Below are 57,671 nucleotides of genomic sequence, written 5' to 3' on the forward strand. Positions count from 1 at the left end.
TTCATATCATTGGGTTTAGCTTTTTGTGGTTTGCAGGTAAAGACCACCATATTTTATTTGGCATGGGTATATTGGCATATACATTAGGTTTGCGTCATGCATTTGATGCTGATCACATTGCAGCAATTGATAATACCGTTAGAAAGTTAATTCAACAGAAACGTGATCCAGTAGGTGTTGGATTTTACTTCTCAATTGGACATTCAACTGTTGTATTTTTAATGGCAGTTTTACTAGGTATTTCCGTAAAATGGGCTAAAAGCGAGCTACCACATTTCCAAGAGATTGGTGGCACAATTGGTACTTTAGTATCAGGATTTTTCCTAGTTTTAATTGGCGTATTAAACCTTATAATTCTAGTGTCTTTAGTTCAACTGTTTATGAAATTGCGAAAACAAAAAGGAGTTAATGACGAAGAAATCAATGATTTATTAGAATCTCGAGGATTTATTACAAGATTTGTTGGTCCTTATTTTAAAGTCATTAGTCGAAGTTGGCATGTATTACCATTAGGATTTTTATTTGGTTTAGGCTTTGATACTGCTAGTGAGATTGCATTACTTGCTTTATCATCAGGTGCTTCTCAACAAGCTATTTCATTTATTGGTATTTTGTCATTACCGATTTTATTTGCAGCAGGAATGAGTTTATTAGACACATTAGACGGTGTCGTTATGAAATCAGCGTATAATTGGGCATTTTTCAATCCTATTCGTAAAATTTATTACAATATTACGATTACGACTATTTCAGTAATTGCTGCCTTAATCATTGGTTTAATCGAATTATTACAAATAATGGCTGACAAATTTAAATTATCTGGAGGCTTCTGGTCATTTATTGAATCTATACAATTTGATTATTTAGGCTATATTTTAGTCGCATTATTCTTAATCACATGGTTAATTTCTACATTGATTTGGAAATTTGGTAAAGTTGAACAACGTTGGTCTTAAATCTTTGCGATTCTATCAATAACAAAGTAAACTAAGTTCAATTAAAAAATAGAAACTTGGGGTATTTATTCATGAATCAAAAAGTAGCATTAATTACTGGCGCATCAACTGGATTAGGATTTGAAACATCTATTTTATTAGCTAAAAATGGTTATAAAGTATATGCAACAATGCGTAATCTTGAAAAGCAAGAGGATTTAATTAACAAAGCACAAGAATTAAACTTAGATATATATACTAAACATTTAGATGTCACTAATGTAGACAATATTAATCGAGTTGTGAATGATATTGTTGAAACTGAAGGTCGCATTGATATTCTTGTAAATAATGCAGGTGCAGGTTTTGTCAAAACAACAGAACTCGCTACTGATGAAGAAATTATGTGGCAAGTGAATTTAAATTTAATGGGTGTTATTCGTATGACTAAAGCAGTATTACCTACTATGAGAAGTCAAAGAGATGGTCGTATTATTAACATTTCTTCTGTAGGTGGTTTAGTTGGGCAACCGTTTAATGAAATATACTGTGCAACGAAGTTCGGTGTAGAAGGATACACTGAATCTATGGCGAGTTATGTTAAACCTAAATTTAATATTAAGTTTACCGTTATTGAACCTGGTGGCATTCAATCAGAGTTCACGAATAATGTGATGTCACAACTTCAGTCTACGGGTGGTCTTAAAGACGACGAATACAAACCAATTCTTGATAAATATTTAGGTGGTTTGAAGGAAAATTATGGAACAGGATCTTCTCAGACATCTGAAGAGGTTGCAGAAGTTATCCTTAAAACATTAGAAATGAATGAGCCACCAATTCGTACACGTACTTCTGAATGGTCAGAAACATTTACTCAATTAAAAACAAAAGCCGATCCAGATGGTAAAGAACAACAACAACGTGTTGTTAAATTACTTGGGAAATAAAAAATAGAGAGCAAACATCAAAATGATGTCTGCTCTCTATTTTCTTTGTCTTAATTAAAATAAGTTATATTTCGCCATGCTATCTACTGCTTCTAGTACTGCATCTTCTTGTGAACCAATCGGACGCCAACCAAGAATAGATTTAGCTCGTTCATTACTTATATTTCTATTCATATTTAATAGTAATTTACCCTCTTTAGCTTCTTTGTTGAAATAAGCACCAATATTAATTGCAAAGTTAGGTAAAGTTTTAGTTGATACCTTTTCTGAAAGTTCAGGGCGTTTATTTTTCACTAATTTAGCTATTTCTGCTAAGGTAATTTGACCATCTGCAGAAGCAATAAATCGTTTACCATTAGCATCGTCTGATTTCATTGCTAGAACGTGTAAACGAGCAACGTCTCTGACATCAACTACATTTAAAGGTACATTTGGCACACGTTTCATTGATCCATTCATAATGTTTTTAATCATATCAAAGCTACCAGAGACATGGGAATCCATTGATTTCCCTAACACAGCAACTGGATTAATCGTCGCAAATTCAATTTGGTTGTCTTTATTATTAACAAAATCCCAAGCTGCTTTTTCAGCTAATAGTTTTGATTTTTCATAAGCAGAAAGACCTGGTTCATCTTGATTTGTCCAATTTTCTTCAGTTGTAATAGTTGATTTATCTTTGTTACTGAATCCTACTGCACCAAAGTTAGATGTCATAACTACTTTTTTAACATTTTCTTTTTCAGCTGCTCTTAAGATACGTTGAATACCTTCTATCGCTGGTCGAATGACTTCACTTTCATCTTCAAGAATTTCGAAAAATACTGGAGAAGCCACACTTAATACATATTTACATCCGCGCATTACTTCATTCCAATGTTCATCTTTAGAAAGATCTGCTTCAACAAATTCTAATTTATCAGTATTGATATGGTTATTTTGCAATGTTTTGATTACTTGTTGTTTTTTATCTAATTTACGTACAGTTGTACGTACTTCATAGCCGTCTTTTAATAATTCAGAAATGATACGCATACCTAAAAATCCAGTACCGCCTGTTACTAACACTTTATCATTCATAATTTAACCTCCTCAGGTTATCCAATTGAGATTTTATTATATCAGTTTTAACTATCAACTAACTAATTATATGGTTAATACCTGAATATCGATATTTTTAAATTTTTGTCATCATCTAAACTTATACTTCATTCTAAAAAATGGTATCTTTAAGAAATAAAGGTGATGGAACTAATGTTTAAAAGGAGGTTAAGTATGTATGTTCTTAGCTTGGAATGAAATTAAAAGAAATAAACTCAAATTCAGCTTAATTATCGGGATTCTAGTACTCATAAGTTATTTATTATTCTTACTATCTGGCTTAGCTAACGGTTTAATTAAGATGAATACAGAAGGCATTGAAAAGTGGCATGCAAATGCCATTATTTTGAACAAAGATGCTAATCAAACTGTTGAACAATCAGTATTTGATCGTTCTAAAATAAGTAATGAATTTAATGAAGCAACACCTTTAAAACAACAAGGTGTTATTGTTTCAAATGATAATAAAGAAGAAAATGCTTTACTCTTTGGTGTCACTTCAGATTCATTTTTAATACCCAAATTAGTTGATGGCCGTCAAGTTAATAAAGCAAATGAGGTAATCATAGATCAAACGCTTAAAGATAAAGGTTTTAAAATTGGTGATACATTGTCATTATCACAATCAGATGAAAAATTAAAAGTTGTTGGTGTCTCAGAAAGTGCGAAATATAATGCATCTCCTGTTATTTTTTCCAACAACAAAACTATAGAAGAGATTAATCCAGCTTTATCTAAAGATCAAACGAATGCTGTTGTAGTTAAAGATAAAAATTGGAAAAATCATAAGTTAGATAGTGACCTTGAAGGCGTTTCAATTGATCAATTCATTGAAAATCTACCGGGTTATAAAGCTCAGAATATGACACTTAATTTTATGATTTCTTTCTTATTTGTGATTTCAGCAACTGTGATCGGCGTCTTTTTATATGTTATGACGCTTCAAAAAACGCAGTTATTTGGCGTATTAAAAGCACAAGGGTTTACGAATGGATATTTGGCAAAGATGGTGCTTGCTCAAACATTTATATTATCACTCATTGGTACTGCAATTGGACTCGTACTCACACTATTAACGAGTACTATTTTACCAGATGCTGTTCCTATACAATTTAATATGGGTACGTTATTAATTTTTGGCTTAGTACTTATCATTATTTCATTATTAGGAAGTCTATTTTCAGTATTATCTATTAGAAAAATCGACCCACTAAAAGCAATTGGATAGAAAGGAGTGTGTGCTATGTTAGAGTTCAAAGGCGTTACAAAGTCCTTCAAAGATGGTAATCATATTATTGAAGCAGTTAAACCGACTGATTTGAAATTTAACCAAGGTGAATTAATCGCAATTGTTGGGCCATCTGGTTCTGGTAAGAGTACGTTTTTAACTATGGCTGGCGCGTTACAAACACCAACATCTGGTGAGATATGGATTAACGATAACAATATTTCTAAATTAAACCAAAAAGCATTATCACGAATCAGAATTAAAGAAATTGGATTTATTTTACAATCGACTAATTTAGTACCTTTTTTAACGGTAAAGCAGCAATTTCAGTTATTAAAAAAATATAAAAGAGACACACTTAATAAAGAAGAATACCAAACATTGTTGGAACAATTGGGATTAGTTGAAATAGAAAATCAATTGCCGAGCGAAATATCAGGTGGACAAAAACAACGTGTTGCTATAGCTAAAGCGATATTTACAGACCCATCACTCATTTTAGCTGATGAGCCAACCGCTTCACTCGATACAGATAACGCTATGGCCGTCATGAAAATATTAGAAAACCAAACAAAACAACGAAACAAAACATGTATCATCGTTACACACGACGAACGTCTCACACAATTTTGCGATAAAGTTTATCATATGAAAGACGGCGTGTTAAAAGAGCAATGATTTAAATAAACCTGTTCCCAACAAATTGAAGTTGAGAACAGGTTTTATATATGGGATGATGATATGGATAAGGAGGGCTTACAATGCGTTACATCAGTTCTAAACATATCCCTACTGAAGAATTACAAAAATTATACAATGATGCCGGTTGGTTCAACTATACTTACGATTTAAATAAACTTAACCAAGCTTTTAGTCATTCACTATATGTGTTATCAGTGTGGGATGACACTGAACTTATAGGATTAATTCGACTAGTTGGTGACGGTATTTCAATCGTATTGATTCAAGATTTACTTGTTAAAACTAAATATCAAAATCAAGGTATTGGTTCTAGCCTGATAGATAAAGTATTAAAACGCTATAAAGATGTTATGCAAATAGTCTGTCTTACTGACAATCAAGAAAATACCAAATCATTTTATAAAAAACGGGGATTATCCCATGTTTCAAATTATAATGTTGTAGCTATGGCAGAAATCAAGCCTCATATTTAGGCAATTGAATAGTGATAGTGAATTCATTATTTAGATAATTGGCAGATATATTGCCCTGTTGTATTTCAACTAATCTTTTCACCATATATAAACCTAATCCTGTACTACCGTTATGTCTACTAAAATCAAGGGTGTGTGATCTTTTGAAAATATTAGTTTGTTCACCAATATTGAAAGACTCATCCGTGTCATTACTTATATCTATTTGAATCGTATTTTGTGCATCATAAACCTCGATTTTTACGTACGATTTACCATATTTAAGTATATTTGATATTAAATTAGTTGATATTCTTTCTAAACATACGTTATCTGCCTTTACGAAATAAGGATGACTTTCTTTAAATATTACATCGATAGATTGACTTTCAAATTGACTGAAATAAGTTAAAAATTGCTCTTTCAATAATTCATTAATATTGATTTCTTTTATATCTAAACTATAATCACCAGAATTTAATTTAGTCATTTCGTGAAATAAATTTATCATGGCAATAAGATTATTAGTTTTATTACTTATTATATTTAAATACTTCTTAATGTCTTCTTGTGAATCGGTATCTTGTAATAAATTAGTATACCCTTTGATGGCAGTTAATGGCGTTCTTAAATCATGAGAAATATTAGTAATTTCTTGATTTAACAGTAATTCATGTTGCTTATATGTAGTCACTTCATTTCTCATTGATGTCAAACTCTCATTAATTTCTTTTATGAGTTTCACAGAATCTTTATGATGCGTATTAGTTCGTACAGTTTGATTTGAAGTGATATGCTTTTTTAAATATTTTAACTGTTTTGTGAGCTGTGAAACATCATACTTTAACAATATATATTTATAAATGATGATGATAAGCGCTACAGCCAATATTATATTAATAATCATCTTCTTACATCCTTAATTTAATCTGTAAATTCTTTATTTTTATAAAATAAATAACCGATTGTTAAAAAAACTAATCCCAGTATTAAGCCGATTATCCAATAATGCATACCCAATTCAACAGACTCATTCACATAGTTTTTGAAATTAGTGTCTAATAGTTCTGTAGGAGAATTGTTATAAATAACATCGAATTTATCACTTGCAATAGTTAATAATTCTATAAACATTGAAGATTGATAGTAAAAAATACTTATAATAATAATAACAATCGCTAAGTTAACACGAAAACTATTTATTGCGTGCGCCAATGCAAGACCACCAAATACTACAGGTGCCATATTTATTAAAGACAACAAATAATTTGTTAGTGCTGTTTGATCATATTCAAAGAAAGCAATCCCTAATATTACAGTTACTATAGCACTAATGATCGTTAAAATAAGAAAAGTAATGATATAAACAACGAACTTTCCCCAATAAATTGATGAAACAGAAGTATCAAAAGAGATTGAAATCTTATTTAATGCTTTGTTCTGTTTACTATTTACTAACATATTCATAGAGGCACCAATAACCATAATAAGCAAACCAGCTGTAACGACGTTAACATAGAAAAATTTAGCATTTCCGTATGGGAAAGTAGGTTCAATTTTATCAAAATAAAATAAAATCACTGCTGCTAAAAGCATAAGTAAATTACAAACAATGATATAAATATAGATACCTTTGCTATGGAATACTCTATATAATTCACTTTTAATGTAATTAATCATTATCACTTCCCCCCTTTGCTTAAGAAATAATCTTCTAAGTTTGTTGTTTCCATCTTAAACTCTTCAACTGCAACATCATTGTTAAGTAATAATTTATTAATATAACTACTTTCTACACGAGAGGGATCAATAGCAATTGTTTTATTATGTAGTACCTTATATTTAATATTATCGATATTCTGTTCTAATATTCGTACAGCATCATCAGGACTATCAACTTTTACTATAAGTTGTTGCTTACCTTTGTTAAGCAACTGTTCTTTACTAATATCTTCTATAATCTTTCCATCTTCTATAAATACAAATCTATAGGCAAGTTGTTGTAATTCATTCAGAATATGGCTAGAAATTAATATTGTAATCCCTTGTTCTTTGTTTAATTTTAAAATCAAATCACGAAATTCTTTAATACCTTCAGCGTCTAATCCATTAATGGGTTCATCTAACACTAACAAGTCAGGACCAGTTAACAACGCTAATGCTATACCTAGTCTTTGTTTCATACCCAATGAATATTGTCTTATCTTTTTAGTAACGTTCTTTAAACCTACTTGTGCCAATATATTTTCTATTTTTTCTTTATTCGTTACACCTCGTTGAATACTGAAATAATGTAAATTTTGATATGCATTAAAATTCGGAATAAAGTCAGGTGTTTCAATCATAAATCCTATTCGTTTTCTTCCTTGGCTATTAACTTTATTTCCATCTATGTTAAATAGCTTAATACACCCACCTGTAGGATGAATTTGATTTGCTAATAATTTGAATAAAGTCGATTTCCCTGCACCATTTTTACCAATAATCGCACAGATATCTCCCTCATAAAGTTTAAAATCAGTCGGGTATAATCCATAGTTATGTTTAAACTTTTTAGAAAGTTGATTTACTTCTATAACTGGATTCATGCACTCATCTCCTTCGCTATTTCTAAAATTAATATAACGAAATATGTCTTAAATTCCTTTAAGCAAAATATAAAGAAATCATAAAGATTTTATATGAGCATAAATCCTATTCCCCATACGGTTTGAATATATATATCATTTGTATATTGCGAAATTTTCTTTCTAATATTTGATATATGTACATTAATTGTATTATCGTCTCCTAAATATATCCCTTGTATAGCTTCGTATATTTGTTGTTTTGAAAATGCTTTTTCTGGATAACTCATTAACAATTTCAAAATTTCAAATTCAGAATTAGTAAGGTTGATTTCTATATTTTTATAAAATACTTGATATTTGGATGAATCGAGTGTTAAATCTTTCCATTTTAAATTTTCTTTTTTAGGAGTGTTTTCTAAATTCCTTAATTGTACAGAAACTCTTGCTGAGACTTCTTTAGCATCAAAAGGTTTAGTCATATAATCATCTGCGCCTAACTCTAACATTTTCACTTTTTCATCAACATCTGTTTTGGCTGATATTATAATAACTTTGCTATTTGTTTTTTCTTTAATAGAAGGCAATAAATCTTCGCCGCTCATTTCTGGAAGCATTAAATCTAAAATAACTAAATCATAGTCTTTATTTTGAATTGTTTGTAATGCCTCACTACCAGAATAGTTAATCGTTGTATGTATATCCATTTTTGTAAGAGTTAAAGATAAAATATGAGCTATATCAATATCGTCCTCAATTATTAATGCTGTATGTTTCATATCATTTCTCCTAACTATGTCATTTGATTAAAACATCATCATTGAAAATTTTTAGTAAGAACTACTTTTCAAAATCAACTATATAATAACATTAAAAAGTCTAGAGTTTCCCCTAGACCTTAATTTAATACTCGTTGATATTTTTCTTTTGCTTTTTGGAATAAATAATATTAATAACCAACCAAATTAATTGTACAATTAAAAATGGAAGTAACATAAATACACCTAAAATAGCTATGTTAATTAATTTTAATTGCACTGTTTGAACTGCTCCAGAGGCATCGATTTCTCTCATACATAAAAATGCTGATGCACCCGCAAAAAGAATGAGTTCAAATACTAATACTACCCACCATAGTATCCAGGACAATCTCATTAAATAGTCACTCCTTATAAAAGGTATACTGTATATAAACAATAATATTATAAATATTGTATTTTTACAAAAATCAATAATAATATAAGTGATATACTAAAAATGATTATTAATCCTATTCAATTTAAATTGTAGTTATAACAGGTTTTTGTTTTTATAAAATAGGTAATATTAAAATTAACGTTATATAGTAAATCAGGTGAATAAATGAAGAAAATATTAGCGATGAGTACAATTATTTTAGTTTTACTTGTTAGTTGTTTCTTAATTTATAATCATAATGTAAAACAACATTATGTCGATGTTCAGAAGAAACGAATTGAATTGTATCTTAATTATAATTTGAAGGGATTTAATTTTAAGCATATAACTATTACTAAAACATACTCAAATCCCATGGGAGCAAATATCATTAAAGGTTATATCAATTCTGATAAATCATTATATTTTACTGCATCAATATTCAGTGATACAGAATACCAATTTGACGGTGACATATCTTTAACTGAAAAATTAGATTCTTACTTTTTAAAAGAGGATAAATCTACAAATACTAACGATATTATTAAACAAAAGCATCTTGATAAAAAAGACTACGAAGCCAAACCACCAATGTTTTTTGCACTCTAATTCTTTAAATAGATTGATTGAAAACATTTGGAGAATCTCTATATTTAACTACACAGTTCATAATGATATTATAAGTTTAATGCTTATCGTTCGTTAAATATCCAAAAATCAATGGATTGTGAGGTTTTAATTATGTGGCGTAATTTAGAGATAATTGCTTGTACTATTGTATTTTTATTAGCATTATTTATGATTGTCTGGAACATATTTACTGGTTTTAGTATATCTGTTTCTCTACCAATGATTATCATAGCTTTAATTAGTATTTATTATTTGATTAGAGAATTAAAAGCTAAAAATGAAGAAAATTGATGTTAATATATTGGATTGTGAATTGTAGTTTTTTCTAACTACAATTCTTTTTTTATATACATAAAGAGTTTTTTGCTACAATATACTTTTCACAATTCATTTTATAAATAAAATCAATAATTTTGTGATATTATTTTTATAATAAGTGACATAGTAAGGGGTGGTCATGTGAGAAGAGAGGAATTGAAACCTTTTCGGAATAAATCAGTGGTTGTTACTGGTAGGCTTGAATATATTGGATACAAAAATAAATTAGATCGTGATTTACCATATAAACGAAATGTACGAATTTTACTTAAAGATGTTCAAATTAATGGCATTTCAATAGATCATTTATGGCTTTTCGAGCGTCAAAAGTATTTTAAAATTGGTTTTTCACTTCTCTATAAAAGAGTAAAATTCAGAGCTATTGTTGTGCCCTATTTAAAACTTGGTGAACGGTTTTATATCGAAGATTATGGCATTCAAAGAAAAAGTTCACTCATGACAGAAGAAGAATATAATGAAAATAAACCATTCAAAAGATAATCAATCGATATACATAAATAATGCGCATGCTATCATAGTACATAACGTACAATCTGATACATGCGCATGTTGTTATTATTTCACATTCAACCCACGATATCGGTTTAATGTTCCTATAAGTTCTTGTTTACGAGGTAATGCTAAATTACCTGGATGACCTTGATGATGTGATATTGCTTCTAGACCTTTATGTTCAATAAGTTGATACACATCATCAACAATATCATTGATTATTTTGTTATTATCTAATTCATGTTGTTGGATATAATCGATCATCATCGCGAGTGTGTTAGTCTGACTATCATCTACTAATTGTTCTAAGCCATTAATATCAATCGTTTCTTTTCCATACATAACTGCATGTTGTCCTTTAGCTTTAAGTCGACTATCTTTTCCTTTTTTATTAAAACTATTTTTAAGAGGTATACGAGACGGAATTTCACCAAATGTCTTATGAGAAGTATCTTCACGTTCATATCCTGCTGTTTGAGCAATTTCCTTAGCTTCTTGAGTCACATCTTTCAATACATATTCATCCATCATTAATACTTGATCAGCAACTTCAAAGTAATCACCAGAACCTCCAACGATTAAAATTGTTGAAACATCATAATCATCATACAGAGGTTTCACTCGATTTGAAAATGGGGTAATCGGTTCTTTCTCAGATGCAATTAACTTCTGCATACGTCCATCGCGAATCATAAAATTCGTTGCCGATGTATCTTCATCAATTAATAATACTTTAGTACGTGCTTCTAATGCTTCCATTACATTGGTCGCTTGTGATGTACTACCACTTGCATTATCAGTTGAAAATTGACTAGTATCTTTCTTACCAGGTAAGTGATCAATAAATGGTCGAATATTCACTTTTTCTACACTTCTACCGTCTTCAGCACGTATTTTCATCGCACTATTATTTGTAATTACATACTCACGACCATCGCCATTGATATGATCATAAACACCTCGTTCGAGTGCTTGTAATAAGGTAGATTTACCATGATAGCCGCCACCAACGATTAAAGTAATACCTTTTGGAATTCCCATACCTACAACAGGCTTACCATATGGTACCTCCATTGTTATTTCACATGATTTTGGACTGGTAAATGCAATAGCTTGAGACATCGGCCAATCTGATACGCCATTTTTTCTAGGTAATATGGAATCATTAGCGACAAATGCGATTAAGTTTTGTTGATCTAGTTGTTGTCTAATATATGTTTGATTGAGTTTCAATTCAATTTGGTGTTTTAAAGCTTGTTGATCCATATGTTGGTATTTGAGCGCTTGATCAACGACTTGTGGTAACACTTGAGTCGTTGTTGATGCTGCAGCTTTCCCTAAAATTTTACGTCCTGTAGCAGGTAGACCTACCTCTAGACGTACCTCTATGACGTCATCATTAATAACTACAGATGTGCGTTGAAGCATCTCTTGACCACAACGATCGATAAAGATTTTATGTTGTCCTTTTGCTTTTGATAATATGCTTTTTAATTTTCGAGCTACATTTCTAGTTAAAAAGTCAGCAACTGCAATACGTTTATCTTTTGTATCTAAAAAGTAATCGGGTATGCCAACTACTTTTCTATCTATAATTAGTCTCATTTTTGAAGGCGGCGCAAAAGGGTCTACTTGGACATGGTCGATAGCTAATCGAAAGTCATCAAATTGATACATCCCTTTTGTACGTTTATAAGCACCATATTTTTGTCCATCTATTTGAATTAACATCTTTTTTAATTCTTGTGCTTGTTTCATTAATCATTCTCCTTAAGAACATGACATCTATCTGTAAACATTACCCGTTTAGCATTTTCAATTAAACGTTCAATCATCAATATAAAAAGCCATTTTTAGCTAATCTAAACTAAATGACCCTTAATCAAACTACATTAATACGTAAATTAAAAATCACTTTGCTATAAACTATAACAAAGTAATTTCTTTAATTAATTTTTAGTTATATGTAGGTTGATAACTTATACTATCTGAAAATTTAACTGTTTCCTTTTGATTGCGTATAAATTCAAACTCAATTGTTTTTACGTCACCAGATTCACCACTTAAATCACCAGAACCTTTTAATATTAATTTAGGTGCTTTATTTGTAGGAATATCATAAGTATCTCTTAATTTCTTAACATTACTGTTCCGATTTGTTAAATGATATTGTAATGAATAATTTGGTACTTCAGGATTAATCTCTATATTTCCATTTTTTAATTTTGATAAGTTTTTAAAATTCCCATATTGAGAAAAGAGTTTAAATTTTTTTATTTTTCTTTCTAAATTCTTATTATCTACTTTTTCGCTTAAATGAATTTTATTATTTTTAAGCTCTACAGGATATGTTTTTTCACTTTCATCATCTTCATAACTGTCAGGATTATTTTTATACCTATTTATAAAATAATAACCTTTTGTTTCTTTTTTATTTCTATTCACTTTCAATAGCATACCCTCTGATATTAAATCTTCATTTTTTCCTTGTGTTGCCATAGATGATTGTAGAATCCATTCACCTTTATCATCTTTATCAAATTCTTCATCTCGATATCCTTCTTTGTCATATAGGTCTTCTAAATTTTTGATTGGATACATGTTCAACGTTTTCGCAAAGCTATCTTTGATTTCATTTTCTTTTTTGAGTTTCCATGAATAATAAATCCCAACTATAATGAGGACAATTGCTAAAGGTATAATGATGACTAACAACCATTTTTTTGATATATTCATTTCTTCACATCTTTCTATAATGATAGTTTTTATCTATTAACAGTTACTATTAATTCGTCACTATAATCAAACTTATAATTTTAGCCCTTCGTCCTTAATGTCATTAATTAAAACAGCTAAATAAAAGAAAGATCTCCCTACTAATATATGTATACACATTAAAAAGATACACCCTACCCAAATGACTCTACCTTCTTCAGAATCTGCCGGAGCTATTATTGATACATAAATTAATCCAATTAAACTAGCTATAACTATTAAAATACCTATCAATTTTAAGAATGTATTTTGTTGATTTCCAAATATCTCAAATTCAGAATAACAAAATAAAAACAAACCTAGTAAAGAAATAAAGATAATAGCACCCAATAATAGCCAGTACTCAAACACACTATCCTTACTACCAGAATAAAAAAATACATATGCAGAACTCATCAAATAAGGAACATTATATCCTGCTAATATATTGATGATAAAATAAATAATTATTCTAGATTTATAGTTATATCTATTAAAATTCGCGAAAATTTTTCCTTTTTCTTGTAAATATAAAAGTAACCACAATATTAATGAAATCATTAAGTAAACCTTCATATAAGTAGGAATATGTCCAGCAATTCCTACAACTTTATACATAAACAAATAAAACCCAAAGATAATAAAGTTAACTAATGCAAAACCAATTAAATATGAATTTTTTATGTTATTAATACTTAGAACTTGTAAGTTATCTTTACACATTATTATCTTTCTCCTAATTTAATATAGATTTTTCCATTTTTCCCTACTAGTAATCTGAGTTCAATCTACTATCTCAATAATGCGTATTAGAACAGTTATCTAATGACTATAAAAGCACTCTTTCATTCAATTGATAAATCTAAATCATTACTACTATGTACTTATTAAATCTAATAACTCGAACCTAATATAGTTAAAATTCAAATCAATATTACAATAGAAACAAAAATCCATACTGTTACAACCATAGGTATTAACGATTTAAAAAAGAAAATACCAAATTGTTTCTTTCTATATAAATCTAATATAAGCCAAATTAAAATGATAATAATTCCTATAGGTATAAAAATGGAAACCGTTGATAAACTATCTTCTTTTAAATCTGGAGTAATATAAATTTTAGTAAATACCAAAAGTAAAATAGCTACTGCACCATAATATTTTGACTTAGTTCGTGAAGTTTGTATGTCTAGCTTTTGATATTCTAAGTCTTCCTCTTCTTCTTGTAATTTTTTCCCTACCAAATATTTCACTAATTTAGGTTTAATCCAAAAATTTTTCACAGCATAATACATATAAATATATGATCCAATGAGCGTAAATGCTATGTAATTGCTCAAATCATTACCAGACAATTTCCTTCCGATAATATAAACTATTATTAACATTACAATTATAATAATATCTAGAATCACTGATAAAATCGAAATTCCTTCAGACTTCAATAAAGCATCGAATAGAACTAGATAAAATATAATAAACAATCCAATTAATACAAAATATACCAAGTTCCCAGCTCCTTAATCTTTTTCGAATATACTTCTTTGATTAGGTAAATATACTACATGTATGTTATGAATCGATTTGATAGATAATTGTTGAACACTTTTTTCTCTACTATTCTTCTCATTTTTCCTCTCCTTCAGTTTACTTTGATATCTTTATAATCAGCTTTATGTTCTTTAACATATGTTTCTGCGTCGAAGTTCTTCTTATAATAAATTTTGTCATCTTTAAACACATAAGGGATAAAAAACAGGTTACCACTATTTTTGAATGCTTTATAACCTATTATAATAAGTTTTCCATCATCATATACATAGGAATTCACTTTATCTTTATCAAATTCTGGTATAAATTCATCCTCCTTTTTAACCATTTCTTTATGTGTTTCTTGCTGAATTTCCATAATTTTATTTATTTTACTTTGATATTTGTTTTCCTCTTGATTATCACTACAACCACTATTCAATATACTTATCAATATAACTAAAACACCTAAAATAATTTTTTTCATTATCTTCTCCTTAAAAATCATATTTTTAAATTAATTGTACTAGGCAAATTGAAATTATATTTACAAAAAACAATAGAAAACTCGCTATTATATGTACTGAAATGAAAAACTTTAGATATTTATGTTTAATATATTTTAATGAAAAAGATAATATAAAACTGCCCAAGACAACAATTGCTGATGCAATAGGCGTCCAATATGGAAATAATCCCCAAACAAAAACAATCAACATACTACATACAGTTATCAGTATTACGAAACTGCTCATTATTGTTGATAGAATAGCAATAAGCATTAATATCTTCCGCTTAGTGATTCTTTTCATTTTGTTCACCTTCCGATTGTATTTTTCTTAAGGCATCATTAACAGAATTGGTATTTCTTTCTTTTAATATCTCCTTTACAGATTTTAAATTTCTATTTACTTTCTTCTTTTTTAGATTACCGTTTAAAATATAATCTTCTCCATTAAATTTTGGATTATAGTTACCACATTCAGCATCATAGCTTAATTCTTTATTTTTATCTCCATTAATACGGACGATAATATTGTAACTTCCTAGCGGTGAATCACTATTGCTCTTATATACTGTTGTGCTATTAATATTTTTAAAATTATATTTTAAAAACAATTCAATTCGTTTTTCTTCTTTTTGAATATATTGATGCTGAAAATATAAATGAGTACATAATGCACCTATAAAAATGATAATTTCAACGAGAATCAAAATAGCAAATATTCTCAGTATTAATGCGAACCTTTTCATATTTATCCCCCTGAAGTAATACCTCATAATTAGATATTCCCAAAATTTTTAAACCATTCTAGCAATCAACTAAAGTCATTAATCTCATTAAATGATTCCCTTAATGAACGATCCTTTTATTCTATAAACTTTATCAAGCAATGACTCAATTTCATTAACCAAAATTGAATTTAATACTATTAGATACACTGTTTTTAAATTTAAAATAAAAATAATTATAATTTAAAATATAACTGATTATTTTAGTTTTATTCATTCAGGCTATCAATATATTTTAACGTAAATATTTTTAAAATAAAGTATTACTTTAGTAACAATTAAATGCTATACTAATTACCATAAATATTCGTTATTTTATTATTCATTTAATATTAATAAGTGAATATTTTCATTACATACTATTATTTTATAATATTGGGAGGTTTAATTATGAAAAAATTACTAGCGTTACTATTTGCGTCAGTATTAGTATTAGCCGCATGTGGTGGTAAGGATGATTCTTCTAAAGATTCATCAAGTAACGATTCTTCTAACAAATCATCAGAAAGTAAAAAGGATTCAAGTGATACAGATTCTGTAAAAGTTGATTCTTCTTCAGATGATAAAAAGAAATCTGATTCTTCTTTCAAAGATGATAAATTATCAAGTAAAAACTTTGATGTTGAAATTTTAGACACTCAAATTGTCGATGCAAGCAAATATGCAGACGATGATAAACCAAATATTGCTATTGTTTATGGTGTTAAAAAGAAAACTGACAAAGAAGATGTAACAGCATCATCAGCATTTGATATGAGTTTTGAAGCATATCAAGATTCTAAAGATGTTAAGAGAGAATTAAAAACTGGGGACGCTTACGATAGCGAATTAGATAGAAAATACGGTGAAAACGGTACTGATGAAATTAATAAAGGCGGTAAAGTTAAAGCTGTTAAGTTCTATAAATTAAAAGATACAAAAACACCTGTGACATTACAAGTTAAAGATCCAGATGACTACAGCAATGATAACCTTGCTAAAAAAGAAATCAAGTTAAAATAATACCAGTAAAGTGACTGAATAAATTGCTCGCAATTATTTGGTCACTTTTGCTAAATATAGCTATTTTTAATTGGGATAACGTACATTTTGGGAGGATATACAATGTCGAAAAAATTAAAAATCATTTTACCCATAGTAATTGGACTATTACTAGTACTAGGAATTGCTTGGGGTGTTTATGCTTTTATTACGAATACACCAAAAAATTCATATTTATTAAGCGAAAAGAAAACCGCTAAGAACTTAGATTCATATATTAATGATCGTTTCAAAAATGAAATGAAATTCCAAGAAAAATATAATGATAATTCTTTCTTATCTAAATTTGAAGTTACTGCAGATGCACCTAAAGATTACATAGAAGACTTAGGTTTGCCCAAATCCGTAGTCGATGGTTCAAAAATTAAAGGTACTGTCGGACACGATCCAGAAAGTAAAAAGAGTATCGTCAATATAGCACCTACTCTAGTTGATGAAGAAATTGGTAAGTTTCAAGCTAGTGCAGATGATAAAAATCAATATTATGAATCACCTTTCTTCAAAGGTGTTTATAGTGTTAAAAATAATGAAATCATTGATACTTTAGCTGAAATACAAGGAACAGACGCTTCTAAACTGAAAGAACAAGGTTATTCAAATGTAAACTTCAATTTGAATAATCAACTTGGTGTTCTACATACTCGTCAAGACGATATCGATAAAGTAACAAAACGGTATACTGATTTAATCACTGATAAATTAGATGATGATGATTTCAAAAAAGGTGATAAAGAAAAAGTGAAAATTGATGGGGAAACTAAGAAAATCAAACCAGTTACTTTATCAATTAGTAGAGAAAAAGCTAAGAAGATAACAGTAGCAGTTTTGAAAAAAGCAAAAGATGATAAAGAGTTATTGAGACTTTCAAATATGAATGAAAAAGAATACAACAAATCAATTAAAGATGCTTTGAAAGATGCTAAAGACGCACAAGATAAAGATTTCCCTAAAATTAAATCAACTATCTATCAGGAAAAACATCAAATTCTCAAACGTGATATCACAATTACTGATTCCGATGATAAAAAGATGAACATCAAAGGTACAAATAAAATTGATGATAACCTAAAAGTGAATTATAAAGTAACAGGAAATGATAATTCATTTGAAATTAAAGGCTCTTCTAAAAAGAAAGATGATAAGTACAAAGATCAATATACATTAACTAGTAGCATCGATTATGACCGCTATTCACTCGATATCGATAACAAAGAGACTCAAAATGACTCAAAACGTAAAGATGCTGGTACATTAACGATTGATGATGGTACAGATAATTATGATATCGACTATGAAAACAACTTAGACACAGACGCGAAGAACAACCAACAAAAACAAAAGTTAAATGTTGAATTCAAGCTAGATGGCGAACCAATTAATATTATTATTAATGCCAATACTAAACTTAAAGAAAAAATTAAGTTCAATACTGACGGTGCAAAAGACTTCAACGCATTATCTAAAAAAGACAAAGAAAAATTAAGTAAAGAAATGGAGAAAAAAGGTAAGGATACATTTAAAAAAGTAGAAAAAAAATTGGATGACTAATTTCAATTATTTTTGTGTATTTAATGTATTTTTAAATATGTTGGCTAATCGCCCCCTATCCATGTAAATATTCAAGGACAAATCAGCAAGCATAAGGGGTGGGACAGCTGTCCTACCCTCTTTATATTATTATTAGGAGTGGTTATTTGAATTCATTAAAGTTGTTTCATATTTACCACTCTTTTTTATTAAAAAAGTGGTACTTATTTGTGTATTTACTATTAATCATAATTGCACTTATTGTCACTTTAACTACTATTCAACATATCAATAAAAATGAATCTAAGTTTACTATTGGCATTGTAGATAAAGATCAATCCAAAGAAACACAACTTATTTTAGGATCTGTTGGTAAAGGTAGCAATTTAGGAAAGAATGTATCATTGAAAAAATATAATGAAAATGAAGCACATCAATTATTAAAACAACAAAAATTACAAGGTTATTTTGTCTTTGATAAGGGTATGACAAAAGCTTTTTATAAAAATGGTAGGCTTCCTATTTCAGTTTATACATATGACAAACAATCCACTAAAAGTGTAGTGATAAATCAACTCACCCATTCAGTATATGACCGTCTAATGCTATCTATGGGAGGAATACTAAGTTTTTCACATCTTGCTGACAAACCATCAGACCAAGATACATTAATGACTATGACAGACATGTTGTTTACCGGACTTAATCGTACTGGTTCCTTTGATTATGAATCTATCCATATTTATGACACTGGAAGTTATTATGTTGTTACTGGCTATCTACTTTCCATATTTGTTCTTTGTTTATCACTTTTCACCGTTTTGAAAATGAATCAAGAATCAGCACTTAAAGAACGTTTACAAATGTTTCATTTTTCTTTTGAAAAGTTAACACTTGTACGTGGATTCATCTCTTGGTTTTATACCTTGTTGTGGTCAGCAATAGGTTTTGTTTGGATTCAATCTGCTTTGCATAGTGCTTTCAGAACATATAATTGGCCTACGGTAGCCATCCAATTAGTATATTTGGTCACGATTTTGGTCTTATGTCTCATCATTATTGATTTAGTATCAAAATCTTGGTTGAATTTACTCCTAAAAGTTAATCTAAGCATACTCATTATTGGATTTTCAGGGATTACTATTCCTACTATTTTCTTCCAACATATATTGAATGATGTTTTAATTAGCCAACCGTTTAGTTTAGTAACGAATCAAATGCTAGAAATTACTTTAAACAACTATATTTTAGATTCACATCCAGCGTTCTATTTTAGTTTAATTGTATTAATTTTAGCATTGCTAATCATACTTGCTTGGAGGTATCGTCGATGAAACCGTATATCCAACTCGTTATTAAAAAGCAATGGTTCGCTTATTTTATATTTATTTTGACGATTATGCTGGCATTAGGTGCATTATGGATCGCTCACAAATCTGCAAGTCAAACGTTTAAAATTCCAATTGCAGTCCAAGATATGAGTCACAGTAAAGCATCTAAACAACTGATTCATCAAATGGATTCAAGTCCATACGTAGAAATTCAATATTTATCTAAAGACGATTTTTATATTGATGACTTGGTTAAGAAAAAAGAAGTTATGGTAAGTCTGCAAATCCCCAAAGATTTCAATAGTAAACTAAAAAACAATAATTTAAAATCCTCAATCCCTTTGTATGGACGAGATGATTTTATTGGTAGTATAGCTGTCGAAATTGTGAGTCGTTCTTTATATGAACAACAGATACCATATATCATTCAAGAACACTTAGACGATATGAATCAAACAAAATCTCACTCAGATATCCAAAATCAATATTATAAAGATACACCTAAATCACAATTAACAACGCATTCTATAACTCAAAACGCAAATCAATCTATCTCCATTGGTGTTGTATTTGCATGTGTCATCATGGTTAGTGCCATTCAAATTTTATTACATCAGCGTCTCAAACAAAACGCACCATTACAGCGACTTTTCCTAACTAATCATAGTCAACTTAAACTTTATAGTACGTATGTCGTTACACATGTTTTTATTTTAATAATTATACTCATTGGCATTAGCTTAGTTATTCATCAACCATTAAGCATATTCTTTTATTTAAAATCATTAATCATATTAGTTATTTACGAATTAGGCATTGCTTTATTACTATTTAAAATTAATGTACTGAGTCATCGTATATTTATGGCTATTGTCTATGCCATTGTTATGAGTGTCATTTATCTATGGATTCAATTGTAAAGGAGTGTGAACTAGATGATAAACATTAATGACGTAAGTAAAAGTTATAGAAATAAACATATTTTCGATAAACTCAATATGCAAATTCAAGATAATCAAATTACTATTTTATTAGGAGAAAATGGTGCTGGGAAATCAACTTTATTACGTTTAATTGCTGGTATTGAAAAGGTAGATTCTGGTTCCATACAATATTTTAACCAAACACTAACTAAACGTCATATTAGAGATATGGTCGGTTATGTTCCACAAGATATCGCACTTTTTGAACATATGACAGTTAATGAAAATATTAACTTTTTCAAGTCACTGTGTAATAATCCTGTATCAGAAGAGACAATACAAGATTATTTATCACAGTTAAATTTTAAAGAAACTAAAGTTAAAGTTTCCAATTTATCAGGTGGTAATAAACGTAAAATTAATATTTTAATTGGATTGCTCAGTAATCCTCATATTTTAATACTTGATGAACCAACCGTTGGAATTGATCTTGAGTCAAGATATGATATACACCGCCTATTAGAGCAATTAAAATCACATTGTTTAATTATCATGACTACACATCATTTAGACGAAGTAGAAGTTTTAGCAGATGAAATTAAACTTATTGGACAAAACCCGTTTTATCAAGAAATGCTTGAAGATAAACATTGGCACTATGAAAAATATAATAATGCATTAACTTAAAACATAGTTAAAGGAGAACTTATTATGAAAAAATTAATTAGTGTATTTATTTTAGCCTTAGTATTATGTTTAGCAGGTTGTAGCAATAGTAATAATGATAAAGATTCACATAAAAATGAGGAGAAAAAATCAGAATCTAAAGCTAAAAGTAAAAGTGAACGTTTTAAAGAATACGATGACAATAGTGAAGCGTATGAAGAAGCTACGAAAAAATATAGTAAACAAAAACCAATCTCTATGCTTAATAAACTAGATCCAATTATGACAGATAAAACTTTCACTAATAAAAAAGGAATGCAAGGTTGGAAAGATTATAAGAAATTAATGGATAAAGTAAAGCTTGCTGATTATAAATATACTAAAGAATCTAAGGGTTCTTCATTAAGTGATGTTGATGCATTTTTCAAAGATAAAAAAGATGTAAAACGTCAAAAAATGGATGCTGGCGAAGATGGTATTAAGCAAGTTAATTATTGGTATGTCACTGGATCTGGCAAAAAAGTTGGCAACACAAATTACCCGGAATATTATACTGAAATCATGACTAAATATAAAGAAGGTAAACTTGTTTATGCTTCTGTTGAACCAGGTCTATACCATGTAAGTTTCAGCGATGCTGTAGAAAATAAAGATTTCACTAAAGTTAAAAATCTAAAGCAATTATTAAAACTTAACCAATCAAAACCTATACCATATAGTGTAGCTGAAATGAAATATGAAGCACTTCCAGTTACTAATGTGTCAGTATTAGTTAAAGGTGAAAAGGACAAAGACGAAAAATCCGCTTCTAACTATTTAGCTTATTTTAATTTCTCACCTGTTAAATATGATAAAGATAAAAATCATGAAGTAGTGAGTGTTAATGGCGCTCCGTTTGAAAGTGCACAAGCAGACTTTGGTAACTATGCTTATGTTGCTATGAAAGAGGCACTCAAAGAAGCATTATAAAAATAAAAATATCCTCAACTTGTTTTAACATAATCCCTTGTAACTAGTATGATTCACTAGTTTTGAGAGACTTGTTTTCGAGTTGAGGATTTTCTTTAATCATTAGAAATGTTTTCAAATTATGCTAACTTCGTTAAATCAATCACTTCATCGCATTGGGAAGCGATATTCATATCATGTGTTGCCATTATCAATATATTATTTTTATCTACCAAATTGAATAATAATTGTATAATCAATTTTCCAGTTTCAGGGTCTAAAGCACCTGTTGGTTCATCAGCTAATATAATCGCTGGCTCCTTCAACATCAATCTTATTAAAGCTACGCGTTGTTGTTCGCCACCACTCAAAGTATGAACCTTTCTCTTTTTATTTTCAGTCAGTCCAAATTGACTTAAATACTTCGACTTTAATGCTTCTTTTTCTTTTTTGGACAACTTTTTATAAGCGAGTCCTATGTCTAAATTTTCATCAATAGATAAGTTCTCTACTAAACCATAATTTTGAAATAAATAACCCAGTTGTTCTCTGTAAAATTTAGCATTAAACTTTTGTATTTGGCCATTAAATAATATTTGTTCTTTACCAACTTTTTCAATGCCAGCAATGATGTTTAACAATGTTGATTTACCACATCCGCTTGTTCCGATTAAAGCGTATGATTTTCCATATTCGAATGTTAGATTAACATCATCAAATATACGATAGTTATCTTTGTGAATTGATAGATGATTCAATTGTATTGTCATTGAGATTTAACCTCTTTTGGAACATTCGCTTCTTTAACATATGTGATTTTTCTTACGTATTGTCCTTTATGCATGACTTTCACATATTCTTTATCAGGGGCATATCCATTAAATGTAAGTTTATAATCCAATTTTTTACCATCTTTGTTGAACACGGAAATATTTTCATAATACTGCGTATCTTTAGGTACTTTAGCATAGTCGTCTTCCATTTTGAGTAATGGATTAACACGGTCAATAATTGGATGATGTACAAAAGTGAATACAAGGAATTAAGCGAAGTTTGTTGAGTTGGATTAAAGACATATATATCTTTATTTATCTTCTTATTTTGATAATTAGTAATCACTTTATATATTGCAATATGTTCTTTTTTAGCAAATTTTGTGATTGTATCAAAAATCTCTTTTTTATTATATTGATGATCCCAGTCAGTGACTTCAACTATACATTTACTACTAGGTAACAATTGTTCATTTTCTTTATATGTATATAAGAATAAAAGTGTTGATATTAATAGTAATACCGTGATGTCTAATATTATCTTAAACCATTTCATGTTGTACCTCTTATGCTGTATCGATGTCTATTTTCATTAATGATTTGCCTTCTTTTGATTATACTGAATATTCCGATAATAATAAACGATTTTTTTACGAAAAAAATGGCCTACCTTTAAGTAAGCCACTTTTTTATATTCTTATATTTCTCTCCATTAAAAAACGCTATCCTTAAATGACCTACCAATGATTGACCATTTCATATACATATTTGTTCTCTTTACATAGAAAGTCATAATAAATACATCATTTGAATACATTTTCAAATTCTTTAATAGATGATTGTCTTAATGGTTCGAAATCGAATTCTTTAATATCATATTGATTATATCTATGGTTGTATAATCCGTTATAAATACCTTTAGCATTATTATCAACAATAATAGCTTGATTTTCTTCTAAGTATTGTATCGTTTCTGGAAGATCTACAGTAATTACATCTGTTTTTAATGCTAATGCCTCATAAACGACTAACCCTAATCCTTCATAATTTGAGGATAAAACGAATGCATCACAATGTGATAATAGTGGGTATGGATTATTCATACCACCTAAAATAACAATGCATTCTCTGGCAGATGAGTTTCGTACTCTATTAATCGTTTTACTTTTTAATGGCCCGTGTGGACAAACTAAAACTAAAAATATATTTTGATTCACTTCATATAAATCTTCAAAGGCTTCGATTAACTTATCGTGTCCTTTTTGGTAGTCGTATCTTCCTATATTTATATACACTTTAACATCTTTATTATAAATAGCATTTAACAGTTTCACTTTAGATATTCTAAAATGATTGTAAAAATCAAATATCGGCTTTTTAGATAATTGATTTTCATTTTCTAATACATATTGATTAATATAATCATTTATTTTATCAAATTGTCCTTCAAACAAATCATTAAATTTAGTTGATAAATCTTTTTCTCTCTTTAACGTTTGATAACTATCTAAAATTAACTTTTTAGCATGAGAAGACAATTTGTGGTTCTGTTTATTCACTTCAATATCTTCCTCAGCTTCATCTTCTTCAATAGTACTTATTCTATATTGTTCTAATTTTTCATTTAAATCAGGAAAATCAAAGTGAAGTTCATCTTCTTTGTCTTTAAGCTTAGGTAGTATTTCTTTTTCAAATTCTTCAAAAGCTAGCTTATAAGCTAAATCTTCATTATCATTAAATATATTTTTCAAGTTATTAACTGATTGGTTAATCATTTCTATTTCTTTATTAACCACATGAGTTAAATAATCACTTACTTTATAATCCATACTTAATTCGACAATTTTATCTAATACCAATTGGAAGTTTATATTTTTCTTATTTTTTACTTCATCTAACAATGTTTGGATATCCTCTTTAAATTGTTCTAGGTACATTTGATTCTTAGATTTATAGGCATTATCATTAAATGAATAATCTACTTTAACACCTTCTAACGAATTAAATAAGCCCTCATTTCCTAGATTACGTGTTCTGTTTTCACCTAAGAAATTATTTACTGTCGTAATTTTGTAGCTAATTCCTTTGATGTTTTTCACTAGATTTTCTTTTAAGTTATTATGCACTAAAACAATTTTATCCACATCTTTGTATGCACCAAATACAATTTTTCGACTGAAATTACTTTTAGCTTTATATTCTTCAAACATATCTGTATGTACCCAAATAGCTGTTTTAGCATCAATATGTCTCATCATTTCTGCCTCTTTACGTTCAAAGCCAGTATAATGAATCATCCAGTCAATTTTCACATCACCAAACAATCTCGTGAACTCTTCTTTATATATTCTTTTTTATTGTTTTTGACGGGCTTTGGCAGAGTATGTTTCATCCCATAAATATTTTTTAACTAATAAACGATCTTGTAAGTTTCCATTTAATTCACCAGTAGTTGGATAAAAAAGAACATTTTCTGGAAGATTTAATAATCTATAATAATGTTCAGGCTTTACTTTAGACTTCTCAAAGAAACATATGTAATTTCGTTTAGTTGTATCAATATTTTCTAAAGTGTTAATTAGAGCAGTAGTTACGCCATTATTCCAAAATCCACCACTTAAAATGGCAACAGTTTCTTTTCCATTATGGATATCGTATTCCAAAATTGAATCATCAGTATAACCATTTAATATATTTTTAGTTATTTTGAAAGAACCTGTGTGATGATCATATTTAGTAAATCTTTGTTTCATATTAGCATAATTAATCTCACTATCTACTTTATTAATAGCTCTTTCTAAATCTTCTAGAGTCTCAGTATTTACAAATGGATACTCAGTTAAATCTTCATACATTCCTCTTGTATTCGCATATTCCTCTAAATCATATGTATACAAAATTACCGGTTTATTTAAATTTAAATAATCATACATTACTGAAGAATAGTCTGTTATCAATGCATCAGTTGCTGTCAAAAATTCATATGTCTCATAATTGTCTGGGAAGAAACGTATATTCCTATAAGTATTCTTTATGCTATTTTTCTCAAAGTCGTGTAACTTAACGTATAATATAGTATTTTCATCTAAGAATTTATCTAAATAATTAAGCATTTTTTCTACTTCGGAAGATTTTCTAACTTTACCTACCGTTCCTCGCCATGTCGGCATATAGCTAATTACTTTTTTATTTACAAGTTCTAAATCTTCCCTAACCTTTTCTCTCAATGCTTTATCAAAAAACACACTATTTCTAGGTGATGGACCTACAACAACTTTACCTGGGTAAACATTTTTTAAATTATGTGATTCAACAAGAACATCTTTTGTATGTTCGTTACTAACAATAATTTTATCTGCCATATAAAAGTTTCTTTGTACATTAGCAACGTCTACCACTATTTCCATATCTTTTCCCATATTCTTCAATGGGGTTCCATGCCAAATTATGTAATATTTTTGATCTTTTCTCTTATTAAAAAATGGATAAAATGTTGTATCATTGATTAAATACTCTGCAACAGCTAATAATTCATAATATTCTTCAGACAAATGTTTAACAATTTGAATATTACTAAAACCTTTTTCTTCAAGGAATTTTTTATGTTTTTCTGGTTGTTTTGATACTACAAAAACTTTACATTTTTCAACTTGTCTTTGAATTTCCTTAATGAGATAAAAAATATGACCACCAACAGAGTCCCCGTGTGTTGACTCTAATACAAAATAATTTTTTTGTATTTTTTTCTTTCTTCTACTTTCTATATAAACAAATTTACCTTTATTTTTTTTATAATTATCAACCTTAGTTTTAATATCTATCTTTTTCAATTTTGTTCTCCTAAATTTTATACATTCAATTCTCTAATATATTTTTTTAAATCGTCTTTCATGTCTTTATCTTTTAATGCATATTCGATCGTTGTTTTAACGAATCCTAATTTTTCACCAACGTCGTAACGATCTCCTTCGAAATCATATGCGTACACTTGGCTTTCTGTGTTCATACGTTCGATTGCGTCAGTTAATTGAATTTCATTTCCTGCGCCTTCTTCTTGTGTTTCAAGGTAGTCGAAGATTTCTGGTGTTAACACATAGCGACCCATTATAGCTAAGTTTGATGGTGCTGTACCTTGTTTAGGTTTTTCTACGAATTTTTTAACTTCATAACGTAATCCTGATTGTTCTAATGGATCAATGATACCGTAACGATGTGTATCTTCTGGTGCAACTTCTTGCACACCAATGACAGATTTACCAGTTTCATCATAGACATCCATTAATTGTTTAATCGCAGGCGTTTCTGATTCAACAATATCGTCGCCTAATAACACTGCAAATGGTTCATCGCCAATAAATTGACGTGCTGTGTGAATGGCATGACCTAAACCTTTTTGTTCTTTTTGTCTAACGTAAAAGATATTAGCTAAATCGGTTGAATATTGAACGCGTTCTAATAAATCATTTTTACCTTTTTCTTCTAACACCATTTCTAGTTCTTTTTGGTTATCAAAGTGGTCTTCAATCGCACGTTTATGTTTACCTGTAACGATAATAATGTCTTCGATACCTGCTCTAGATGCTTCTTCAACGATGTATTGAATAGTTGGTTTATCTAGAATTGGAAGCATTTCTTTCGGCATTGCTTTTGTTGCTGGTAAAAATCTAGTACCCAAACCAGCTGCTGGAATAATTGCTTTTTTGACCCTCATTTAATTAACTCCCCTTCAAATAACTTTTAAGCATTAGCATAAATCGTTTATTAGATTATTAATATATACAAGTGTTATATATATTGAATTTAAAGATTTATTCTTTTCATTAAAAGTAATGTTTTTACACTACATTATAATATCACATTGTTTCATAATTTATTAGCATTATTTTTTATAAATATTGTACAAGTCTATATTGTTAGACAACTCAAATTATTTAGTCAAATAAAAAACTGATTTCCAATATTAAATACAAAATCAGTTTTTCTAGTTATTAAACTAATATTCTATTTTCTGAAAATAAATATTCTCTTCAAAAAAGGATTTAGTAACTACTGCTAGCTACTAAATCCCTCTTTTAAATACAAATTGCTTATTTTATGATCTATACTTCTACATTTCGTTTTGGTACTAAAATAAATGCGGCGATAAATGCGACTAATACCATACAAGCACCTACGATAAATGCGATTGTTGCTGCAAAATGGGTATCGTTATAAATACTAATTGTTGAATAAACAGTTGTCACAACAGCGATACCAAATGCTGCTCCTAATGTTGATGTCATTTTAATGATACCTGATGCTGTACCTACTTTTTCTTCTGGAACATTTGATACTGCTGTTGATAAGGCTGGTGTTGCAAAGAAGCCTAAGCCTAACCCTATGCAAATAAACCCAATCACTGAAACGATATAATAAATTATACTTGGTAAGGCTGTAATGGATAGTAAAATAATTCCTACAGCAATAGTGATTGGTCCAAACATTAATGGTATTTGAGGTCCATTTTTTTGCATGAAACGTTCACCTACACGAACCATGATTAAACTACAAACCATATATGGAATAGTAATTAACCCTGCTTGTGCTCCTGATAATCCCATGGCGTCTTGCATATAAATATTGAATAATGCAAGCACTCCAATTTCAGTATTAACCATTAAATTAGCAATCGTTGTACCTATATAAATTTTGTTTGAAAATAACGTAAAATCAATAAATGGTTCTCTTTGTTTACGTTCATAAATGTAAAATGCAAACAATGTGATAATAAATACTACGATTAAACCTATAATTACAGGATTAAGCCAACCTAATTTTGTACCTTGTGTGATAACTATATTAATACTTAACATCATAATTACGAAGATGAAAATACCCATAATATCAAATTTCTTATTATGTGCGGATTCATCTTTAGACTCTGGCGTACCTCTTAATAATATCATTGCGATGAATGCAAAAATAATTGATAAGATAAAAATCCAACGCCATCCTACATATGTTGCGACTACACCAGCGAATAGAGAAGCTAGTCCAGTTCCACCATAAGAACCAAATGACCAAAAGCTTAATGCTTTTTGACGTTCTTCACCTGAGAAGAATGAGTTAATAATCGCAATCGTCGCTGGTAATAAACAAGCGGCTGAAAGACCTTGTAATACACGTCCTGTAAGTAAGAAGAACGGCATATTAGTTATAATAACGGAAATAGATCCTAATATACTTAATACTAGTCCCGCTCTAGTCACTTTTACTCTTCCTATTTTATCTGAGAGTCCACCTGCAACAACTATGAACACACCAGTTAATAGTGAGGTAAGACTTACTGCAATATTGATAATACTCATATCAACGTGATAATCATTTTGCACATGAGGCGCTATATTTAAGAGAGATTGAGCAAACAACCAATATGTCAAAATCCCTAATATAATAGCTAGTATTAATTGATTTCCTTTTTTGTAATTTCCAGACATAGCTAGTCACTCCTATTCATTAGTAACTTGATGCGTAGCTGCACTTTTACCAGCAATTCTTCCATAAGTAAAGATATCAGCAAGTGCATTACCACCTAATCGGTTACCTGCATGAATACCTCCTGCTACCTCACCAGATGCATATAATCCTTCAATAATATGACCTTCAACATCAATAACTTGTGCTTGAGAATTAATTCGTAAGCCTCCCATAGTATGATGTACTGCTGGTTTACGAGGTGTTGCATAGAATGGTGCTTTTTCAATTTTTAAATCAAATGCACATTTATTGAAATCATCATCATGACCTTGATCAACAAATTTGTTATAACGTTCGATAGTATTAATTAATTGTTGTGGTTCGATGTTTAGTTTTTCTGCTAATTCTTCTAATGTGTCACCTTTTACTAATGTACCGTCTTCAAGCTCATGATTAATTTTGTCTTCAGAAGTATTCATCGCTAATGATTTAATATTTTCATCAGCAATAATGTAGAACATACCTTCTTTTTGTTCTAATGCTGCTTTAGATAACACGTCTCTACTTTCAAATTCATTTACGAAACGTTGTCCTTCTTTATTAACAAATACGAAGTTAGATGGTGTCACAATTAAACCTGTGAATAGTGCGCCTGTTTTAGGGTCAGATATTGGCATCATTTGAGAGAATCCCATACCAACAAGTTCTGCACCTGCTTGGACACCTAAACGTATACCATCACCAGTAATTGCAGGTGAGTTAGTTGTTTTAATATCATCTGGAATACTATCCCAATACGTATTATATTGTTGTAACATTTTAGTATTAGCACCAAATCCACCTGTAGCAAGTACTACACCATGTTTTGTATGAATTTTAACTTTAGCTCCGTTTGCTTTACGAGCTTCAATACCTACAATTTTATTGCCTTCTTTGATTAATTTTTCGGCTGTTGTTTCAGTGAATATACGACCGTGATGTGTTTTAACATAGTCACCAAGATTTTCGATAAATTCTAAACCTTGTGCTTTCATTGGTTTATGACCACGACGCCATAACGCACCAACTGGCATATCTACGAATGAACGATCGAAATGTACGCCTTTTTCTGTTAGCCATTTAACAGAATCTAATACATTATCTGTGAGTGTTTTAACTAGTTCATAGTCACCTGTAATTTCTACATTATTTTTATCTTTACGTTTACCACCTAAATATGTTTGAATTCGGTGTAATTCAATTGAATCGAATAAGTTATTGCCTTTTTCACTATCGTCATCTAAATAGGCTTTAATTTGAGATTTTACTGTGCGGAAATCTTCTTTATAATCATCATCTATATCATTTTCATCATGTTCTAATAGTTGTTTTAATGTCTCATGTTCACCAGCTAATGCAGGGAAACTACCTTGCCATTCTGGTTCAACTGCATTGACTTGTCCGCCAGTACGTATCGTATTTCCTCCGATAGCGGCAAATTTTTCAAGCATAATCACTTCTTTACCTTCATCTAAAGCAGTAGCTGCAGCACTTAAACCTGCACCACCAGTACCGATTACAACAATATCCGTTGTTTCTTCAATTGTTTCATTTGACCATTGAACAACTGGTTTAGGACGCGCGCGTAGTACATCAGGATCTTCGCCAGCTTGTTCAATCGCTTCAGCGATACCTTGAATAATACCTTCACTTGTAACAGTTGCCCCAGAAACTACGTCTACATTTAATGTTTGTCCTTCTATGATATCTTGTGGTAAACGTTCAAATACTGGATTAGCAATACCTTCAGATTCTCCACTGTCATCAACTTCAATACTTACAATTTTGTCTTCAGACAATTCAACTTTCATAGGTAAATTACCATTATGACCTTTAGCAAATACGTTATAAGTACCTTTATTAAATTTCACTTTTTTATTTTGTAATGCTTTAAGTTTTTCGTATTTTCTATGTTCTTCTTCTTTGTCTAATATCATAAAGTCCATTACTTTCCATAATGGTGATGGAATGTGTAATACTTTTTGATCATGGATATCAACAAATTGTTCTACTTCTTGGTCGTTAATAATTTTTTCAGTCCAATTTGGTTCAATTAAGTATGCTTTACCAACTGCTAATAAGTCATACCCTAGTTCTAAAGCTTCTTCAGCATCTTGCTTTTGTGAAATGCTTCCGACACCTATTAAAGGAATGCTTGCCAATGTTTCATTTCTAGAATTTAAGTATTTATTAATTAATGGCTCAGAATCGTCTTGATTAACGATTGACGTACGTTTATAACTATTTGCTGAAATATGGAAGTAGTCAGGTTTATATTCAGCAAGTGTATTTAAGAGATACATTGTATCTTCAAATCTAATACCTGGTTCTTCTAATTCTTCTGGAGAGAAACGATAACCAATAATAAAATCTTTAGCGTCTGCTTGAGCCACAACACTTTGAACTTTTTTCAATACTTCGATTGGGAATTTTGTACGTTTTTCTCGACTACCGCCCCATTCATCTTGTCTTCTATTAGAGTGAGGAGAGAAGAATTGTTGAATTAAATACGTATTCGCACCGTGAATTTCTACACCATCGAATCCCGCTTCAATTGCTCTACGAGTCGCTTCGCCAAAGTGATTAATCATTTGTTCTATTTGTGATGTAGTCATTTCACGCGGTGTTGCAGCATCAGGTCGCAATGCAGTAATTGGACTTGCGGAGATTGGCTGTTCTCCTTCATTTAATTTTGGATTAGCCATACGACCGGCATGATAAATTTGTAGAATTGCTTTTGATCCTTTGTCTTTAATCGCTTGTGCTAATCTTGCTAGACCTTTAACCTTTTCATCTGTGTCAACACCAATAGCACCCGGGAATCCACGTCCATGATCTTCAACAAAGCAACTTTCTACAATAATTGCAGCTGCGTCACCTGATCGGTATTGATAGTAATCTATCATTTCTGAAGTCACACTACCGTCAAAATAGCCAGCTTGAATTGTCATTGGCGCCATTACTATACGGTTTTTCAATTCAGCTCCAGAGTTTAATTTGACAGTATCTAAAATTTCTTTATTCATAAGTCATCCTCCTGATAAATTGTGATTATTTTCACATGTATATTTAAAAATATAATACTCATTTAGAGTATTTAAATTACATATTCTTTTTGCATAGAAATTCTTGAAGTTGAAACAATGTCGCCATCACGTTTAACAATGACACCTTCAATACCATCTATTTGATTAAGTAGTTCAATATTTTGTGATGCTTGCCCAAAACTACAAATCGTAGTCCATATCTCGCAATCCACAGAATGATCAGATACGATGGTTACGCTAGCAATATCATTATTAACTGGGTATCCTGTTTTACTATCTAATATGTGATGATACAATTGATGATCTTTTATAAAATAGCGTTCATATATACCTGAAGTCACAACAGATTGTTGATGAATCTCTAAAACTGCAAGTGGATTACTATTCTTATAAAAAGGATTACGAATACCTACCTTCCAACTTCTTGATGTTGGTGTATTTTCACCAATCGTAATCACGTTACCACCAAAATCAATAATTCCTGAAGTTACACCATGATTAATGAAAAATGTTTGAAGTTGATCAGCAAAATACCCTTTTACAAGAGCGCCTAAATCAATCTCCATACCTTTCTTAGTTAAATAAACTTCATTTGTTGCTTCATTCAATTCTAGATTTTCAGGATTCGTTAACGTTATCGCATGTTGAATGTCTTGTTCATTTGGCTTTTTAGCATCTTCAAAACCAATTTTCCAAAGTTTAACTAAAGGGCCTATTAAGATATTCATTTTTTGATTAGAAGATAATGTTGCATGATAACCTAGCTGAATCATTTTAAATATTTCATCACTAGTTACTACTGGCCTTATACCAGCCATTCGGTTAATTTTCATTAAATCTGAGTGCTCGTCATTAGCACTAAATTGTTTTTCCCAAGTATGAATTTTGGACTCGGCTTGAGATAAAATTGAATCTGGTTGATTGTGATTAATTGATAAGCGAATCACCGTCCCCATTGCATTAATTATGACGTTTTTCAATTTATCCCCTCCTGAAATATATTTTGATAGCGTTTACAAAAAGTGCTAAAAAAATATAAAATTTAGAAATATTGTTAACTAATTCTATTTCCAAGTTCATACTACCATAAATACACAAAAATAGTTAAAATATGATAAATGTTCACAATTAAAACACACTTTAAAAATAAACTTAATGATTATTAAATTATTTTTTATATTTTGATAAATAATTAACAATTACTTCAAATTTTATTAAAAATGGACATATCAAATTCTGCTTTGATATGTCCATAATTTGAAGGGTATTTTATGGGGTATAATATAGTTTTTTATAGCGTGATTGGAATTTTTCCTTTGAAATTAACGTATTGATATGCCATTTTGACTGCTTCATCATTTGGTGGTTCAACATTTTCTAATTGATATGGGATACCTAAATTTTTCCACTTGTGTACTCCGAGTTGGTGATAAGGTAAGATTTCAAATTTTTCAACATTATCTAGCGAATTGATAAATTCACCCAATTTAATTAAATCTTCTTTATCATCTGAAATTCCTGGGACTAGAACGTGTCTTATCCATATAGGTTGTTTCATATCTGAAAGCTTACGTGCAAATTTAAGAATATGTGTATTCGGTTTGCCTGTTAATTTAATATGTTTTTCATTATCGATATGTTTAATGTCTAAAAGCATGAGATCCGTATATTTTTGTAATTCATCAAAATGACGATTAAATGCTACTGTATCATTAACACATCCAGCAGAAGTATCAAGACATGTGTGTATTCCATTAGCTTTTAATTCTTTAAATAATGCTTCTAAAAACGGCATTTGTAACAATGGTTCGCCACCGCTAACTGTAACTCCTCCACCTGAAGCGTCAAAGTATGGTTTATAAGGTAATACTTCATTTACCATTTCATCTACTGTCACTTCTCTTGATGGCTCATTAATTTTCCATGTATCTGGATTATGACAATATAAACATCTTAATAAACAACCTTGTGTGAATAATATATATCTAATTCCTGGTCCGTCTACTGTACCCATACTTTCAACGGAGTGTAAGTGTCCTTTAAGCATTTTGCTCCCACCTTATTTTCTACATTTGTTCGTGGAATGTACGAGAAATAACATCCAATTGTTGTTCACGAGTTAATTTAATAAAGTTAACTGCATAGCCAGATACACGAATTGTTAATTGTGGGTATTCTTCAGGATGATCCATTGCATCTAGTAATGTTTCTCTATTAAATACATTGATATTTAAGTGATGGCCATGTTGCATAGCGTAACCGTCTAGCATACTTGTTAAGTTTTTGTTTTGTGATTCTTCTTCTTTACCTAGTGATTTTGGAACAATACTAAATGTATTTGAAATTCCATCTTTACAGCAATCATAAGGAATTTTAGCTACAGAACTTAATGATGATAATGCACCTTTTTGGTCGCGTCCATGCATTGGGTTAGCACCTGGTGCAAATGGTTCTCCAGCTTTACGTCCATCTGGTGTATTACCTGTTTTCTTACCATATACAACGTTTGAAGTAATCGTTAATACACTCATTGTATGTTCTGAATCACGATATGTTTTATGGCTACGTAATTTTGTCATAAAGCGTTCTACCAAGTCTACTGCAATATCATCTACACGGCTGTCGTTGTTACCATATTTGGGGAAATCTCCTTCGATTTCAAAGTCTGTCACAAGTCCATTTTCATCTCTAATAGGTGTTACTTTTGCATATTTAATTGCTGATAATGAGTCTGCTGCTACAGATAATCCTGCTATACCAGTAGCCATTGTGCGAATGATATTTGTATCATGTAATGCCATTTCGATTCTTTCATAGCTATATTTATCATGCATGTAGTGGATGATATTTAATGAATTAATGTAGACACCTGCTAACCAATCCATCATTTTTTCAAATTTAGCAAAGACTTCATCATAATCAAGTACGTCAGATTTAATACCTTCGTAACTTGGTCCTACTTGTTTTCCAGATTTTTCATCTTTACCACCATTGATTGCATATAATAATGTTTTAGCTAAGTTAGCTCTTGCTCCGAAGAATTGCATTTGTTTACCAATTTTCATAGCAGATACACAACATGCAATACCATAGTCATCGCCATAACTTTCACGCATTAAGTCATCATTTTCGTATTGAATTGAACTTGTTTTAATACTCATTTTTGCACAATAAATTTTGAAGTTTTCAGGTAAACGCACTGACCAAAGTACTGTTAAGTTTGGTTCTGGTGCTGGACCTAAATTGTCTAATGAATGTAAGAAACGGAATGAGTTTTTAGTAACAAGTGGTCTGCCATCGATACCTACACCACCAATAGATTCAGTAACCCATGTTGGATCTCCTGAGAATAATTCATTATAGTCTGGTGTACGAGCAAATTTAACAATACGTAATTTCATAATGAAGTGGTCGATAATTTCTTGTACTTCACTTTCAGTTATGTCACCATTTTTCAAATCACGTTCTGCATAAATATCTAAGAATGTTGATGTACGTCCTAAACTCATTGCTGCACCATTTTGTTCTTTAATTGCAGCTAGATATGCTAGATATAACCATTGCACTGCTTCTTTAAAGTTAGTTGCTGGTCGACTTAAATCGAAACCATACATTTGACCTAATTCTTTTAATTCATTTAAAGCTCTATATTGTTCTGATAGTTCTTCACGTAAACGAATTACATCTTCTGACATTTCAGTAGACATTGTATTGAAATCGTGAAGTTTTTCTTCCATTAAGAAATCTACACCGTATAATGCCACACGGCGGTAGTCTCCAATGATACGTCCACGGCCATAAGCGTCTGGTAACCCAGTAATAATTCCTGCTTTACGGCAATCTAACATTTCTCTGGAATATGCATCGAATACACCTTGGTTATGTGTTTTACGATAATCTGTGAAGACTTTTTCAGTTTCTGGATCTAATTCATATCCATATGCTTCACATGCAGCTTTCGCCATACGTATACCACCAAATGGTTGCATTGAGCGTTTGAATGGTTTATCTGTTTGAACACCAACGATTGTTTCTAAGTTTTTGTCTAAATATCCTGCATCATGTGAAGTGATTGTCGATGCAACTTTTGTATCCATATCCCACATGCCACCGCGATCACGTTCTTCTTTAGACAATTGCATCACTTGGTCCCATAATTTTGAAGTAGCTTCTGTTGGACCTTCTAGGAATGCGTCGTCGCCTTCATATAAAGAATAGTTTAATTGAATAAATTCTCTTACGTCTGAATGTCTATTCCAACGTCCATTTTTAAAACCTTTCCAAGCATGAGTATGATTTGTTTCTAACATACCTTTCGCCTCCAATTATTTATTATTAGTTAATTAATTCCAAATTTTGTTATCGCTTTCACAAAGAGTATAGCATGTATTTTGTGATTATTTTCACATAATTTATGGCTAAATTATATATAATATGTGGCTGATTAAAGAACCTGTGAAATAAATTAATAGAGTATCTCTTTTAAATTATCTGTTATATAACAAATTTATAGTTAATGGTAAAAAGAATAGTTTGTCACTTTAAAAAAAGTGAATTTATTGACTAAATACAATTAAATTTTCAAGCAAATATGTTAGGCTAATTTAGTATGGAATGATGACATCATCTAACCTTCAAGTATTGAGTGATTAATAGTTTAAAGGAGTTAAATGTTACATGAAGAAGTTATATCTTTTTTTATTAATGGGATTATTAATACTGTCAGCATGTTCAAATGGTCATTTAGGTGAAAAAAATCAAAAAAGTGATAATAACCATTCGAAGAAAAATCATAAAAAGATTAAAAAAGACGGAAAGACATATATTGATGGTATTCTAATAGTAAATAAACAAATTAAATTACCTAAAGATTTCAATCCAGGAGAAAATCCAAAAGCGGTACGTGCTTTAAATAAAATGATGACAGATGCAAAGAAAGATAATATTCAATTATATAAAATAAGTGGTTTTAGAAGTTATCAAACACAAGTACAACTATTTAATAATTATAAAGCTAGAGATGGCGAAAAAGCTGCTAATAAATATAGTTCGAAACCAGGTCACTCTGAACATCAAACTGGATTATCATTTGATGTAGGAGCACAGGGCTCAGATAAAAATTTATATCGTAGCTTTGGTAAAACTAAAGAAGGTAAATGGATTAAAAAACATGCTGCTGATTATGGTTTCATTGTAAGATATGGGAAACATAAAGAGAATGAAACAGGTTATCAATATGAACCATGGCATTTACGTTATTTAGGAAAAGATAAAGCGAAACAAGTTAAACAATCAGGTAAAAGTTTAGAATCATATTTAGGTTTATATCCTAGGAAATAAATAATAGAAAAAGGCGGAGATTTTGAATTGAATATCAACTCAAAATTTCCGCCTTACTTTATGATAAAAGTGATAACTTTATTATTTTTCTTCGCCTACAACTGTAAAACGTTCATTAATATGTTGTGGGTTTTCAATTTCATCTACAATAGCTATTGCAAAATCAGCATAGCTAATATAACTTTTTCCATTAGAATTCACTAATAGTTGATCTTTACCAGATTTATATTTACCAGTTCTTGCACCTTCATAATCAAATTCAGCTGAAGGACTTAAAAATGTCCAAGTAATTCCTTCTGCATTTTGTAATTCTTCAAGGTTTTGTCCTTGGCCTATTGCAGTTGGTTTGACTACATCTGGAAATTCTTCAGTGTCAATCAGTTTAGTAGTGTGAGCATCATCAACATATAAGCTTCCTGCACCACCAACAATAATTGCTCTAGTATCTGTACCTTTTAAAATATCAATTAAATGACGACCTGCATTAATATGACCTTCTGAATCGCCTAATGGTGCACCAAATGCATTTACCACTACATCAAATGCTGTAATATCAGAAGTAGTTAAATCATGAATATCTTTTTCAATGACATCTACATTTGAGTTCGAAACTTTTGATGCATTTCTTACGATAGCCGTTACTTGGTTTCCTCTATCTACTGCTTCTTCTAAAATAAGTTGTCCAACTTTACCTGAAGCCCCAATAATTCCTACTTTCATTATAAACCCCTCCGTATTTCTAGTTATAAAGGTTAATTTAAAAGCAATTAATCTATATATATAAATGTAATCTTTGCAGTTACTTATGTTTTTGTCAATTTAATAGCTCTTAATATAAATTCTTATCCATAAAGTGGTAGGTTAGTTATCTCAATTTATATATTTATTTATTATTCTTAAAATAAATTTTGATGCCAATAATTGTAAGCATACCAAGTAGTACAAGGCCTACGACCGCCATAAGTATGTAAAGGAAAATCATGCCCCAATGTGTCGTAGTTTCAACTTTAACGCTAGGGGCGTGATGATCTTTTATAAATTGTCTATCATAATCAACGTATAATCGATTGTCTTTAGAAACTTTCAATTTATATTTTTTCTTATCTTTTGGAACTAAATCATATAAATCTTTTTTAACTTCGTATTCCTTACCATCTATCTTATGTTCCCCTTTTGAAACAACTTTACGGTATTCATATTGTTTAAAAGCATGCTCAGTTAAAGCATTCGCAAGTTTTTGACGTGCGTGTTTAGCTTGTTCATCAGGATAGGGCATAACATTAAATATGCTAGTAACGATTCTTAAATGGTGTCGTTTAGCTGTTAATTCTAGATTATAGCCATTGTCACTAGTACCTGTTTTCAATCCATCAACATCTTTCATAGTATCTGCTTCATTTGGTAATGACGTATTTGTATTATGTAGCTCTTGATTAGATTGTGTATCTTTAGAAAGCTTTGTAATTTTTAAAACATCCGGATGTTCTTTTAACAAATTTGTGCTGAGTATAGCCATATCTCGTGCAGATGTATGAGAAATAGTATCATTTTTATATTTTTTCGGTTCATATGGTTGTAATACTTTATTATTTGCTCCACTTGGATTAGTAAATTTTGTATTTTTCATACCTAATTCTTTTGCTTTTTTATTCATTCTATCTGTGAATTTTGAAGAATTGCCATCAATATGTTCAGCTAAAACTAACGTAGAAGCATTACTTGATTCTAATGCTGCTTGTTTCAATAATTGATTGATTGTAACAGTTTCACCTTGTTTTAAAGGAAATGTTGTTAAATTAGGTAATTCTGACATTTTTTCGTATCTTGATGTAATTTTTACTTTATCGTTCATTTTCACTTTTCCGGATTTAATATCATCGTATATTAAATTCATTGTCATCAATTTGGTTGTTGAAGCTGGATCAACTTGTTTTTTGTCGTGATAATTGTAGAGTATTTGTCCATCCTCAGTAGTTACTATCATACCTTTTGGATTGTATTGCTTATCAATGTTTTGTTTTTCTTGTTTAGCTACGTCTACAGGTGACTGTGATGCTAAAACAGTTGGTGATACAACGATTAAACACATAATTATCATCAGAATACTGGTCAAAACTTTTTTCAATGATGTTCCCCCTATTAATATTTTTATATCATTTAGTTACTATATGTAATTTGCATATACCTATGTTTATAAGTGCCCTACTTAATTTCACTCTAAACTAATTTGGTATTTATGTATATATTATATGAACATAAGTATTATAACGTAATTGACTTACTCTATTAAAATTTTATTATCAAATTTTGTAAAATATGTATTTCTAAAGTAAGAAGGACTTTATTTTTTAAAATTTATAGCATTTTATCGTTTTATTACATTTTGTAATCTATTTTTAATTGTTTAGTTACAATAAATATCTGATTTGTTCTTGAATGTAAATAGCTAGTATTGTAATATAACTGTTATATCAGGTATATAAAATATACAAAAGGAGTTATACGCTATGAGAATAGGATTATTATTAATTAGACTTATGTTAGGTGTCACTTTTACAATACATGGTTCACAAAAGGTATTTAGTGGATTTAAAGAACCTATGGAAATGATGGCTGGCTTAGGCTTTCCAGCATTTTTAGGCATTTTATTAGGATTGTTTGAATTTATTGGTGGTATCTTTATGATTATAGGTTTACTTTCAAATTACGTTGCTGCTGGTTTTATCGTTATTATGCTAGGCGCATTATTTACGGTACATCTATCACAAGGTTATATGGCTTCAGAACTTGTAATTATACTTCTAGTTATGAGTATTGCTGTAATGATCTCATATAATTGGAAGAAATTATTAGAACTATATTAATTTTTAAATAGAATATTCAGACACACGAAAAGCAACCTAACACATCGTTAGGTTGCTTTTTCAAATACGATTTTCTATTATATACTAATCATCTTGTTGATTATCTAATACTTTACCTGTTTTAGCATCGACTGTTATTTCATGTTTTTCTTTACCTTTTTGTAGGTCGAAATCATAAACTAATTTTCCATCATCTTTAGATAATGACCATTCTTTAACGTCACCGTCAAATTCTTTTTGAGCAGATTTAATGGCATCTTTATAATCTTTTACATCACTATATTTAAACGAATCATTAGAATTATTAGATTCGCCTTTTTCAGTTTCTTTATGAATTACCTTTTTATCTTTGTCATTAATAATGACTTCTGATTCTTTGTTATTCTTAGTGTCTTGTTGTTCAACTTTGTATACCCAGTCGCCATTTGATTTTTCATATGAAATATCTTTTAAATCTTGACCTTTATATGTTTGTTGCGTTTTTTTAATCGCATCTTCAGGATTTGTCTTAATATCTTTTACTGCTACAGTAGTATCTTTTGTACCTTCGTCTTTTTTATTTGAAGCTGAATCACTACCTCCATTGCCACACGCACCTAATAAAATGGCTGCCGATGATAATAAAGCTATTGTTTTTGTATGTTTCATTGTTAGTCTCTCCTTTATATTAGATATTTCTTAATCCCCAACTTTCTATACAAAAAAACTTAAATTAAGGAATTGTAAAGATTTTGTAAAGATTTATTGAAGATAAATGTTTACAGTAGTTCACTTATTTTAAAGTATTTATCATTGCTTTTTATTGAATTTTACGTTTCGATTGTACTTAAAAATTTTAGAATATTAGTTCTAAATTAGACCACGAGCACGTTGACGTCAGACAAACCTCAGTGTCCTCTCACAGAAATCATTTACACTTATTTTGATTTTTATAAATTTTTAAATGTTTTCAAAAATAATAGCTACAAAAAACTTTTTTAGAAATAGATTTGTGAATAGTTATACTTGTATTACAACAAATATATTATACAAACTTATTGAATTTCACTCTATTCGTTGTAATGGGATAACAATTTTATTTTCCAAATAATATTAATATTTTTTAATCTCAAAGTGTGATATATTTGTTACGTAATATGAAGTTAAATATTAGTGTATTATTACATTGAGACTAACCCATTCTTACACAGCAACATTTAAAGGAGTATGGTTCAATGTCAAAAAGACAAAGAAATTTAAAACACAGTTTAGAAAACGAAAAATCTCGGGTTAAATTATATAAATCTGGGAAACATTGGATTAAATCAGGTATCAAAGAAATTAAATTAATGCGAATCATGGGATTACCTATCTTTTCCAATCATACAATGGAAGATTCTGATGAAGGTAAAGAAAAAGGTAACTTTGTAAAAAGAAATGCTATAAAAGCTTCTACAATAGCAGGTGGCGCTTTTACAGTTAATATGTTACATAATCATCAAGCAATGGCAGCTTCTGAATTACCTGTAACTTCAGAGCTTTCTACACAAAGTCAAGCAGTCGCAAATCAAAATTCAACTGAACTTAAACATGCAAGCAATAGTGAAAACACAGCGAAAAGTGAATCTGTTTCATCAGAAAAAACACAAAGTTCTGAAAAAAATGACACAACTGATAGTACTCAATCTACGTCTAGTAGTAGCGAGAAATCAGATACACAATCTAGTGAAAGCGTTGAAAATAAATCTGAACAACATAGTGAAACTGATCAAACTAACAAACAGAATTCTGATTCAGAGCAAGCTTCTAAGTCTAGTCAATCAGACCATAGTAACTCTGAAGCAAGCAAAAATGATTCAAAAAATTCTCAAAGTACAAAATCTACTTCATCATCTAACGATAATTCATCTGATTCACAATCGCAGAAATCAGAAACAGCTACAAATGAAAGTAAAACAAGTACTTCAAGTGAAACTAAATCAACTTCACCAGACTCTCAATCTCAAGCTTCAACGAAAAATACCGACAGTCAATCATCTGCAGGTGCTACATCAAGTGAATCCCCAAAACAAAATACAGTAAATAGTGAAGCGATTACGAATAAAACATCATATATTAATGAAAGAATGACACATACTGCTTCTGAGAGTGTTGTCACTACACCGGTTGCTAGTGAATCTAGTAAATCGACTAGTACAACTAAAGTACGTGCATTTAGTAGATTAGCGGTCAATCGTTTAGCAGCTGCAGCAACAACAGCATCACCAATTGCACCTACAACTTCACAGGTCGTAGTTGATAAGGATAACTTTACTGATCATTTCACAACTAGCGGTTCTGCAACATACGATCAAAGTACTGGTGTTGCAACATTAACTCCAGATGTTGGCGGACAAAAAGGTGCTATATCTCTAGGTACTAAAATTGACTCAAATAAAAGTTTCCATTTTGAAGGTAAAGTTAACCTAGGAACTCGTTATGAAGGAACTTCTCCAGACGGCGTCACTGGTGGCGATGGTATCGGTTTCGCCTTTTCACCAGGTACACTCGGACAAATTGGTAAAGAAGGGGCTGCCTTAGGTATTGGTGGCTTGAATAATGCTTTCGGCTTTAAGTTAGATACTTATCATAATACCTCACAACCTAACTCATCTGCCAAAGCTAATAAAGACCCTGCTAGTGTAGGTGGCGGTGGCGCATTCGGTGCATTTGTAACAACAAATAATTCAGGCGTAGCAACAACTTATACAGATAATACAAAAACTGCTAATGCGGCTAAATTAACAACACAACCTAATGGTACTTTCCAAGATTTTATCATTGATTATAATGGTGATACGAAAGTCATGACAGTAACATATGCTGGACAAACGTGGACTAGAAATATTTCTGATTGGATTAAAGCCAGTAAAAATACTAACTTCTCGCTATCTATGACAGCGTCTACTGGTGGAGCTCGAAATTTACAACAAGTTGAAATTGACTCATTCACGTATACTGAAACTGCTACGGCACAAGTTCACTATGTTGATGCCGATACTGGTAAAGAAATCGTTGCAGCTAAAACACTGGCTGGAGACGTAGACAATACTGTCACTATTGATGATCAACAAAGCGCGATTACGGCTAAAGGTTATCAATTAGTAAATATAGATAGTACATATGCACCAACATATAACGCAACAAATAAAACAGTTAAATTAACAAATGCAGGGCAAGCTATAACTGTCTTTTATAAAGATGTACAGGCACCAACTATTAACATGTCTAATCAAACTAAAGAAATTAATAGCCCAATTTCACCTATTACAGTGAATACAACAGATAATGGTACTGGCACTGTTACAAATACTGTTACAGGTCTACCTTCTGGATTAAGTTATGATTCAGCATCAAACACAATTACTGGAACTCCTACACAATTAGGAAATAATACTGTTACTGTCACTTCAGTTGATCAAGCCGGTAATTCGTCTACATCGACATTTAACATTAATGTAGTGGATACTACTAATCCGGTTATTAATATTAATAATCAATCTAACCAAGTACTATCACCTATTAATAACGTAACAATTGATACAAGTGACAACAGTGGTTCAACAACTGATACTGTAACTGGATTACCACCAGGTTTAACTTATGATCCTACAACTAAAACAGTTAGTGGCACACCTACTACAATGGGTGACTATACTGTAACAGTTACATCTAAAGATGCTAGTAATAATACAACTACTAAAACATTTACTTGGAATATTGGAAGAAATGCAGAAAGTGATTCTATTTCTAACTCACAAAGTACTTCAACAGTTGATAGTACAAGTACTTCAAATAGTACATCTAATAGTAATAGTATTTCGTCATCAAATAGTACTAGTGCATCTATAAGTAATTCTACGAGTGCTTCAACTTCTGGTAGTACAAGTGCGTCACTAAGTAACTCACAAAGTACTAGTGCATCCTTGTCTGATAGTCAATCAGTAAGTAATAGCATGTCAGTTTCTAATAGTGCAAGTGCGTCATTAAGCGATTCTATTAGCGCTTCAACTTCTGGTAGTACAAGTGCTTCACTAAGTGACTCACAAAGTACTAGTGCGTCCATGTCTGATAGCCAATCAGTAAGTAACAGCATGTCAGCTTCTGATAGCACAAGCACTTCTGTAAGTGAATCTCAAAGTTCTAGTACTTCTATGTCGGATAGCGCGAGTGCTTCAACTTCTGATAGTGCTAGTGCTTCACTAAGTGATTCATTGAGTACTTCTGTTTCAGATAGCACGAGCACTTCTGTAAGTGATTCATCTAGTACTAGTACTTCGACATCACTTTCTGATAGTTCTAGTACATCTATGAGTGATTCTACTAGTACTAGTACGTCTACGTCGGATAGTGCAAGTACTTCACTAAGTGATTCATTGAGTACTTCTGTTTCTGACAGCACGAGTACGTCTGTGAGTGATTCAAATAGTACTAGTACTTCTACATCGCTTTCTGATAGTGCAAGCACGTCGACTAGCGATTCGTCTAGTACTAGTACTTCCACTTCGGATAGCACAAGTGCTTCACTAAGTGATTCATTGAGTACTTCTGTTTCAGATAGCACGAGCACTTCTGTAAGTGATTCATCTAGTACGAGTACTTCTACATCACTTTCTGACAGTGCAAGCACATCGACAAGTGACTCTACTAGTACAAGTACTTCCACTTCGGATAGCGCAAGCACGTCGACAAGTGATTCATTGAGTACTTCTGTCTCCGATAGCACGAGCACTTCTGTAAGTGAATCAACTAGTACTAGTACATCTACTTCGCTTTCTGATAGTGCAAGCACGTCGACAAGTGACTCTACTAGTACAAGTACTTCTACGTCTGATAGTACAAGTGCTTCACTAAGTGATTCGACTAGTACATCAACATCACTCTCTGATAGTGCAAGCACGTCGACAAGTGACTCTACTAGTACAAGTACATCGACGTCCGATAGTACAAGTACTTCTCTAAGTGATTCTGCTAGTACTTCTGTCTCTGACAGCACGAGCACGTCTGTAAGTGATTCATCTAGTATGAGTACTTCTACGTCGCTTTCTGACAGTGCAAGCACGTCTACGAGTGACTCATCTAGTACAAGTACGTCTACGTCTGATAGCACAAGTACTTCTCTAAGTGATTCTACTAGTACTTCTACGTCACTCTCTGATAGTTCTAGTACGTCATTGAGTGATTCTGCTAGTACAAGCACTTCGACATCTGATAGTGCAAGTACGTCTGTAAGTAATTCTACTAGTATGTCTATTTCTGCTAGTACGAGTACCTCTGTGAGTGATTCATCTAGCATGAGTACTTCTACGTCACTTTCAGACAGTGCAAGCACATCGACAAGTGACTCAGCTAGTACACAAACGTCTCTTTCTACTAGTACGAACGAATCAATGAGTGAATCATCTAGCATAAGTTCTTCATTATCTAATAGTGTAAGTACTTCTACTTCAGGTAGTACTAGTACATCATTGAGTGGTTCATCTAGTACGAGTACGTCACTTTCTGACAGTTCTAGCACTTCTCTAAGTGGTTCAACTAGTACGAGTACGTCGCTTTCTGATAGTTCTAGTACGTCATTGAGTGAGTCTTCTAGTGATAGTGCCTCTACTTCAGATAGTACAAGTATTTCATTAAGCAGTTCGACTAGCACGAGTACGTCACTTTCTGACAGTTCTAGCACTTCTCTAAGTGGTTCAACTAGTACGAGTACGTCGCTTTCTGATAGTTCTAGTACGTCATTGAGTGAGTCTTCTAGTGATAGTGCCTCTACTTCAGATAGTACAAGTACTTCATTAAGCAGTTCTGCTAGCACGAGTACGTCACTTTCTGATAGTACAAGCACTTCTCTAAGTGGTTCGACTAGTACGAGCACGTCACTTTCTGACAGTTCTAGTACGTCATTGAGTGAATCATCTAGTGACAGTGCCTCTACTTCGGATAGTACAAGTACGTCATTGAGTGGTTCGACTAGCACGAGTACATCACTTTCTGATAGTACAAGCACTTCTCTAAGTGAATCATCTAGTACGAGCACGTCACTTTCTGACAGTTCTAGTACGTCATTGAGCGACTCATCTAGTGATAGTGCCTCTACTTCGGATAGTACAAGTACGTCATTGAGTGGTTCGACTAGCACGAGTACGTCACTTTCTGATAGTACGAGCACTTCGTTAAGTGAATCATCTAGTACGAGCACGTCACTTTCTGACAGTTCTAGTACGTCATTGAGTGGTTCAGCTAGCACGAGTACGTCACTTTCTGATAGTACAAGCACTTCGTTAAGTGAGTCATCTAGTACAAGTACTTCTACTTCGGATAGTACAAGCACGTCATTAAGCGGTTCGACTAGTACGAGCACATCACTTTCTGACAGTACGAGCACGTCATTGAGTGGTTCGACTAGTACAAGTATTTCTACTTCGGATAGTACAAGCACGTCATTAAGCGGTTCTACTAGCATGAGTACGTCACTTTCTGACAGTACGAGCACGTCATTGAGCGGTTCTACAAGTGCAAGTACTTCAACATCAGAGAGCACGAGCACTTCTCTAAGTGGCTCAACTAGTATGAGTACGTCACTTTCTGACAGTACAAGCACGTCATTGAGTGGTTCTACAAGTGCAAGTACTTCAACGTCTGATAGCACGAGCACTTCTCTAAGCGGTTCTACTAGCACGAGCACGTCACTTTCTGACAGTACAAGCACGTCATTGAGCGATTCTACTAGTACAAGTACGTCACTTTCTGATAGCACTAGTACTTCATTGAGTGGTTCTACTAGCACAAGTACATCGCTTTCTGGCAGCACGAGCACTTCTCTAAGTGGCTCAACTAGCACAAGTACGTCACTTTCTGATAGTTCTAGTACTTCAACTAGTATGTCTATAAGTGAAAGCTCATCTATCAGCACAAGTACGTCTAATAGCGACAGTACAAGCACTTCTGTTTCAGATAGTACTTCCACATCTAATAGTATGAGTACTTCCATAAGCGACTCTGCTAGTACAAGTACTTCGATCTCTGACAGTACATCTACGAGTGATAGTACGAGCACGTCTATAAGCGATAGTGCAAGCACTTCAACGTCTGATAGTACTTCAACATCAACATCTATAAGTCAGTCACAAAGCCATACAAATAGTACTTCATTCAGTGATTCAACAAGTGCTAGTACGTCTACGTCTGAACCAACAAGTCATAGTGATTCAACTAGCGATAGTAGATCAGCAAGCAATAGCCATAGTACGTCTGAAACACCAAGTCATAGTGACTCATTCAGTCATTCAATGAGTGGTAGTAACTCAACTAGTAGTAGCACATCAACATCTTCGTCTATTAGACCAAGTGAAAGTGCATCTACATCTCAAAGTCAAAGTATGAGTACATCAACATCAGACAGTACATCTCAATCTAACTCATCAAGCATGAGTACATCATCTAGTGAGGCAAATATCATTGATCCAACACACCAATCATCTGAAACACAACATCACAATACTAAAGATGATTCAGAAGCATTACCTGATACTGGTGAAAATGATAACCAATCTAAAGGATTATTATCTGGACTATTGTCATTGATTTTTGGTCTTGCTATATTTAGAAAATCTAGAAAAGATAAAAAAGATCGTAAAGAAGATAAAAATAACTAAGTAAAATAAAATAGAGGCGAAAGCATTATTATTTCAAAGTACTTTAATGACTACTAAATAATGAGCGCTTTTGCCTCTTTATAATCATTTTAAGAAGAGGATTATTATGGGAAATAAGATGAACTTCAAAAACATTAAAAATATTGAATATAAAATTTTATATAAACGGATTCTTTTCACCCTAATGATTATTTTCATATACATATTGGGCAGTAATATTAAAATTGCTGACATGAAATCATCACCACATTCACAAGGTTTTCTGAATCTAGCCATTTCAAATGTTGGTGGCGATATTACAACTCTAAATCTATTCTCATTAGGTTTAAGTCCATGGTTAACTACAATGATTATCATGACTTTACTCTCTTATAGAGATATTGAAAAAGGTCAAAAACAAACTCGACTAGAACGTAGTTACAAAGAACGCTTTTTCACTATTTTATTAGCCATTATCCAAGGCTATTTCATTTTAAGCGAGTATATTAATAAAGGTATGATATATCATGCAAACTTTGCTTTATTGTTACTTATCCTATTAACAGGAACAATGTTACTTGTATGGTTAGCTGATCAAAATACAGTTTATGGAATTGCTGGGCCGACGCCTATTGTACTAGCAAGTATTATTAAATCTATTTTTCAAAATAAACAATTCGAGCATATTGATGGAATAACTATAATCATAGGTGGCATTATGCTTTTTGTCGTACTTGTACTTTTATTATTTATAGAGTTAATTGAATATCACATGATTTATAAAGATATTATGAATATTAGTACTTCTCAAAAAGATACTTACGTTTCTTGGAAGTTAAATCCCGCTGGAAGTATCTCAATCATGTTTAACTTTTCATTATTTTTCTTAGTAGGCGTATTAGTCCATTTAGCTGGTAGATGGATAACGGGTAATGCTAAATATCGTCCTTCATTTTTGGAATTGGATAATCCATTAGGCGTTATTATTTTCATTGTGATGCTCATTGTTTTAAATTATTGTTTATCAAGAATGATGTTAAATGTGAAACGTATAGCTAAAGATTTCCAGAAAAGTGGTTACTATTTTGAAGGTATTTATCCTGGTAAAATGACCCAACATTATTTAAATCATAGAGCTAAGCGAATTAGTGCAATTGGTGCATTTGTCATTGGATTCATTATTAGTTTACCTTTAATTAGTTCGATTTTTATATCTGGTATTTCAGCACAAATTTCGATATTCACTCAATTTATTATTTTGATTTACATTACGATTAATATTGTAGAAACAATACGAACATATTTATATTTTGATAAATACAAATCATTTTTAAACAAATATTGGTAAGGAGTAAGGTATGAAATATTTTGTTCCAGCTTGGTACAACGGAGATAAATGGTGGCGTAATCTTAACCAGCCATTTTACTTAAAAAGTGCAATGATTGAATTTGATGATTCTATTAGTTTAATGTCTATGCACGAAAAAAACGACGAACCTTTCAAACTTTTACATTTAAGTTTTAACCCAAATTTGCGTTTATTTTTGCATAAATATGATTTATATGAAGCGAATGTTTGGTCACTATTTGATGAGATTCAAGATTTCGATCAACTACCATCTCGATCATTTCAATTTGAAGATTTAGAGTGGCCTGAGAATACAGAATTCTTTTATTCACCTTATTTAATACAAGCTATGAAAGATAACTATGAATCTCGCATTTATTTCAATCAAGATGGCTATCTAATAGTAGTAGATGATTATGAAAACAGTATACGTGTACGCAGATATATATTCGATGAACGTGGTTATTTAAGTGCTATACGTTATTACTCAGAAGGTAAAGAGGCATTTCAAGATTATCTAACCGCTTCTGGTGACGTGATTCTACGCGAGAATCTCGAAACAAACCATGTTGAAGTTATGTCCAACCACCAATATAAGTTCAATTCAAATTCCTATCCATCAATGGTTGAGTTAATCGAAGAACGTTTTAATGCATACTGTAATGATGAAATGAATTCGAACGATCAACTTATTGTCGCATCAAATACTTTGCATAATAAAATATTCAACACTATCAGACCTGACGTTCGTGTATGTTATTCCGTTTTTAATAAACGAAATCATACAATTGATGAATCCTTTATTCAAACTATGGCTCACAGTAATAAATGGATTGTTGATACTAAAGAAAATGAAAAAGCATTGAAAAATCTAATTACGAATCAATCATTAAGTCCTGAAATATTAAGACTCACCCCTTTCGATACTCAAACATTATCCAATCTTAGTAGTCAACTAAATAAAACTTACATTGGTCTTTGGATAGATGACATGAATGATAATGATTTACAAAACGTATTACATCATATAATTACGTATCTTAAACGCCATACATCATACAGATTAATCATTTTAACTAAAAAGGATGCTACGCAACTTGAGCAATGGTTATTGAATTTAATTAATGATGTTAACGAAAGCTATAATGAATCTGATAACAATGACCTTGCCAAATCAGAATTAGTACAAGCAAAAGAACCTGAGGAATTTGAAGAACTGATTCAAATTCAATCAGTCCCATTTGAAGAGGATTTGATTAAACTATTATCACGTCTAAGAATTGTGATAGATTTAAGTGATGAACCTAATTTATACTTACAAATTTCAAGTATCAGTGTTAGAATTCCTCAAATCAATATTCATCAAGGTAGTTATGTCATACATCTTGAAAATGGCTATATCATTCATCAATATGATGATGTTCCATTTGCATTAGATTACTTTTTAAGTACATTAAAGCATTGGAATCACGCTTACACTTATAACACTAATATGATTAATGACTTAGGATCTGGTCATATTATCCAACAACTTGATCGATTTTTAGAAGGTGAGAAATAATGCCACGAAAATTTAAAGCATTACAAATTGGTGGTTCTGATTTAGAACATTTATTTAACCATAGTCCAGAAGTATCTTGGGATTACTTTGATCCGAAGTTGTTCGAATTTGAAAGTAACTATATTGAAAGTATTGAGGAAATTGTTGAAGAGAATGGACAATTCGATCTAGTCTTTATCCAAACCAATTTAACTGATCATTTAGCTAACTTAATTAACATTGTTAGTCGTCCTTATAATACGCTTGTAGATGAAATTTATTGGCCAAGTGGATATGAAGAATTAGATTTAGTACAAAAATATCTTATCCGCCCTATTCATTACAATACAACTGATGAATTACACGATAAACTATTGTCGATTTCATTTCCTGGACAATATGGGGATAAGGTTAGTCCTGCTCTTACCCATGTGTTTTCGCCCAAACATATAAATGTGACTTACTTTGGAAATAAAGAAATACAATTCCAAGGTGATTTTGGTGACCATTTCATACCTATTCTTAATTGGCAACAAAATCTTATTTATGATAAAGATAAAGTCATAGAAGTATGGCCAGAATTTCATACTGAAGGCGACGTAACATTAGAGTATACTTTCAGACTAGTATCATTTAATCCAGAAGAAGGTATACTTGAAACATTTGTGCTGAGTGAAGAGGAACTTAAGGAACCACTTTATTTAAGACGTCGACCGTACTCTGCATATATTTCAACGTCCGTCAAAGCGAAAGGCAATGGCACTATTCATATTGGTGCAGTTCATAAACGTCTGTCACATATTGAATTTGGTCATCTCCTTCTAGGTAGCGAACGTTTTGTTGATGAAAAGCGAGAAGAATTCTTTTATTACTTTAATCCTGGTGATTTTAAGCCACCGCTTAATGTTTATTTTAGTGGTTATCGTGAAGCAGAGGGGTTTGAAGCTTTCTACCTAATGCAACAACTAGGTGCACCCTTCTTATTAGTCAGTGATCCACGTATTCAAGGTGGCGCATTCTATTTAGGATCTGAAACTTATGAAAATGGTATAAAACAAGTCATTAACGATACATTAAATCAACTCGGTTTCAATAAAAGTGATTTAATCTTATCAGGATTATCCATGGGTTCTTTTGGCGCTTTATATTATGGTGCACAGTTAAATCCTAAAGGTATTAATGTCGGAAAACCATTAGTCAATGTTGGTACAATTGCGGAAAATATGAAGTTATTGCGACCTAATGATTTCGAAACTTCTTTAGATATCGCCCTATCATCTAACTATCAATTGTCTGACTCAAATGAAATAAATCATATAAAACAATTAGATAATAAATTTTGGAACGTTTTTTCCAATAGTCATATTAGTGATACAACTATTGCAATCACTTATATGGAAAACGATGACTATGATCAATCTGCGTTTGAAGACTTGTTACCTATATTCAGTCAACAGAATGTTCATTTAATGAATAAAGCTGTGCCAGGACGACATAATGATGACACACCTACCGTAGTTAATTGGTTTATGAACTTTTACCATATATTACTTAAAGATCATTTTGGGAGAGACAGTCATGCAGAATAATCAAAGATTAGAAGTAAGATGGCGAAAAGTAACACGTCATACTTATCAACACGGCGCTATAATACAATTCCATGATAATTACACATATTATGAGAACCAATTGATGCCCTCAGGATTGCAAATCAATTTATGGGAACCTTCAACGTTATTTGATAAAGATGGACATCCGCCTAAACTTCCCATGTTAAAAAGGGGCTATCATTATCATATTTCGTTAAATATCGCAGCAGTTCCTGAGCATAGTGTGTATGTTATTGTGACTTTTTATTTAAAGAATGGCACTCAACTTGAACAAGTCATTATCAAAGAAGATGAAAGTGAATTTAAATATCCTAATGAAGCATATAGTTATGACATTCGACTTATGAACGCAGCATGTCATCATCTTAAATTTAAAAATATTATATTAACCGAATTAGACCATGCAACCGAGATGAGTGATTCTCCAAAGGAACCTCAAGAAAATATTAATGATAATAACAATGACAATCAGACTTCACAATCACATCAAAACGTGACATTGGTCAATCAAATTATGCGACATACTCGTATGAATAGTGATTATAATTAATCTTCGCAATATCACTAAATGAAAGGAGGATAACTATGAATCTCAATGTAAATACCGCCATTAACCATATTAGACTAAAAAAACTATACAAATTGTTGAATCAAATCAATAACTATAGTGAAGAAATGAAGCAACTCACTGACAGCCAATTACAACAAAAAACACTAGATTTTAAACAGCGTTTAAATAGTAAACAGAATACACTCGATGATTTATTACCAGAAGCCTATGCCGTTATACGTGAAGCTTCACAACGTGTATTAGGTATGTATCATAAAGACGTCCAAGTATTAGGTGCCATTGTGATGCACCAGGGCAATATTTCTGAAATGCAAACTGGTGAAGGTAAAACATTAACGGCTACCATGCCTTTATACTTAAACGCCTTATCAGGCAATTCTGTTTTTCTTATTACAACTAATGATTACTTAGCAAAACGTGACTATTTAGAAATGAAACCGTTGTATGAATGGTTAGGTCTCACTGCATCATTGGGATTTATAGAGAATCCTCAAGGTCCTATATCTAACCAAGAGAAACAAGCGTTATATAACCATGATATTATTTATACTACCAACGGAAATTTAGGGTTTGATTATTTAATCGATAACTTAGCAGATACTAAAGAAAGTAAATTTTTACCTGAATTATACTTTGGCATCATTGATGAAGTAGATTCAATCATATTAGATGCAGCTCAAACACCACTAGTCATCTCTGGTGCACCAAGAGTTCAATCTAACCTATTCGAAATAGTTAAAGCATTCGTCGCAACACTTGAAGAAGATAAAGACTTTAAAATGAAAAAGACCAAACGTGAAATTTGGTTAACTGAAGAAGGCATTGAAAAAGCAAATACTTACTTTAATGTACCAAATATATATGGAGGTCCATATTTAGATTTAGTAAGGAATATTAACCTTTCCTTACGTGCTAAATACCTGTTTGATATTAATCTAGATTATATTGTTATGGATGGCGAAATTATGCTGATCGACCGTATAACAGGTCGTATGCTACCAGGTACAAAAATGCAAGTCGGACTCAATCAAGCATTAGAAGCAAAAGAAAACTTAGATATTTCAGATGATATGAGTGTCATGGCAACTATCACCTTCCAAAATCTGTTTATGCAGTTTCAACGATTTTCAGGGATGACAGCAACTGGGAAACTAGCTGAAAAAGAATTTTTCGATTTATATTCAAAAATTGTTATCCAAATTCCAACTTCCAGACCAGTTATAAGAGAAGACTTGGTTGATAGAGTATTTGTTAATGAAGACATTAAAAATGATGCCATATTAGAAGAAGTGATTAATTATCATAAAGAACAACGACCTGTCCTTCTGATTACACGAACTGCAGAGGCAGCAGAATACTTTTCAACTGAATTATTTAGTCGTCATATTCCAAATAACCTATTAATTGCACAAAACGTTGCTCGTGAAGCACAAATGATTGCTGAAGCAGGTCAATTAAGTGCGGTAACCGTTGCAACAAGTATGGCTGGTAGAGGTACTGATATCAAACTTTCAAAAGACGTACATGCTCTTGGTGGTCTAACCGTATTAATTAATGAACATATGGAAAATAGTCGTGTAGATAGACAATTAAGAGGACGTGCTGGACGACAAGGTGACCCAGGACAATCACAAATTTTTATCTCTTTAGATGATTACCTAGTACAACGTTGGAGTGATTCAAAATTAAAAGACAATCCAACATTAATGAAACAAGATACAGACTATCTATCTGATAGCCCTACTTTTAATAACAAAATCAAGCGCATCGTTAAAAAGGCTCAACGCATTTCTGAAGAAGAAGGAATGAAAGCACGTGAAGCTGCAAATGAATTTGAGAAAAGTATTAGTACACAACGTCAGTTAATTTATAGCGAACGTAATCGCATATTAGAAAGTGAACATTTAGATACATTAGACTATGACAGTATTGCACGAGACGTATTCAATCATCACTTTAAAAATTATAAAAATATAACTGAAAACGACATCACCAAATATATTTATAAAAACTTAAGTTTTAGCTTTAATAAAGATGATTTTGAAATTCACAACCATGATTATGAAGCCATTATCGACTTATTAATTTCTCAATTTAACCACCAACTAATACTAAATAAAAATAAGATAAATGATGAGGAGTTATTCCAACAATTTCTTAGAAAATCAGTACTCAAAGCGATAGATTCTGCATGGATAGAGCAAGTAGATTACTTACAACAATTAAAATCAAACGTAAATCAACGTCAAAAAGGTCAGCGAAATTCCATTTTTGAATATCACAAAGTAGCCTTAGATTCATTCAAACAAATGGAAGATATCATTAAACATAGAATTATTAGAAACTTATGTTTAAGTATAATCGATCAACAAAAAAATAATGACTTAACAATTCATTTCCCATAGAAAGGAGGTCTATTGATGACAATATATAATATCAACTTTGGTATAGGTTGGGCGAGTAGTGGTGTTGAATATGCCCAAAGTTATCGTGCCAAAATGCTTCGCCACTTAAAAGATGATGCAAAATTCATATTTTTAGACTTTATTTCATCAGAAAACATACAAACGTTAACACAAAATTTAGGATTTAAAGATAGCGAAGTTATTTGGATGTATCAATATTTTACAGATATTCCAATCGCCCCTACGACGTATACTTTAGAACAGCTCAAACATGATATTGGAAATACCATTACACGAATTGAAGTAGATGCTCAAGGTAAAATCCAACGTCTTTATTTAGATCATCAATCACAAACTTTTGTGACTTGTTATATGAAAAATGCAAATAAACCTTATGTTGATCGTGCTGAATTTGTAGTTAATGGTATGCTTATTCGCAAAGATTTCTATAGCTATGTGCGTGTCTTTTCTGAATACTACGCACCTTATGACAACTATGCGAAACTATATATGCGACAATTCTATAATGAAAATGGCACTATTGCTTATCAAGAAATCATAGATGGCGATGCGCGTTCTTATATATTTAAAGATGCACGTTTTTATAGTAAAGAATCCTTTGTTGCTTATTTTATTCAACAACTAAATTTAACTAATCAAGATATAGTAATATTAGACCGAGCCACTGATATTGGACAAGCTGTCCTACAAAATAAAGGTCAAAGTCGTGTGGGTGTCGTCATACATGCTGAACATTTCAGTGATAATATCACAGATGATACTAATATATTATGGAATAACTATTATGAATATCAATTTACCAATGCAAAGTACATTGATTTCTATGTCGTTGCTACAGACCTACAAAATCAAATATTGTCTGAACAGTTTCGTCACTATACTGCAGACCGCCCTCGTATCAGAACAATACCTGTCGGAAGTCTCAATCAATTAAGTTTACCGAACGGACATCGTAAACCATACTCAATACTAACCGCTTCCCGATTAGCATCTGAAAAGCATGTGGATTGGATTGCACTCGCAGTTATTAAAGCGAAACAATCTTTTCCACAATTGGAATTTGATATATATGGTCATGGTCCTGAAAGTGATAAAATTCAAGAAATCATACATGATTATCATGCTGAAGATTTTATTCACTTACGAGGTCACGTTAATCTTGATGACATTTATTCACAATATGAATTATTTGTATCTGCTTCACAAAGTGAAGGATTTGGATTAACACTTATGGAAGCTGTTGGTTCTGGATTAGGTATGATTGGATTTAATGTTAATTATGGAAATCCAACTTTCATTGCAGATGGTCAAAATGGTTACTTACTAGACAAACCGTCTAAAGACGAGTCCATTGAGGAGATTACTGATCGTATGGCTGCTAAAATAGTTCAATACTTTAAAAATGGTCCCAAAGACCCTC

General features: G+C 31.0%; 47 protein-coding genes and 1 pseudogene (2 of these 48 running past the window's edge). 23 read left to right on the plus strand and 25 right to left on the minus strand.

Annotated features, from left to right (window positions below):
* Both LFT63_RS08500 and LFT63_RS08505 read left to right on the plus strand, forming a co-directional pair.
* A protein-coding gene (locus tag LFT63_RS08500) for a HoxN/HupN/NixA family nickel/cobalt transporter (RefSeq protein WP_117238824.1) crosses the window boundary here: on the plus strand, nucleotides 1-956 show its 3' portion. 52 nt of this gene lie to the left of the window's left edge; the window shows 956 of its 1,008 coding nt (coding positions 53-1,008); its start codon lies beyond the left edge, outside the window; it ends in the stop codon at nucleotides 954-956.
* A gap of 71 nt (nucleotides 957-1,027) precedes the next feature.
* The gene (locus tag LFT63_RS08505) at nucleotides 1,028-1,885 is read left to right on the plus strand and encodes an SDR family oxidoreductase (protein WP_340768713.1); all 858 of its coding nucleotides are present in this window, start codon (nucleotides 1,028-1,030) and stop codon (nucleotides 1,883-1,885) included.
* Nucleotides 1,886-1,939: 54 nt separating this feature from the next.
* On the opposite strand, the gene LFT63_RS08510 is transcribed toward LFT63_RS08505, so the two are convergent.
* Entirely contained in the window at nucleotides 1,940-2,965 is a 1,026-nt protein-coding gene (locus LFT63_RS08510) for an SDR family oxidoreductase (RefSeq protein ID WP_340768715.1), read from the minus strand.
* A gap of 199 nt (nucleotides 2,966-3,164) precedes the next feature.
* On the opposite strand from LFT63_RS08510, the gene LFT63_RS08515 reads away from it, so the two are divergent.
* From LFT63_RS08515 to LFT63_RS08525, 3 genes are all read left to right on the plus strand, one after another.
* The gene (locus LFT63_RS08515; RefSeq protein ID WP_340768716.1) at nucleotides 3,165-4,214 is read left to right on the plus strand and encodes an ABC transporter permease; all 1,050 of its coding nucleotides are present in this window, start codon (nucleotides 3,165-3,167) and stop codon (nucleotides 4,212-4,214) included.
* Nucleotides 4,215-4,229: 15 nt separating this feature from the next.
* Entirely contained in the window at nucleotides 4,230-4,892 is a 663-nt protein-coding gene (locus LFT63_RS08520; protein WP_340768718.1) for an ABC transporter ATP-binding protein, read from the plus strand.
* Nucleotides 4,893-4,975: 83 nt separating this feature from the next.
* Complete coding sequence (locus LFT63_RS08525) at nucleotides 4,976-5,389, plus strand: GNAT family N-acetyltransferase (RefSeq protein ID WP_017637310.1); 414 nt, start codon at nucleotides 4,976-4,978, stop codon at nucleotides 5,387-5,389.
* Here the strand turns inward: LFT63_RS08525 and LFT63_RS08530 are convergent.
* The 5 genes from LFT63_RS08530 to LFT63_RS08550 form a co-directional block, all read right to left on the minus strand.
* On the minus strand, nucleotides 5,373-6,275 hold the full coding sequence (locus LFT63_RS08530; protein WP_029056226.1) for a sensor histidine kinase: 903 nt from the start codon (nucleotides 6,273-6,275) through the stop codon (nucleotides 5,373-5,375). The genes LFT63_RS08525 and LFT63_RS08530 overlap by 17 nt on opposite strands.
* Nucleotides 6,276-6,292: 17 nt before the next feature.
* Nucleotides 6,293-7,048 (minus strand): ABC transporter permease, encoded by a 756-nt coding sequence (locus tag LFT63_RS08535; protein ID WP_029056227.1) that lies wholly within the window; start codon nucleotides 7,046-7,048, stop codon nucleotides 6,293-6,295.
* A 2-nt stretch (nucleotides 7,049-7,050) separates the two neighbouring features.
* The gene (locus LFT63_RS08540; protein ID WP_340768721.1) at nucleotides 7,051-7,956 is read right to left on the minus strand and encodes an ABC transporter ATP-binding protein; all 906 of its coding nucleotides are present in this window, start codon (nucleotides 7,954-7,956) and stop codon (nucleotides 7,051-7,053) included.
* Between the two features lie 89 nt (nucleotides 7,957-8,045).
* Nucleotides 8,046-8,714 (minus strand): response regulator transcription factor, encoded by a 669-nt coding sequence (locus tag LFT63_RS08545; protein ID WP_029056228.1) that lies wholly within the window; start codon nucleotides 8,712-8,714, stop codon nucleotides 8,046-8,048.
* Nucleotides 8,715-8,838: 124 nt separating this feature from the next.
* The gene (locus tag LFT63_RS08550; RefSeq protein ID WP_017637895.1) at nucleotides 8,839-9,090 is read right to left on the minus strand and encodes a DUF3923 family protein; all 252 of its coding nucleotides are present in this window, start codon (nucleotides 9,088-9,090) and stop codon (nucleotides 8,839-8,841) included.
* A gap of 207 nt (nucleotides 9,091-9,297) precedes the next feature.
* On the opposite strand from LFT63_RS08550, the gene LFT63_RS08555 reads away from it, so the two are divergent.
* From LFT63_RS08555 to LFT63_RS08565, 3 genes are all read left to right on the plus strand, one after another.
* Nucleotides 9,298-9,720 (plus strand): DUF1433 domain-containing protein, encoded by a 423-nt coding sequence (locus LFT63_RS08555; RefSeq protein WP_037555661.1) that lies wholly within the window; start codon nucleotides 9,298-9,300, stop codon nucleotides 9,718-9,720.
* Nucleotides 9,721-9,852: 132 nt separating this feature from the next.
* Nucleotides 9,853-10,032: a hypothetical protein gene (locus LFT63_RS08560; protein ID WP_017638045.1), complete on the plus strand. Its 180-nt coding sequence runs from the start codon at nucleotides 9,853-9,855 to the stop codon at nucleotides 10,030-10,032.
* A 168-nt stretch (nucleotides 10,033-10,200) separates the two neighbouring features.
* Nucleotides 10,201-10,560, plus strand: a complete 360-nt coding sequence (locus LFT63_RS08565; RefSeq protein WP_017638046.1) for a hypothetical protein — start codon at nucleotides 10,201-10,203, stop codon at nucleotides 10,558-10,560.
* 75 nt (nucleotides 10,561-10,635) lie between these two features.
* Here LFT63_RS08565 and LFT63_RS08570 read toward each other — a convergent pair whose 3' ends face one another.
* The 6 genes from LFT63_RS08570 to LFT63_RS08595 form a co-directional block, all read right to left on the minus strand.
* Complete coding sequence (locus LFT63_RS08570) at nucleotides 10,636-12,330, minus strand: ABC-ATPase domain-containing protein (protein WP_029056230.1); 1,695 nt, start codon at nucleotides 12,328-12,330, stop codon at nucleotides 10,636-10,638.
* 198 nt (nucleotides 12,331-12,528) lie between these two features.
* Nucleotides 12,529-13,308, minus strand: a complete 780-nt coding sequence (locus tag LFT63_RS08575) for a tandem-type lipoprotein (RefSeq protein ID WP_108017091.1) — start codon at nucleotides 13,306-13,308, stop codon at nucleotides 12,529-12,531.
* A gap of 72 nt (nucleotides 13,309-13,380) precedes the next feature.
* Nucleotides 13,381-14,049, minus strand: coding sequence for a DUF5079 family protein (locus LFT63_RS08580; RefSeq protein ID WP_108168316.1), 669 nt, complete (start codon nucleotides 14,047-14,049; stop codon nucleotides 13,381-13,383).
* A gap of 200 nt (nucleotides 14,050-14,249) precedes the next feature.
* Nucleotides 14,250-14,837 carry a DUF5080 family protein gene (locus LFT63_RS08585; protein WP_029056233.1) on the minus strand — a complete coding sequence of 196 codons (588 nt, stop codon included), beginning with the start codon at nucleotides 14,835-14,837 and terminating at the stop codon, nucleotides 14,250-14,252.
* A 134-nt stretch (nucleotides 14,838-14,971) separates the two neighbouring features.
* Nucleotides 14,972-15,346, minus strand: a complete 375-nt coding sequence (locus LFT63_RS08590; RefSeq protein WP_029056234.1) for a cystatin-like fold lipoprotein — start codon at nucleotides 15,344-15,346, stop codon at nucleotides 14,972-14,974.
* Nucleotides 15,347-15,654: 308 nt separating this feature from the next.
* Nucleotides 15,655-16,113: a DUF1433 domain-containing protein gene (locus LFT63_RS08595; RefSeq protein WP_029056235.1), complete on the minus strand. Its 459-nt coding sequence runs from the start codon at nucleotides 16,111-16,113 to the stop codon at nucleotides 15,655-15,657.
* Nucleotides 16,114-16,542: 429 nt separating this feature from the next.
* On the opposite strand from LFT63_RS08595, the gene LFT63_RS08600 reads away from it, so the two are divergent.
* From LFT63_RS08600 to LFT63_RS08625, 6 genes are all read left to right on the plus strand, one after another.
* A complete protein-coding gene (locus tag LFT63_RS08600) occupies nucleotides 16,543-17,154 on the plus strand; it encodes a DUF5067 domain-containing protein (protein WP_017637611.1) in 612 nt (203 codons plus the stop codon).
* Between the two features lie 102 nt (nucleotides 17,155-17,256).
* Nucleotides 17,257-18,741, plus strand: a complete 1,485-nt coding sequence (locus LFT63_RS08605) for a DUF6583 family protein (RefSeq protein WP_029056236.1) — start codon at nucleotides 17,257-17,259, stop codon at nucleotides 18,739-18,741.
* 146 nt (nucleotides 18,742-18,887) lie between these two features.
* The gene (locus LFT63_RS08610) at nucleotides 18,888-20,054 is read left to right on the plus strand and encodes an ABC transporter permease (RefSeq protein WP_340768739.1); all 1,167 of its coding nucleotides are present in this window, start codon (nucleotides 18,888-18,890) and stop codon (nucleotides 20,052-20,054) included.
* Nucleotides 20,051-20,971, plus strand: a complete 921-nt coding sequence (locus LFT63_RS08615; RefSeq protein ID WP_017637614.1) for an ABC transporter permease — start codon at nucleotides 20,051-20,053, stop codon at nucleotides 20,969-20,971. The genes LFT63_RS08610 and LFT63_RS08615 overlap by 4 nt, the downstream gene beginning before the upstream one ends.
* A 15-nt stretch (nucleotides 20,972-20,986) precedes the next feature.
* The gene (locus tag LFT63_RS08620; RefSeq protein ID WP_017637615.1) at nucleotides 20,987-21,661 is read left to right on the plus strand and encodes an ABC transporter ATP-binding protein; all 675 of its coding nucleotides are present in this window, start codon (nucleotides 20,987-20,989) and stop codon (nucleotides 21,659-21,661) included.
* 24 nt (nucleotides 21,662-21,685) lie between these two features.
* Nucleotides 21,686-22,609, plus strand: a complete 924-nt coding sequence (locus tag LFT63_RS08625) for a hypothetical protein (RefSeq protein ID WP_340768742.1) — start codon at nucleotides 21,686-21,688, stop codon at nucleotides 22,607-22,609.
* Nucleotides 22,610-22,728: 119 nt separating this feature from the next.
* On the opposite strand, the gene LFT63_RS08630 is transcribed toward LFT63_RS08625, so the two are convergent.
* The 10 genes and pseudogenes from LFT63_RS08630 to pflB form a co-directional block, all read right to left on the minus strand.
* On the minus strand, nucleotides 22,729-23,358 hold the full coding sequence (locus tag LFT63_RS08630; protein ID WP_017637617.1) for a putative bacteriocin export ABC transporter: 630 nt from the start codon (nucleotides 23,356-23,358) through the stop codon (nucleotides 22,729-22,731).
* Nucleotides 23,355-23,627: pseudogene (locus LFT63_RS08635) on the minus strand (YxeA family protein); the annotation flags it as partial. The pseudogene LFT63_RS08635 and the gene LFT63_RS08630, both read right to left, overlap by 4 nt.
* A gap of 537 nt (nucleotides 23,628-24,164) precedes the next feature.
* Nucleotides 24,165-25,673: a glycosyltransferase gene (locus LFT63_RS08640; RefSeq protein WP_340768744.1), complete on the minus strand. Its 1,509-nt coding sequence runs from the start codon at nucleotides 25,671-25,673 to the stop codon at nucleotides 24,165-24,167.
* Nucleotides 25,674-25,715: 42 nt separating this feature from the next.
* Entirely contained in the window at nucleotides 25,716-27,191 is a 1,476-nt protein-coding gene (locus tag LFT63_RS08645) for a CDP-glycerol glycerophosphotransferase family protein (protein ID WP_340768746.1), read from the minus strand.
* A 17-nt stretch (nucleotides 27,192-27,208) separates the two neighbouring features.
* Entirely contained in the window at nucleotides 27,209-28,072 is an 864-nt protein-coding gene (galU, locus tag LFT63_RS08650) for a UTP--glucose-1-phosphate uridylyltransferase GalU (protein ID WP_029056241.1), read from the minus strand.
* A gap of 388 nt (nucleotides 28,073-28,460) precedes the next feature.
* Nucleotides 28,461-29,837, minus strand: coding sequence for an MFS transporter (locus LFT63_RS08655; protein WP_017637621.1), 1,377 nt, complete (start codon nucleotides 29,835-29,837; stop codon nucleotides 28,461-28,463).
* Nucleotides 29,838-29,849: 12 nt separating this feature from the next.
* A complete protein-coding gene (locus LFT63_RS08660; protein ID WP_340768750.1) occupies nucleotides 29,850-32,882 on the minus strand; it encodes a flavocytochrome c in 3,033 nt (1,010 codons plus the stop codon).
* Nucleotides 32,883-32,953: 71 nt separating this feature from the next.
* The gene (locus LFT63_RS08665) at nucleotides 32,954-33,883 is read right to left on the minus strand and encodes an FAD:protein FMN transferase (protein WP_029056737.1); all 930 of its coding nucleotides are present in this window, start codon (nucleotides 33,881-33,883) and stop codon (nucleotides 32,954-32,956) included.
* Between the two features lie 311 nt (nucleotides 33,884-34,194).
* The gene (gene pflA / locus LFT63_RS08670) at nucleotides 34,195-34,950 is read right to left on the minus strand and encodes a pyruvate formate-lyase-activating protein (RefSeq protein WP_029056736.1); all 756 of its coding nucleotides are present in this window, start codon (nucleotides 34,948-34,950) and stop codon (nucleotides 34,195-34,197) included.
* Between the two features lie 19 nt (nucleotides 34,951-34,969).
* Complete coding sequence (gene pflB / locus LFT63_RS08675; protein WP_340768752.1) at nucleotides 34,970-37,213, minus strand: formate C-acetyltransferase; 2,244 nt, start codon at nucleotides 37,211-37,213, stop codon at nucleotides 34,970-34,972.
* Between the two features lie 367 nt (nucleotides 37,214-37,580).
* On the opposite strand from pflB, the gene LFT63_RS08680 reads away from it, so the two are divergent.
* Entirely contained in the window at nucleotides 37,581-38,243 is a 663-nt protein-coding gene (locus LFT63_RS08680; protein WP_029056734.1) for a M15 family metallopeptidase, read from the plus strand.
* Between the two features lie 81 nt (nucleotides 38,244-38,324).
* Here the strand turns inward: LFT63_RS08680 and LFT63_RS08685 are convergent, their stop codons facing one another.
* Together LFT63_RS08685 and pbp4 are read right to left on the minus strand one after the other, a co-directional pair.
* Nucleotides 38,325-38,963 (minus strand): NAD(P)-dependent oxidoreductase, encoded by a 639-nt coding sequence (locus LFT63_RS08685; RefSeq protein ID WP_029056733.1) that lies wholly within the window; start codon nucleotides 38,961-38,963, stop codon nucleotides 38,325-38,327.
* Nucleotides 38,964-39,126: 163 nt separating this feature from the next.
* Nucleotides 39,127-40,368 (minus strand): penicillin-binding protein PBP4, encoded by a 1,242-nt coding sequence (pbp4, locus tag LFT63_RS08690; protein WP_340768757.1) that lies wholly within the window; start codon nucleotides 40,366-40,368, stop codon nucleotides 39,127-39,129.
* 382 nt (nucleotides 40,369-40,750) lie between these two features.
* Between pbp4 and LFT63_RS08695 the strand changes: the two genes are divergently transcribed.
* On the plus strand, nucleotides 40,751-41,107 hold the full coding sequence (locus tag LFT63_RS08695; RefSeq protein WP_029056731.1) for a DoxX family protein: 357 nt from the start codon (nucleotides 40,751-40,753) through the stop codon (nucleotides 41,105-41,107).
* 84 nt (nucleotides 41,108-41,191) lie between these two features.
* Here the strand turns inward: LFT63_RS08695 and LFT63_RS08700 are convergent, their stop codons facing one another.
* Nucleotides 41,192-41,755: a PepSY domain-containing protein gene (locus LFT63_RS08700; protein ID WP_117239421.1), complete on the minus strand. Its 564-nt coding sequence runs from the start codon at nucleotides 41,753-41,755 to the stop codon at nucleotides 41,192-41,194.
* Nucleotides 41,756-42,321: 566 nt separating this feature from the next.
* On the opposite strand from LFT63_RS08700, the gene LFT63_RS08705 reads away from it, so the two are divergent.
* The 7 genes from LFT63_RS08705 to gtfA all read left to right on the plus strand — a co-directional run.
* Nucleotides 42,322-48,777, plus strand: a complete 6,456-nt coding sequence (locus tag LFT63_RS08705) for a lectin-like domain-containing protein (RefSeq protein WP_340768760.1) — start codon at nucleotides 42,322-42,324, stop codon at nucleotides 48,775-48,777.
* A gap of 118 nt (nucleotides 48,778-48,895) precedes the next feature.
* Entirely contained in the window at nucleotides 48,896-50,104 is a 1,209-nt protein-coding gene (gene secY2, locus LFT63_RS08710; protein WP_340769028.1) for an accessory Sec system protein translocase subunit SecY2, read from the plus strand.
* A 10-nt stretch (nucleotides 50,105-50,114) separates the two neighbouring features.
* Entirely contained in the window at nucleotides 50,115-51,665 is a 1,551-nt protein-coding gene (gene asp1 / locus LFT63_RS08715; protein WP_029056727.1) for an accessory Sec system protein Asp1, read from the plus strand.
* Nucleotides 51,665-53,233: an accessory Sec system protein Asp2 gene (asp2, locus tag LFT63_RS08720; protein WP_037555839.1), complete on the plus strand. Its 1,569-nt coding sequence runs from the start codon at nucleotides 51,665-51,667 to the stop codon at nucleotides 53,231-53,233. Before asp1 ends, asp2 begins: the two co-directional genes overlap by 1 nt.
* The gene (asp3, locus tag LFT63_RS08725; protein ID WP_017637754.1) at nucleotides 53,223-53,804 is read left to right on the plus strand and encodes an accessory Sec system protein Asp3; all 582 of its coding nucleotides are present in this window, start codon (nucleotides 53,223-53,225) and stop codon (nucleotides 53,802-53,804) included. The genes asp2 and asp3 overlap by 11 nt, the downstream gene beginning before the upstream one ends.
* Nucleotides 53,805-53,839: 35 nt before the next feature.
* The gene (gene secA2 / locus LFT63_RS08730; RefSeq protein WP_340768764.1) at nucleotides 53,840-56,230 is read left to right on the plus strand and encodes an accessory Sec system translocase SecA2; all 2,391 of its coding nucleotides are present in this window, start codon (nucleotides 53,840-53,842) and stop codon (nucleotides 56,228-56,230) included.
* Between the two features lie 15 nt (nucleotides 56,231-56,245).
* A protein-coding gene (gene gtfA / locus LFT63_RS08735; protein ID WP_029056724.1) for an accessory Sec system glycosyltransferase GtfA crosses the window boundary here: on the plus strand, nucleotides 56,246-57,671 show its 5' portion. The gene runs 92 nt beyond the window's last position; only the first 1,426 of its 1,518 coding nucleotides appear in the window; its start codon is at nucleotides 56,246-56,248; its stop codon lies beyond the right edge, outside the window.

The organism is Staphylococcus sp. FSL H8-0121 (assembly GCF_038008425.1).
GTDB classification, from domain to species: Bacteria; Bacillota; Bacilli; order Staphylococcales; family Staphylococcaceae; genus Staphylococcus; species Staphylococcus pasteuri.

Bases quoted from the DNA above. Each gene is read 5' to 3' on its own strand.
- LFT63_RS08505 (WP_340768713.1), top strand. From the start codon at position 1,028: ATGAATCAAAAAGTAGCATTAATTACTGGCGCATCAACTGGATTAGGA.
- LFT63_RS08510 (WP_340768715.1), bottom strand. From the start codon at position 2,965: ATGAATGATAAAGTGTTAGTAACAGGCGGTACTGGATTTTTAGGTATG.
- LFT63_RS08515 (WP_340768716.1), top strand. From the start codon at position 3,165: ATGTTCTTAGCTTGGAATGAAATTAAAAGAAATAAACTCAAATTCAGC.
- LFT63_RS08520 (WP_340768718.1), top strand. From the start codon at position 4,230: ATGTTAGAGTTCAAAGGCGTTACAAAGTCCTTCAAAGATGGTAATCAT.
- LFT63_RS08525 (WP_017637310.1), top strand. From the start codon at position 4,976: ATGCGTTACATCAGTTCTAAACATATCCCTACTGAAGAATTACAAAAA.
- LFT63_RS08530 (WP_029056226.1), bottom strand. From the start codon at position 6,275: ATGATTATTAATATAATATTGGCTGTAGCGCTTATCATCATCATTTAT.
- LFT63_RS08535 (WP_029056227.1), bottom strand. From the start codon at position 7,048: ATGATTAATTACATTAAAAGTGAATTATATAGAGTATTCCATAGCAAA.
- LFT63_RS08540 (WP_340768721.1), bottom strand. From the start codon at position 7,956: ATGAATCCAGTTATAGAAGTAAATCAACTTTCTAAAAAGTTTAAACAT.
- LFT63_RS08545 (WP_029056228.1), bottom strand. From the start codon at position 8,714: ATGAAACATACAGCATTAATAATTGAGGACGATATTGATATAGCTCAT.
- LFT63_RS08550 (WP_017637895.1), bottom strand. From the start codon at position 9,090: ATGAGATTGTCCTGGATACTATGGTGGGTAGTATTAGTATTTGAACTC.
- LFT63_RS08555 (WP_037555661.1), top strand. From the start codon at position 9,298: ATGAAGAAAATATTAGCGATGAGTACAATTATTTTAGTTTTACTTGTT.
- LFT63_RS08560 (WP_017638045.1), top strand. From the start codon at position 9,853: ATGTGGCGTAATTTAGAGATAATTGCTTGTACTATTGTATTTTTATTA.
- LFT63_RS08570 (WP_029056230.1), bottom strand. From the start codon at position 12,330: ATGAAACAAGCACAAGAATTAAAAAAGATGTTAATTCAAATAGATGGA.
- LFT63_RS08575 (WP_108017091.1), bottom strand. From the start codon at position 13,308: ATGAATATATCAAAAAAATGGTTGTTAGTCATCATTATACCTTTAGCA.
- LFT63_RS08580 (WP_108168316.1), bottom strand. From the start codon at position 14,049: ATGTGTAAAGATAACTTACAAGTTCTAAGTATTAATAACATAAAAAAT.
- LFT63_RS08590 (WP_029056234.1), bottom strand. From the start codon at position 15,346: ATGAAAAAAATTATTTTAGGTGTTTTAGTTATATTGATAAGTATATTG.
- LFT63_RS08595 (WP_029056235.1), bottom strand. From the start codon at position 16,113: ATGAAAAGGTTCGCATTAATACTGAGAATATTTGCTATTTTGATTCTC.
- LFT63_RS08600 (WP_017637611.1), top strand. From the start codon at position 16,543: ATGAAAAAATTACTAGCGTTACTATTTGCGTCAGTATTAGTATTAGCC.
- LFT63_RS08605 (WP_029056236.1), top strand. From the start codon at position 17,257: ATGTCGAAAAAATTAAAAATCATTTTACCCATAGTAATTGGACTATTA.
- LFT63_RS08615 (WP_017637614.1), top strand. From the start codon at position 20,051: ATGAAACCGTATATCCAACTCGTTATTAAAAAGCAATGGTTCGCTTAT.
- LFT63_RS08620 (WP_017637615.1), top strand. From the start codon at position 20,987: ATGATAAACATTAATGACGTAAGTAAAAGTTATAGAAATAAACATATT.
- LFT63_RS08625 (WP_340768742.1), top strand. From the start codon at position 21,686: ATGAAAAAATTAATTAGTGTATTTATTTTAGCCTTAGTATTATGTTTA.
- LFT63_RS08630 (WP_017637617.1), bottom strand. From the start codon at position 23,358: ATGACAATACAATTGAATCATCTATCAATTCACAAAGATAACTATCGT.
- galU (WP_029056241.1), bottom strand. From the start codon at position 28,072: ATGAGGGTCAAAAAAGCAATTATTCCAGCAGCTGGTTTGGGTACTAGA.
- LFT63_RS08655 (WP_017637621.1), bottom strand. From the start codon at position 29,837: ATGTCTGGAAATTACAAAAAAGGAAATCAATTAATACTAGCTATTATA.
- LFT63_RS08660 (WP_340768750.1), bottom strand. From the start codon at position 32,882: ATGAATAAAGAAATTTTAGATACTGTCAAATTAAACTCTGGAGCTGAA.
- pflA (WP_029056736.1), bottom strand. From the start codon at position 34,950: ATGCTTAAAGGACACTTACACTCCGTTGAAAGTATGGGTACAGTAGAC.
- pflB (WP_340768752.1), bottom strand. From the start codon at position 37,213: ATGTTAGAAACAAATCATACTCATGCTTGGAAAGGTTTTAAAAATGGA.
- LFT63_RS08680 (WP_029056734.1), top strand. From the start codon at position 37,581: ATGAAGAAGTTATATCTTTTTTTATTAATGGGATTATTAATACTGTCA.
- LFT63_RS08685 (WP_029056733.1), bottom strand. From the start codon at position 38,963: ATGAAAGTAGGAATTATTGGGGCTTCAGGTAAAGTTGGACAACTTATT.
- LFT63_RS08695 (WP_029056731.1), top strand. From the start codon at position 40,751: ATGAGAATAGGATTATTATTAATTAGACTTATGTTAGGTGTCACTTTT.
- LFT63_RS08700 (WP_117239421.1), bottom strand. From the start codon at position 41,755: ATGAAACATACAAAAACAATAGCTTTATTATCATCGGCAGCCATTTTA.
- LFT63_RS08705 (WP_340768760.1), top strand. From the start codon at position 42,322: ATGTCAAAAAGACAAAGAAATTTAAAACACAGTTTAGAAAACGAAAAA.
- secY2 (WP_340769028.1), top strand. From the start codon at position 48,896: ATGAACTTCAAAAACATTAAAAATATTGAATATAAAATTTTATATAAA.
- asp1 (WP_029056727.1), top strand. From the start codon at position 50,115: ATGAAATATTTTGTTCCAGCTTGGTACAACGGAGATAAATGGTGGCGT.
- asp2 (WP_037555839.1), top strand. From the start codon at position 51,665: ATGCCACGAAAATTTAAAGCATTACAAATTGGTGGTTCTGATTTAGAA.
- asp3 (WP_017637754.1), top strand. From the start codon at position 53,223: ATGCAGAATAATCAAAGATTAGAAGTAAGATGGCGAAAAGTAACACGT.
- secA2 (WP_340768764.1), top strand. From the start codon at position 53,840: ATGAATCTCAATGTAAATACCGCCATTAACCATATTAGACTAAAAAAA.